Below are 47,455 nucleotides of genomic sequence, written 5' to 3' on the forward strand. Positions count from 1 at the left end.
TTCCCTATATAGCACAAAAAAGGGGTTAGTAAGTAGTCGGACAAAATTAAATTCATTTGTTAGCGTAACCCATTGATAAAACTCGTTTCCCCTGGTTTTACTCCTGACTCCTGCTATAAATTCTATTACGGACAACTGTTAAAAACCCACCTCAACCACTGATTCAAAGAACCAAACCCACCTAAACCCCCAACTAGTGCCTCCACAGAAGCCAAAGCCGCATACTGTAAACCCAAAAAACTATCAACAGCGGCATAGGGTCCACCCAAAGTAATCGCCCCGGCTGCAAACATTTTACCTTTACCGCTACGCATTTCCACTAATTCAAAATTATTTGCCACCACCAACCGCCCCAAATGATTCACAGGGAGATGATAATGGTTAACCAAATCCTCTAACAATGGGTTAGCATCAACCTTGGCATCTAATCCAGTCGCGTCAATAATAAAATCAGCCGTTAATTTCATTTCCCCAAAACCATGTTCTTGGATTTGGGTAATAGTGTGATTTTGTGCGTCTCGTTCTACAGCCAACACTTGACCAAAACTAATTTGATACCAACCTTCCCTTAAACCTTGTTCAGTAATTCTCTGCCAGTCTCGACGGTCTGCGGTAGTAGTTCCTCCCCAATCTGTAAGTAACCTCTGGCGTTCTTCCGGTGTTGCTTGTTCCAACATCACCCGCAATTCACCACCCCAACAAGCTTTAGGCCAGTTAAAAGGTTGGAGTTCGTAATGGTTTTTAACTAGACGCTGGGCTTTTTGAAATTTGTTGCCTTGGGGTTTGGGCGATCGCATTAAATGTAAAACTGTAATATTAGGATTTTGCTTTCTCGCTTCATAAATACGCTGGAAAATCCGCGAAGCCACAATTCCCCTTCCCCTAATCAACACGGTTCCACCTTGACGTTCCAACTGTTCATAAACGTGATTATGGTCTTCATACGCATTAACCACAGATTTAAAATCTTGATATTTTGCCCGATAAGCTTGTAAATCTGGCAAAAATTGAATCGCTGGATATCCCGTAGCTAAATGTAAATAACGACTAACCAAAAAGGCATAATTTCCCGGACTGCGAGAATAAGCAATACAATATCTACCATCATCAGTTTTTCTAATTGACCTAACTCGTCCATAGCGATAAATTTGATCCCAAGCAATACGTTTTACTTCCCGGTCGATAGAATCAAAAACATTACCCGCACGAGGAGTATAAGTTTCCGCAAAAGTTGGTTCAGCGAAAACTTGCCATAAATATTTTCCGGCTGATGTTATTTTACCTTTAGTTAAATCACGCCAAGATTCCCGCACAGCATAACTAGGCCACCCCCAAATATTATCCGGGCAAGAATCAGAATTAGACCGCAATCTTTCATGTAAAGGAATTTGGGAATTAAGACACAGCCGTTTATAACGTGCATAAGGTTCAGCGTCTAACCCCACAGCAACAATTTTTTCGGCTTTTACCCCACTAATTCTCAACAAATCAACCCAAATAAAACTACCCAAACCCGCCCCAATTGCTAAATAATCACATTCATCTACTGGTAAACCTGTGGCGTGTAATGCTTGTATTTCTACTTTTTCTGCTTGGAAAGACGGGGGTGGAAAACTAGGATTTACAGGAGAAATGGGGGATAAATTGGGGTCTGGGAGATTGGTATTTGGATTAAACTGAATTATGGAATTGGTAGGTTTAACTATCGCACTCGCGCCAAAGGTGACAATAATAATATAGGGTCCAATTTGCAAAGTATCCCCATTAGCTAACTGACAACGGGTTTGTCTTTGTCCATTGATGTAAATACCATTAACGCTGTTTTGGTCAAAAACCACGAAATGACCGTCTTCCCAGTCAATTAAGGCATGATAGCGAGAGACTTGATTACTATTCAGCAATATCCGTGAAACCCTCTTTCCAGCTATTTCTACTGGTAAACGAGAAAATTCTCGACCAAAAGCGATAGGTACAATTAACCTTGGTTCTCGTCGTTCTCCTGTTGCTGGGTCTTCCCAACTTAATTGAATTTGCAAGTTAGCCATTGGGTAATGCGATCGCGATTAGACAATGTTATAATTTTAATACTCACAATAACAACACAAATGGCAAAAATATCTTCACTACATGAAAGCGATTTTTTGTTGTGGACAGAAGAGACGGTAAACAAACTTAAAGCCTTGGATTTCCAGCATTTAGATTTGCCAAACTTAATTGAGGAGGTAGAGGCTTTGGGAATTTCTCAGAAAAAAGAACTTCTCAGTCGTCTTACTACTCTACTTGAACATCTCCTCAAGCGTCTCTATGTCACCATGCCGCAAGAATACAATGGTTGGGAGCGGACTATTCGTGAACAACGCAAAGAAATAGATTTATTGTTAGTCCAAATGCCTAGTCTACGACGTTTCTGGGATGAAGATATGCAAATTGCCTGGAAATCAGCTATCAAAGTGGTTCGCAAAGAATATCGACAAACAGCATTTCCTGAACAATGGCAATATTCAATACAACCAGAAGCAATCTTAGATTATGACTTTTGGGAAGAAAATTAATCAACTATAGCGGTATGCACTTGAATGAGATATGGGTAATGCAATAAAGATTAGACAATTAAAGATTAAACCCGGTCAACAACTGTTACTAGAAGATGTTAGTTGGCAACAATTTGAAAATATTTTAGCAGACTTAGGAGAACATCGGGCTGCCAAAATTTCCTATAGTTATGGACTTTTAGAAATTATGGTTCCCCTGCCTGAACATGAAAAAGCCAAAGAAATTATTGGCGATATCGTAAAAATTTTATTAAATCAAAAAAATATCAATTATGATTCTTTAGGTTCAATTACTTTGAAAAATGAAAAAATGACTCAAGGGGTTGAACCCGATAGCTGTTTTTATATTCAAAATCAAGCATTAGTTATTGGTAAAAATCGTTTAGATTTGAATATAGATCCACCGCCAGATTTAGCCATAGAAATTGATTTAACTTCTCGCACACAATTAGAAAATTACCAAATTTTAGGAGTACCAGAACTTTGGCGATACGGGAAAAAAGGACTACAAATTAATATCCTTCAATCTGGAAAATATGTAGAATCAGATTTTAGTCCTATATTTCCAGATATTCCGATTATTGAATTAGTCAATCAATACGTTCAGCAGAGTCGCGTTATTGGTAGCAGCCAAGCAATTCAAGCTTTTAGTAATTGGTTAAGAGAGAATAAAACTATTGTATAATTCTAATGATAATGTCTCGACAAAAAATATACAGCCTTCATTTATTACTAAATAGACATCTCTGAAGAAGAATGTAGAAATGCAGAGACGTTCCATGGAACGTCTCTACAAGGGTTGTAGAGTTCTAGATAAAGCATATTTAGTTTCTAAAGATGTCTATCTAATATATAAAAAATCGTAGGTTGGGTTAAGCGACAGCGCAACCCAACTACATCAGATTCCAGCTACGTGAAGTACCTATTTTTAAGGTAATGGAGGAGGAGCCGGTTGTTGAGATTGTGATGGAAGGGATGGTTTTTTTGGTGGTGAAAATAAAGGAGAATTTTGTTGCTTCAAACCCCTTAAAGGCTTGAATATTTGATTTAATTGAGGTGTATTTTTCTGACTAAGACGCTTTTTTACCTCTACTAAAATTTGATCTTGTAAAATTGGTGATAATTTTTCAGGTAAATTTTGATTATTTAGATCCTTTAAACTAATTTCCTCAATTTTAAATTGTTCTTTTACAGGGTTGGATTGAAGTGGAAGTTGTGCATTAACATTAACCTGAATATTTTTGAACAACATTTGTTGAATCATTAACTCAGTTTGTGGGGTACTCAATTTTTTTGTGTTTTCTCCATTATTCCCTTTTTGTTGTATCTTTTGAGCATTAATTTCAATTAAATTTTGGGGTTGGACTGAATTATTGTTAAACTTTACATCAATATTAATTTCCATATCTTGAATAATCATTTTTTTCAAAATTAAAGGTTTAGCATTAAGTCTTTCTGCTTGAAACTCAATACTGCCAATTTTGAAAATATAGGTACTTGGAAAACCTGCTAAATTAGTAAAGCGAATATCCATCATCTTTACATTTTGTGCAAAGAGATTAACCTGGGCTTCCGCAGAATCTACTGGTAATCCTGTCCCCTCACTTAGACTTTGTTCTAGTTTCTTTTGTACGTGTTGATTAATCAACTTACTCGCACCTATTGATAAAACCCCTAAAATAACTGCACCAACAACTAAACCACCAACTATCCAAGATTTTTTAACCATATAAAATATTCTTTTTACAAAAAAGGGAACAGGGAACAGGGAACAGATAAGAAGCTAAAGTTTCTGAGTTTAAAGCTGAGTCAAAAAAAAATGTATTTAAAAGATGACAAGCAGGGAAAAAATAGTGTCATTATTTCAATCTCATATTTTTAAACATGAGTTTTTTCTGTTAAGAGTTGCCCGTTTCCCGTTCCCTCTGAAATTCATAAACTATTTGGTGCTACTAAAACACTGATAGCTGCTGCTAAAGATGTACCACACCAAGGACAGCCGATTTGGAGGTTTTCTGCTGGAGAAACCTTTTGACATTTGTGACACTGCAAACTGTAAGCAGGTTTTGGTGTTGGGGGTAATAAAATTGTTGGTGGAATATTATTGATAGAAACAGCCGTAACTTGTAGTTTTTGTTGCCCCAAATAAATAATACTACCTTTTGTTAAACACATCTCACCTTGGACTAATTTTTGACCATCGACGAGAGGGGGGTTGAGCGATCGCAAGTTTCTAATATAAAATTTTTGTTGTGGAAAATCAAAAAATATCTCTACGTGTAAACCAGATACAGTCCCGTGAGTTAAAACAATATCACACTGCAAGGGATCACGACCCAAACGCACAGTACCCGGATTTTTGCTGGCTTGTTGCTCAAAAATTTGTTGAATTTTCTTTTGACCATCATCTTCCCATTCTAAAGTTAGTCCATTCATTTAATTTGCCCTATTACCTAGAAGATGCTAATTTATCAGCAATACGGGTAGTTTCTGGTAAACGATATTTAGGGGTACAGCGTAACACATAATCAATGGCCGTCGGTAAACTAATTCGATGGCCGCTAGAAACATACAGGGGTTTGACACCGGGACGTGTCCGTAAAATAGCCCCAATGGTTTCACCTTGATGTATTAATGGTTGCCAACTACCTTTGGGATCTGGTAATTGCTCATGGTTGCCAATCAGCCGAGATTTAGCTACACCTATTGTTGGTATATTTACGATTACCCCTAAATGACAAGCTATGCCAAATCGACGGGGGTGGGCGATTCCTTGACCATCACACAAAATTATATCAGGTATAGTTTTAATCTTTTCTAAGGCATCAAGAACGGCAGGTATTTCTCGAAATGACAGGAATCCAGGTATGTAAGGAAAGCTAGTGGGACGGTGTGCGAGGCTAGTTTCCACAACCTGCAAATCAGGAAAGCTGAGAACAGCCACAGCAGCACGGCTAATTGTCCCATTTTCCAAAAATCCCATATCCACACCCGCAACATATTGGATAGGTTCTTGTAGTTGATCTGTGGTAATTACCTGAGTTTGCAGGTTTTGTTGAATAGTTATAGCTTCACCAACTGTTGCAGGCCAGTTATGATGTTGATAGACGCTCATTTTTGTTTTTCCCTGGTTCTGCAAAAGGCTAATCATCATCTGAGATTTTGCCAGACCTCAAGAACCCTTGTAGAGACGTTCCATGGAACGTCTCTACATTATTTATTTCCTCTAATAATGCTAACACCCCACCAGAGCCAGAAAATATCATCATCCCTGTTAAATTAAAGACAGCGAGTAGACCTGTCCATCAATCAACAGCCTAGTTATACCTTTAGCTTGGAGATGGGTACTAGCCTTATGGAGCATTTTGCTATCGGGGACTTTAATAACGCGATCGCGCTTCGTCGAAAACCGCTTTGCCACTCGATGATTATCAAAAATCGGCAGAGTTCTTTGTTGGGTTTCGATGGTAGGAATTGTCCCCAAATCGCCAAAATCCTTGAGAGGTCTAGTAATTAACTCTGCTGCCCGATCAATTACTAAATAGCAAGTTTTAGGCAAATGAGCCACCGACAAGGGCAATACTTGAACTGGGGCTTCTCCAGGGTTACGTTTTGTGACTAAAGATATGGGTTCTCCAAAGTCCTCATCCTCATAATCATCTTCATATAAATCATCATCCAAATCCTCCATATCGTCTAAATCATCGGACTCATCCAGCAAATCTTCCCCTAACATTTGAGCCAGTGCCTTGGCATCTGTATCATCATCATCATCTTCTTCTTCTAGAATCGGAAGAGGAGCGCTGGGAATTTCCGGTGGTTTGTGTCTAATAATTTCCAATTCACGGGTCATTGGCAGCTTAGGTTTTTCCACCGCCGAAGATCGAGTTTTCACCCTTCTAATCACAGGAATTGGCGGCTCGAAATACTCCGATTTAGGTAATTCCTCAATCACTGGCTGTGGTTTCTCAACTACTAACACCTGTTGAGGAAGGATCTCCTGGATGCTTGGCGGTTCTTGTTCTGGCTGTGAATGAACCAACAGAGGTATTTGCTCGTAATTTACCTGCGCTCTACCTTCGGGGGTTCTGGCAGCACGTTTGAGAGAAACCAGATATTCATACTCTTCTTCTGGTAAGGTACTTTTGAGCAGCCGACTAATTGTTGAGTTGCTGACATCATAGCGATCTGCTAACGTTGAGGTTGTTTCAGCAGTTTCTCGATATAACTTCAGAATTTCTTGCTTATCAGGATCAGTTAATTTTCTCACGGTAGACACCAAAATTTGACTAAGTTCGTTTGCGTCCACTGGCACGCCGTTTGAGGCTCAAGGATGCTTCGTATTCTAGGGCAGCACCCATACCAAATAACACGCCGCTAAATACCCAACATACCTCTAGTAAATCCCCACTTTGATAATTCGGTCCTTGGGCGAATTTAAACCACATATCTGCAATGTAGAGCGAAAATGCGGCTGCGGCAATCATTCTCCAGGATAGGGAAACTTTCCCTCCCCAAAAGGCTAATAGCATAATTGTAGCGATAATTAATAGCACCACATCGCTCACTACATAAAATGAACTTAAAATGAAGGGTATTAGCTCCATTGAGGCTTCTTGACTCTGTTGAGAAATCCACCAAGCCAAAAAACTTCCTAACCCTCCAATGCCGGCGACAATTAACCACTGCCATTTTTCTAGATTAATTCGCCTGGAAAATACAGCTAAACTCATCCCTGTCCCCAGAAATAAATAGGTCATTATAAAAAACACATCGGCAATTGACACATCCGGTTCTTCTTTGAGAACTAATTCTATAAAACCGAAAACTATCCCTCCGATAAAATAACTGAGCATCCCTAACCCAATTAAAAGCCAAACCCGTCGATTACTGATGATTTGGGTACTTCGCCAGTTTCTTAAACAGAGGATAGCTGCACCCAGGTAAGCCAAGGCTTCAAAAATATTTGTCCCGATCACATACCAGTCGGCACGGGTGGGGGGTTGATTCGGTGCAGCAGGTATTTTGGCGCTAAACAATAAGAAGTATAACAGTGCTAAGACTGCCCAGCCAATACTCACTAAGACGATATTTTGAGTATTGAAGATGGATTTAGGACGGTATGAATTGTCGTAAGAGTTACTCATAGTATTCAACCAGGTAAATGCTTTTTGGCTGTATTTCTGGCGCGAAGGATTGGTATTCAGCAGGTGTTCCACTAAATAATATTCAAATTAGAACCACAGGCAAGTTCCCATGGAGGCTGTTTGAGTAAACAAACCATATCCATGCTAATGCCAAAGTTTACTGAGTGGAGATTGACTTAACCAACTGATAAACAGCGATCGCTCGTCTTCTGGCATTTCAGTTAACCGATCATCGACTTGATGAGCAAAGTTAGTATCACCAAAATAGGATTTTCCCAGTTTATGCAAGTCTTCTAGGAGGGTCATCCAATGAGCTTCTTGCCAGGGAGGTAATTTGGTAATCTGGGAAGGATCAGCCGTTAGCAATGTCTTGACTATCTCCGGTGAGGATATTTCTGGAAATTGCTTTTGCTGTAACAACCCGGAAATATCTTTTTCAAACAAACTTGCCTGTCGATTACCCAACAATTCTGCAATATCCAGATAAACAGCCTGTAGTAGCATAATCGTGGCTAAGGTAAACACCTCTCCTCGACTATGGATATCTGACTGTTCTAGGCGGATTTTACCCCAAACGCTATAACGATCTGGTTCTTCCAGCAAAACACAGGCTTTGCCCCGATTGTCCGTGAGCGATCGCCATAAAGCTTTAGCTTCCATCTCTTGACTAGCTTTGAAAACGCTGATCAGGCGAAAGGTCTGCTCTTGATAATATAAAATTGGCACCTGCTGATCCCGCGTTGGGTGCTGAATACTGGATATTTCAACATCCTGTCGTTTGAGAATAAACATGACACTAGCAAATAACTCCTTGGATGGACTTTTCGGAATTAACCACGGTTTCTAAATATATAGCAATTATTACTCAGGTCAAGTATTTCCTAGCTGGATCTATTCAACCCTAGTAATTAAGGCTATATTTAGCTGGCATTTGCCAGAGACTTAACCAGCATACACGGTTCTATCCATAACATGATTATAAATACCACATCAGCGGACTCTCTCCCACTAAGGGCTGCCAAATTGACTCTCCCAGGGGATCATCGCAAATGAGCAAATTCACCCTTGACATGATTATGATATTCTGAAATGTCACCTCTGTTGCGTTTTTAATTGACACTTACTTGCAAATTGGTCATACCATTAGACACAGAAACACTTTCAACCCTATTTTTTATCCAACTTTAAATTTAATCTTGCCTATTGCTAAAAAAAAAGTTATAATCGTTCAGGTAAACGTTTTGTTCCAATCACCTTGGGCGCGTAACTCAGGTGGATAGAGTAACTGCCTTCTAAGCAGTCTGTCACAGGTTCGAGTCCTGTCGCGCTCGTTTTAAATTACAATGTACAAAATATTGCTGCTTAAAAGGCTATTACACCCTTAGTCCTGAATTGCAATCCAATTAGGAATAGGAAAATGGTATTTAGCCTCTATAACTGGGAGGTATCTATGAGATTTAGGGACTGGGCAACTAGAGTATTGTTAATTTTTATGATGTTAGCGGCTTTGATTTTGGCAGTGTTGATTGGTGGTTTAAGACAAAGGCAAACTGATACCAGTAATGTTATCAATCAATTTAATCATACTACTTTAACGACACCAGCTAAATTATCAAGCCAATATCCACAGGTACGATATCAATCAGCAACTAACACAGAAAATAAAGTTAAAACTATAGCTCAATCGCCTGTTAAGACGAACCCATTGCCGACTAAATACGTCACGACTCAGGCTTTTGCTAATTATAGACCTAATTATCAACGGGCTGTGGTACATCCTAGCAATTATGGCGATCGCTATTCTCAAAATTTTAACGGTGTGTCCTTAAATAATCAACCAATTATTGTTCTTCACGAAACCAGTAATTCTGCCTCTAGTGCAATTAATTTTTTTCAAACACCCCATGAAAATGAAAATGTCCAAGCCAGTTATCATACTTTAATCGACTTAGAGGGAACAGTAATTTATCTAGTACCACCGGAAAAACGTGCTTATGGTGCAGCTAATTCGGTGTTTGAGGGTACTAATGGTTTAGAAACCGTCCAGACTAACCCTAATTTACCTCCATCGGTCAATAATTTTGCCTATCACGTGTCTTTGGAAACCCCACCAGATGGTAGAGACAATAACATGATCCAAAGCCATAGCGGTTATACAGAGGCTCAATACAATTCTTTAGCTTGGTTAATTGCTCAAAGTCAAGTTCCAGATGACCGCATTACTACCCATCGTGCTGTAGATCGTTCTGGACAAAGGGCAGATCCTAAAAGTTTCGATTTTGATAAGTTTTTTAAGTTACTGCATAGTTATCGGCAATTAAGACCAGTTAATACAGCAAGTAATCAATAACATCAGAATGAGGATTTAGAGAATTTGAAGATTAAATCAAATCTTGGCCATCCTGATTCTGACATCTTGACTTCTACTTACTAAAGCTGTAGATTTTTTGTGTCTCCAGGCGATCGCTCAAACTAGAAGGCAGTACATCAAAACTAATAATCTGTCGATCTAGCTGCACCTGTAAATTAGTTAGAGGATCACTACCCGAAGAAATTAGAAATTCTAGCTTTTGAATGTAAGGTAAAGCTAATATTTCATCCAGAATTTTGCCAATAGCTTGCAGGTAAGGATGGCCAGTTTGTTGATACCAATCAAGGTCAGCAACTAGCGCCTGGTCAAAGCCTAAGTGTACAGTTAAAGATGGGCGATCAAATAAAGCAATTCCTAAAGGTCGTGCTTCTTCTTGTAACAATAAATCATTAGTTTTGGCTAAATAACGTAACTTCTCTAAGCGTTCATAACGTTTTGTCACCAATTGGGGGTCATCTTGCCAATGTAAGGCCACCGTCACCAAATAGGTTTGCAACAGCATATGACCGAGTTTTTTTGCCTTAGTTGCTAGATAGTAGGAATTGTAATCATTGGCTTCAATTAACAAAGGCACACGATCTACAACTTCCAAACCATAGCCTTTAACGCCAGCAATTTTCCGGGGATTATTGGTAATCAGACGGATTTTTTTCATCCCCAAATCCATTAGCATTTGCGCCCCCATGCCATAATCTCGCAGATCGGCAGGAAAACCTAATCGCTCATTTGCTTCTACGGTATCCAGTCCCATATCCTGCAAAGAGTAGGCTTTAAGCTTGTTAACCAGACCAATTCCCCGTCCTTCTTGTCGCAGGTAAACAACCACCCCTTGACCTACGGATTCAATCATTTTTAAGGCTGCTTGTAGCTGCATTCGACAGTCGCAGCGTAAAGAACCCAAGGCATCACCAGTTAAACATTCTGAGTGCATCCGCACCATCACCGCGTCGTCTTTAAAAGTGGCGGGATCACCTTTAACGATCGCTACGTGTTCAGATTTATCTAAAGTGTGACGGTAGCCGTAGATTTGGAAGTTACCAAATTGGGTAGGTAGTTCGGCAATGGTTTCACGAATGATTAAGCGATCGTGTTGGAGACGATAACTGATTAAATCGGCAATGCTAATAATTTTTAGTTTATGGACTTTGGCATATTCCATTAACTGGTTTAATCGTGCCATTGAACCATCGGAGTTTTGAATTTCACAAATTACCCCTGCTGGGTAGAGTCCAGCCAGTCGGGATAAATCCACGGCCGCTTCCGTATGTCCTGCACGTTTGAGTACACCCCCTGCCCGCGCCCGGAGTGGGAAAATATGTCCCGGACGGCGGAGGTCTTCCGGCTTTGTGGCTGGATTCAGGGTTACTTGAATGGTGCGAGACCGGTCTTCTGCGGATATTCCGGTGGTGACACCTAATTGGGGGCTGGCATCAATGCTGACAGTGAAGGCAGTTTGATTAGGATCGGTAATATTGCTCACCATTAATGGTAAGTCTAATTGATCCAAGCGATCGCCCTCCATCGCCAGACAAATTAGACCTCTAGCCTCCACGGCCATGAAATTAATCATGTCCGGGGTGGCAAATTGGGCGGCACAAATCAAATCGCCTTCATTTTCTCGATTCTCGTCATCGACAACCACAATGACACGACCAGATTTTAGGTCTGCCAAGGCGGCATCAATGGAATCGAATTCAAAGGCTTGGCTAGTCTTAGGCTGTGACACAGAAGATTTCCAGCTACAAACGTAAATTTTTCTAACAATTTCTTATTTTAGATTGTAGCTTGTTTGTGGGAACTAGATATTGTGTGAGATCACTAACTTTTTTGGTGGAGACAAATATTATTGCCTGTTGTCTCATTTTAAAGCATAAATATCAGCGCCACGACCCAGGGCAAAACGGAGGGATTCTGGTAAGTTGCGACTAGATTGGGTGATGAAGATTAAGATAGCCAATAGGGTTAAACCGGTGGAAAGACCGTACATACTCCGATAACCGACTTGTTCAGCGACAGCACCTAAAACTGGTCCGGCGATCGCTAATCCAATATCCAATCCTATTAATGATACACCAAATATTCGTCCCCGTTCATGGGGCAAGGCTCGGTCTGTCATCATTACGGAAATCATGGGAATTACGGTTCCAGATGCAGCACCTTCTAAAAATCCTCCCAATAGGAAGGTAAAGGCATTGTTGGCTTGCCAAATACATACCAGTGCTAAGGTGTAAGCAATTAAACTTGTTGTGACAAACAAACCTCTCCCGTACTTATCGGAGGCTCGACCTGTAACTAATCGGACACTAAAACTAGCTACGGCTGTGGCTGTAAAAAATAAACCGGGATTTAAGTCTACTCCTGTGGTTTTGATGAACAACGCAATAAAAGTATGTGAAGTACCTAAAACTAAGCCAAACAACAACAACACCAAGGCTGGAACACGTACACGGGGACTAATTAGCAACTGTAAAAAATTATCATTGTCGGTATTGGCATTGGTGGGTTGTTCTTTAATGGGGGAATTGATCATGAACACACATAATAAACCCGTGCCTCCTAAAGCCGCAGAGGTTAAAAATAATGAGTTGTAACCAGCACCTTCTTGAATAAATCCACCCAAGGCTGGACCCAGGGCTACACCAAGGGGATTAACTAAACTCATGTAGCCGATGATTTCACCACGACGGTGTTCTGGTGCTAAGTCTCCCACTAAGGCGATAAAAGCTGTAGCAAAGGCGGCAATACTGATACCATGAAAGGCACGAATGACCATTAATGGCACAATTGAGTCTACCACTAAATAACCCAAGGGAGCGATCGCTGCCACTGACATTCCCATCAGCAAGACAATTTTTCTCCCTTTTTGATCAGCTAAATTTCCACAAAAAGGACGAAGTAGCAACATTCCAATGGCAAAGCTACCCATCACAATCCCGATTTGTTGTTTGGTAGCGCCAATCGCTTCAATATATAGCGGCAAAGTTGGCAATAGTGAACCTAAACTTGACCAGAACAATAAACCTGCTGTAAACAACAAAAGCAAGTTGCGCCGCAGATCAGCGTTAAAATTATTAAAAGCTTTCACGGCAAACACAATTTAATATTTAAGTGGGTTTAACTATTGTTACGTTACTTAACATTTTTTGCCACAACTTCCCGCACCCGATATATCGGTCGTCCTTGGGATTCATGGTAAGTACGCATTAATAATTCTGTCAAAAGCCCAAAACAAAACAACTGTACACCAGTTACTAACAATAAAACTGCCAAAATCAATAAAGGCCGATCACCAATCGACTCATTTAAAAATAACTTAATAAAAGTCAAATAAATTCCTATTCCTGACCCAGAAACCATCGAAATTAAACCCAAAATCCCAAAAACGTGCATGGGTCGGGTGAGAAACTTCTTCATAAACAGAATAGTCAACAAATCCATCAATACCCGAAAAGTCCGCCAAATTCCATATTTACTCCGGCCAAAACGTCGGGCATGATGACGCACGGGTACTTCCGTAATTCTCGCCCCTTCAATATAGGCCAAAGCAGGTAAAAAGCGGTGTAATTCCCCGTAAAGGTGCATATCTGCGACTAATTCGGCGCGATAGGCTTTGAGAGAACAACCATAATCGTGAATATACACGCTAGTAGTGCGGCGAATTAACCAATTTGCAATTTTTGAAGGAAGTAAGCGATTTATCGCCCCATCTTGGCGATTTTGCCGCCAACCACTGACCAAATCATAGCCTTCCTCTAGCTTTGCTAATAACATGGGGATATCAGCCGGATCATTTTGCAAATCTGCGTCTAGAGTGACGATCGCTCTCCCTGTGGCATAATTAAAACCAGCAGACATGGCGGCGGTTTGTCCATAATTACGTCGCAAAATTACCGCTTTTAAATCTGGGCGAATTTTAGCCTGTTCCTTCAAAAAATCCCCAGAACCATCCTTTGAACCATCATCTACACAAATAATCTCATAACTCAACTCACTAGCACCCAGAGTAGAAGAAATCGCTGCTAGTAACAAAGGCAAACTTTCCACTTCATCATGCACTGGCACAACCACCGATACATCAGGAACAATTTCTAATACCACTCCATTCTCTTCAAGTAACTTTTGGGAAATCACGCTACTCCTTTTGATAATTCAAAAATTATATCAGGTCATACCATTTCTTGATGAAGCCGCGCTTATGTAACCTGATCTTTTTATTCTCTGTGTCCTCCGCGCCTCTGCGGTTTGTTCCTTTTTAAATTTGGCGCATCTTTATACAGAATCGAAGTCTCAGCCTTAAAAATCATACAGGATAAGCCTTTCCCTCCTGCCATAGCTTAACCGAAACCTATTGTTTTGGTATTTAGCTTGGATTATGACTTGCATTAATACCAAAAAATATTGTATTGTGTAAACCTAAAATACTCAATAGTCAAATTGTAAAAATTGCTATGGTAATGGTTCAAGTGTTTCGAGTTAATAGTCCTCAAGTTGCTTGTGAAACTATTGATGGAGAAGTTGTAATTGTTGATCTTGATCATGGTCACTATTACAGTTTGCTAAAAACTGGCGCGGATTTGTGGGGTTGTGTTGAGCGTCATCTCGATCGCTATCAGATGATCGAAGAAATTGGACAAAAGTATGATGGGACTATTGAAGAGATTACTGCGGCAATTGATGAGTTTCTTGACCAATTGCAACAAGAAGAGTTGATTGTGGTTGATCCTACTATTACACCAGGAACTATTAATAGTCAAGTTAGTAATCAAAAGCCCAAATTTGAGAAACCGATATTAGAAAAGTTTACAGATATGGAAGATTTGCTACTACTAGATCCTATTCATGAAGTGGATGTAGATGCTGGATGGCCAAATGTGAAAACAAAATGAGTTTAGATTTGAGTGATGGCGTAGCTGCCCGCCAAGGGCTTCGCTTTGGTTACTTTGATAGTTATCGACTAGAATTATCACACAAATATTTACTCAAAGCCGCAGTTTTAACAGGGGAAATAGTGTTAACAGCTTGGCAAAATTGGCGGGATTTAGTTGATATCGAAACTTTAGATTCTAATTCCTATTCATTGTTGCCTCAGTTGTATCAAAATTTATTAGCTCATGGGATTAATGATGGCGAAATGGCCAGGCTCAAGGGGATCTATCGTCGTTGTTGGTATGCTAATCAATTGCAACTAAAATCCCTACAAGCAATATTATCTAGTTTAAAGGAAAGGGGCATTGAAGGGATTGTCTTAGGAAATGCCGCTTGGGGTGGGTTAGGTAAAACTAAAATTGAAAACTATCGCCTAATTTCTAGTTTTCATCTCTTGATTAATGCTGATTGTTTAGAGTTAGCAATTGAGCATTTAGCCTCGCTAAATTGGTATAGGGTCGATGGTCATACCCAACATTTTACGGAATTACGCAATAATTTTGATTCATCGCTGAATTTACCGCTTTATTTGCAAGAACATCTCTTTTGGGCGATTCCCCAAGATTATACAGATAGGCAAGTGTGGTATTATGCAACTGCGGATTGGAGTAGTGAGGCTGGCTGGCGGTTGAGTCCAACGGATCAGTTTCTTGATGGATGCGCTCGAATGTTTTTTAGAGGGCGATCGCTCAAGTCATCAAGTCCACAAATACATAGAATTGCAGATGCTTTTCTGTTAATTGCAAATCTAGAAAATGATTTGGATTGGATACGGTTGATTACACAGGCACAGCGATATCAAATGATTTTGCCTCTGGGAAATATGTTACAACTTTTGCAGCAGTTATTTTCAGTAGAATTACCAACTTGGGTATGGCCGGCGCTTTGGCAAATGCCGATCGCTAATAGGGAATGGGTAAAATATCGAGTTTTAGATGGCGATCGCCGTTCTATGATTCGTTCGGTGATTGTCCAATTTTTAGAATTATTAAAATGAACCTTCACCCTAATTGGAGTATTGCTGAAAGTGATCGCCTTACTTATTTTCAACTGGTATATACAGGCTTTGAAAGGGCTGCTCAGATTGCCAGTGAGGTGCAGTATTTTTATGCAATTGGCAAGTATAAGATATGTCTGAGGTTTGCAGGGGATGGGCTGATTCCCCAGATTACGCCTGCATTGTCTCATCTCTCCATAGCCCCAGTTCCTCAGCCTGATCTAACGATTTGCTTATGGGATAATGCCTCAAGCAAAACACAATTGCCATTATTAATTGATAGCCTGTTATCCCTAATCAGAAGACATTGGGCAGATTATCTCGGTCCACGCAAAGAGATCAAAGCCTATGATGGCGATCGCATTCGCAGCAATTTTCATATTGGTCCGAATATTCTCAGTGTCCTAGATCGAGAGCAAAATTTAGCTTGTTATTGGATTGACAATGCTGAAGATATTCCCTATTGGGAAAAAGGTTCACCTCTGCAAACTATTTTGAATTGGTGGATGAGCGATCATCAACATCAATATGTTCACGCAGGAGCGATCGGTAATCTTGATGGTGGTGTTTTGTTAGCGGGAAAAGGTGGATCTGGCAAATCTTCCACTGCGTTGACTTGTATTAATAGTTCGCTGCTCTATGTCAGTGATGATTATTGTTTAGTCACCAGTGATCCTCTACCCTATGTTTATAGTCTCTACAACACCGCCAAATTGAAAGGACAAGCGGATCTAGAACGATTTCCCCATTTAGCGGATCTTGTTGATAATAGCGATCGCTTAGAGAATGAAAAAGCAATGCTATTTTTACATCAACATCATCCCCAAAAAGTCGTAAAAGGATTTCCCATTAAAGCGGTGCTAGTTCCTCAAATCACCGGGAAACTAGACACCCATCTGCGCCCCATCAGTGCAGGAGTAGCCTTACGCGCCCTAGCCCCTAGTACCATCTTTCAATTAGCTGGTAGTGGACAAACAGCATTACAAATCATGTCAAGTTTAGTTAAACAAGTTCCTTGCTATATTTTGGAACTTGGTACAGATATGGTACAAATTCCTGATATAATCCTCCGGTTACTTTTACAGACTTAACTATTTTTTCAGTCGGATAAACTGTTACTTTACTGATTTCACCAATTACAACATTTACAATCAAAAAAATAATTCATTACCATGAACTTACTCCAAACTTTAAAGCAGAAAAAGCGGATTTTGGGAACACTGCGAAACAAATTAAAAATTACCTATTATCAGGCAGTGATCCAACTGAAACCAACATTACCAGAACCTCACTTTCAGCTAGGAAAATTTCTTGCAGAGAGGAAAGATTACCCAGCAGCGATCGCTTGTTATGAAAAGGCAATTACCCATAAACATCCTGAACCATGGAAAGTCTATTATTGCTTAGGAAATACGCTGAAAAAATCACGACGCTTTGAATTAGCCATATCTGCCTATCAAAATTCAGTGGCAATCAATCCAGAGTTTTTCTCTGCTTACCAAGAAATGGCAGAGTCATTTTTGCAAATGTCACAATGGGATATGGTGATAAAGTCCTGTAAAAATGCAATTAAAGTAGATCCTAATATTTTTTGGGTTCACTATTATTTGGGTAAAGCTTTGCTGAGAAAAAAAAATTGGGAAGAGGCAATTCAAGCCTTTCAACAGGCAATCGCAATCGATCCTTGTTACTATTACACCTATCAATTTCTTTCTGAAGCTTATCAGTCTACGGGGCAGCACGAGGAGGATGCTAAAGCATGGAAATATGGGATTAAACATAACCCTAAAGTATCAGAATTTTATAGAGGATTGGGTGATGTTTTAACACAACAAAATCAGATTCCTGAAGCGATCGCTGCTTACCGTCAAGCCAGTCAAATGTTGATCCAAGTATCCCATCCTCATATTAAAACATCTTCCCAAAACATCACAACCCTGACTCCTCCCAATTTTATCATTATCGGCATTACTAAAGGAGGAACAACTTCTCTTTATAGTTATTTAACAAAACATCCACAAATTTTACCTGCTATCCGTAAAGAAATTAATTTTTGGATCAATCGCCAGGGAAGTTTTGATAGAGGTCTAGATTGGTACTGTTCTCACTTTCCACAAATTTCCCCAGATCAAACTTGGATTACTGGAGAAGCAACACCATTTTATTTGTTTTATTCCAAAGCATCTGAACGACTAGCTCAAGTTTTTCCCCAGACAAAACTGATTTTACTGCTGCGTAACCCCATTGATCGAGCAGTTTCCCACTACTATATGAATGTGGCACAGGCACGAGAAGATCGTTCTTTAGAGACAGCCCTAATTTCAGAACTAGATTTCCTCAAGACACACCCGGAAACAGATTGGGTAAATTCTCAGATTGGCAGACGTTACCTTATTTGGGGTTTATATTTAAAATTTATTCAGGAATGGTTAGAATGGTTTCCCAGAGAGCAATTTTTGATCTTAAAAAGTGAAGATTTGTTTAAAGACCCGAATACTAACGTCAATCAGATTTTTGAGTTTCTGGGGGTAAAGCCCTATAAACTTCCTAGCTATCCCATTGAAAATAAAGGCTATTACGCTCCTGTTTCGGAATCTCTAAGTCAAGATTTAAGCGTATTTTTTAAGCCTCATAATCAAGCATTAGAGCAATTCTTAGGTCAAAAATTTAATTGGGATTAGTACCACAGTGAAATTAGAAGTTAAAATGAATCCAAATACATCAATCAATTTTTTTTAGCAGGTATTAAACACCTAATCAAACGCGGTTTTTAGAAAAACTATCTAAATAAGTTATGGAAGATAATCCTTTAGTTACTGTCATTATCCCAGTGTATAATTACGCTAATTATATAGCCGCAACACTTGACAGTGTATTTGCTCAAACCTATTGCCCAATCGAAGTTATTGTTGTGGATGATGGCTCAACAGACAACAGTGCTGACATTGTGCGTAGTTATCCAGAAGTACAATATTTTTATCAATCAAATCAAGGTGCAGCCGTAGCTCGTAATATGGCGATCGCTCAGTCCACGGGTGAATATATTGCCTTTTTGGATGCAGATGATTATTGGAAGCCGAATAAGCTGAAAGTCCAAATGAAATACATGATGGACAACCCAGAGATCAGGATTACGGCTACAAATGTTTTTAGTTTCCTAGAACCAGATACTCAAGTTCCAACTTGGTTTAAATCAGAGCGAGAACTTGGCGAAACTAATGGCATGGTTCTAAGTTCAATCGTAGTACACAAGGCAGTTTTTAGGGAAATTGGAGATTTTTCCCCTCCCTTTTTCCCCAGTGAAGATACAGAATGGTTCTGTCGAGTTAAAGATGCTCAAATTTCTTTAGTTATTCTCCCCATACCTTTAACCTTGAGAAGACTGCATGGCTCTAACTTAACTTGGCAAATGATTACAACGGCTTCATCTCGTACCCTAAGAATTTTTCGGGAATCGCTGATCCGTAAATCCCGCTCAAATTAAATTATAAATACCCAATTAATTTGCTAAAAACAAAATTATGCAAGAGTTGAGAATTAGTGTGATTGTTGTAGTGCAGAACGGACAATGTTATCTATCAAAAGCAATAGAGAGTATAATTAAACAAACTCATCAAGCTGATGAAATTCTGGTGGTAGATGGTCATTCAACAGACAATACAGGTAACATTGCGAAATCCTATCCCAACGTTAGATATATTAATCAACAAGGAAAAGGTTTAGCCAATGCAAGAAATACTGGTATTGACAATGCAACTGGCGAATTAATCGCTTTTCTTGATCATGATGACTATTGGACTTTGGATAAATTGGAGGTTCAAATAAGGGCTTTCACAAACTCCCCAAACATTCAATATAGTTATGCCAATCTCAAGTTATTTTTAGAATCAGGATGTAAGCTGCCAAATAGATTTAAGTGTCAACAATTTCCAGAATATCAAGTTGGTCGCACTCCAGGAACATTATTGGTTCGTAAGTCTTTATTTGCACAAATAGGTAATTTTAATCCTAATTTTATTATTGGCTGTGATGTTGATTGGTTTGCTAGGGCAAAGGATGATCAAATCAGTGCAGCATACATACCACAAGTTTTGCTTCATAAACGTGTGCATACCAATAATCTTTCTGCCAATGTTAGGACTAATCAAGAAGAGATTATGCAAATACTTAAACAATCTCTTCAGCGTCAGCGTCAATAGTCTACTGATGGCGACGGTTCAACATTTTTTTAAGTATTTGTAATGTTTGGATATGCCCAAATTTAAGTAATCCGTTTTTTTATAGAAGATAGGACTTACGCACTGTACAAAATGCAGATGATATGTATGAAGGAAATTGCCTAGTTTCACGCTTTTGTCATCCCATATTAGTGCGGTGCGTCAGATAGAGGAAGTCTGTTAGATGCTCAATTATCGGGTCTGACGCACCCTACAAGAGATAGAATTGATAATGCTTATTTAATAGATTCTGTCAATGCGTAACTCATAGAAGATTAGTCTTTTGTCTTTTAATTGATTTTCTTAAAATACCTAAAATTTCTTGATTGTTAACAATGGCATTGGCAGAAAGGTTGTTATTATGAACCCTTTTGTAGAGAAGGACTTCAGGTATTACAAACATAGATATATTTTGGTCTTTTGCCCGTGCGAACCAGTCTACATCGCTGGCAATTGTTAAATTTGGATCAAACTGACCGATCAAATCAAAGACTGTTTTATATACTACTAAAGTCCCCGGTATTCTGGCAACCTGTTCTTTCTGGAGTAGTTTTGATTTGAAACCGGTGGGGATAGGTTGTGTTGGGTCGGCTAAGATAAAGCAGCAATGAGCGATCGCAGCCTGGACTTCTGGATGTTGAATTAAGTAATCTACCTGTAATGCTAACTTATTAGAAGCCCAGTAGTCGTCATGATCTAAAAAGGCAATTATCTCTCCTTTAGCAGCATTTAGTCCGGTATTCCAGGCATCAGCTAAACCCCTACCAGTATGGCGCAAGTATACAACTTGAGGATAGCCCTTAGCGATCGCTGCTGTGCGATCGGTAGACTTGTCATCAATGACTAATATCTCAACTTTTGGGTAGGTTTGACTAACAATACTGTCGATTGCTTGAGCTAAATATTTTTCGCCGTTTTGAACTGCAATAATAGCACTAACGAGGGGTTGACTCATTATTTTCCTAAAAGCAAAGATATTTCTTTAATTTAGCTCAGAAAACTCCTGAAGTAGATTTCCGCATTATCTTCAGGTTCGTATCCTAACAGTTTTTGAACATTGGTGATATCCCAATAGCGGCGGGTGTTGCCAGAAACTGCATAAAAAATCTGAAAACCAAGATTGTCATGCTCTAGCGATCGCCTAACTATTTGTGCTAAATCTCTAGAACTGCACCAATTTGATAATATCGGATCATTGGGAGCATAAATTTTCGGTTTAGTGTGAAACCAGCCAATCCGCAAACAGATCACCGACATCCCATAGCGATCGCTAAAATATTGCCCTAATGCTTCACCAAATGCTTTCCCCACTGCATACAAAGAATCAGGGCGCACAGTTTGTTCTGGTGTAATGTTAGATTCTCCTTCTACTTCCCGCCATCCTGAAACATGATAGGTACTGGCATAGATAATTTTTTTTACTCCCGATTGACGGGCGGCTTCAAATATGTTGTAAGTGCCATTGATCCCGCTATTATAAACATCTTGCCAAGGTTGGTCAACATTAGGATTTGCTGCTAGATGAATTACCGCGTCCACACCAGTCATAACTTTAAGAACAGCCTTAAAATTAGTGATATCCACACGACGAAAATCTTTGGTTTGGGGAACATGAAGGCGATCAATACAACGAAACTCATAATCACCATCCAGTTCATGTTGTAGAGATGTGCCAATCTTCCCAGCCGCACCGGTTAATAAAATCAATTTCTTTATCGTCGATTCACGGGTTCTCAAAAAGTTAAACATGACAGTTTTGTAAATACCTAAGATTCTGGGTTTAAAAGTCTCTGTTTTGTACGTTGTCGATCTAACTTGGCTTTAATCAGGTGCAGTCGTTCATTTGCGTATTGACGTTCTGTAATTCCATTATTGCTTTCATGTAGTCGGCGGTAATAGATCACATCTGGAATTGTAATTTGTTGAAGTTGATGTTCCATCGCCCAGATATACCAACTAATATCAGGACTTGTTTTGAGATTGGTGTTAAAATTTCCTACTCTCAAGAAAGCCGATCGCTTGATCAACATAGCAGTAGAAAGATGCGCCGCAATTGGTTTTTCTGGACAGCGAATCCTGCTTCTGAAGTTTTCATCTAGTTCTGGGCTATAAAAATTTTGAGCATGGCCAAAGACTGCTTCTATATCTGGGTTAGCAATAAAGACGGCCATTTGTTTTGCTAGTTTGTCTTTTACCCAAATATCATCAGAATCCAGAAAGGCGAGAAATTTACCATTAGCCAGAGCAATTCCAGCATTTCTAGCAGCACCGATGCCACCATTAGTTTGATAGTGATATTTTAAGGGATAGCTTTGGGCAATTTCGCCACTGCGATCGCTCGATCCATCATCAATCACAATTAACTCGATGCTAGGATAGGTTTGATTTAAAACACTTTCGATAGCTTCAGCTAAATAGCGATCGCGATTATAGCAGGGAATAATAACACTAATTAGTGGAGAATTTTGAGTCATTTGTCAACATAAATTCAATTGAGGATCAGAAAGAGGAAAGGTGCAATTAATAGACGGTTAAATAGCAAAACCTTTATTACTTGAATAAGGATATTATAAAATTAAGCCTTTCTCAACTCAATTTGTTTAATTGCTTTTTCGGGTTTTTGAAGTTGAAAAAGTTTATTAAAAAATATATGTTCCCACTCCAATGCGAAATTCCTTGGAATCCCTTCTTGATCATAAATACCTTGAATGATATTAATTAGAATGAGACGATGTTGTTTGATTTTTTCGATAACTTTATAACGAATATAATCAGGAGAAATATTTCGCCGAATTAATTTATCCACACCTTCTTTCACTGCTTCTGGATCATCGGCAACAATTAATACATACTCATCATCAAAAAATACATCTCGTCCACCTTTACTTTTAGTTGAAACAATTGGTAAACCGCTTAATAAATATTGAATACTAGCATACATAGCACCTTCAATGTTAGATAAACAGAGTCCTACTCTACAAGCATTCAAACATTCATTAACGGTAGATGGTGGTAAAAGTTTATAGTTTTGAAATAAAGCTTGATTAAAAAAGTGACCATGAGGGAATAGTGACTTAATTTCTTGATAACAATTCACATCTTTAACAACATCATAATAATAAACAAAAGCAATACTATCAATATATTTTGCTAAATAATGCCTTTTAAACCTAGTTAATTTTGCATCATAAACAGCATCAAATTTTTTATTAATAGAAGAGATAGGTCGAAAAATTCTTTCATCTATTAGAGAATTTTGATTACAAAAAAAAGCATTTAATTCATATTCTTGAAAAATCTTTTGCTGCTGCAATGTATTACATAAATGAATGAATTTATGTTTAGGGTATTGATGAAGATGTTGGATTTCAAGTTGTCTAATTTTTTCAACTTCATCGGTATCCTCCATATCCCAGCACCAAGTTTTCAAAAAATAAGAATTTTCATTTTGGAGATAATTGAATATTGATGTAAAAGGTGCGTGTCCCGAATCATTGGGAGAGCATGATAAGTAAAAAATAGGCGGTTTAGTTGAAATTAATGAATATGTTGTAGTGTGTTGAGTATATTTTTTAAGGTGCTGTTGATAGAGTTCAGGACGCTTGATATAAAATTGTGAAAGTTTAGAAAATTCCATCTATTACCTCCATAAATTAGTTTTTTATAACCAAAGACAATTGTATATTAGAGTATTAAATACTCCTGTATACTTCACTTTTACACAAGCTTTCCAGAAAGTAATCAGCCGAAAGTTTATGTCTAGTTTCACAAGATTTTAGGTACTGATGCGTCTCTAGAATTAACACAGTATCCAATGCTTTTTCTGCGGCCTCTTCTAGCGTCTGGAAATACATCGGATAGTCGTCACCCAAATATTCTTTCACCGCCGGATGAGGATTTACCAATAAAGGTGTAGCACGAGCGATACACTCAATTATGGCATTATTTGCACTAGAATCATACAGATCCACAAAGGCAATATTCCTGGATAGTAGCTCATCATAGGCATCGTCGGGAATATGTTTGATAACAGTTGTATTCTCAACATAAGCTGGATCAACTTGAATTTTATAAATCTTCCCTTCAATTTTCATTAGTTGAGCTAATATCTGTTCTGATGATTCAAACAAAAAACCTAATCTGACTTTTTCGTAACCAAGAGAGTTACCTTTAGCTAGAGGTAATTGATAAATTGAGTGTAACTTCCGCAACCACCAACCAATCTGCACTACTTTTTTCTGAGGATTAGCGAGAAATTGATGAAAATCAAATTGTTTTTCGGGAGTTTCAGTGGGATGAATTAATACCGAAACTGGTTTGCCTGTTTCTTTCTTTAGCCAATCGCCATAATAGTTAGAGAGTGCAAACAATCCCACGCAGTGAGGCAAACTATCTTGCCAAATTTGGTTCTCAAATAGTTTTCTGGGTGATCTATAATAATGAAACCAGATGGGCATCCTGTGGGGGTTGTGCAGAAACCCCACCCAAGGAGTTTTATAAGGGATAATGCCCTTTTCTTCTGAGTTTGCTAAACTCTGAAAAACTCCATCAGCCCGCATTTTTTCTAATATCCGGGGCGTTCTCTTACCAAATCTATGATCTTGAAAGAGGAATTGATTTTCTAAGAAGCCATCAAACAAAATACCTTGGGGATTGTGTAAAGAACTGATCGCTTGAATTGCAAAATTCCACCCACTACGATGAGGAGCAAAAACTTTTTGTTGTCCGAGATTAATTTTTCCTGTGGTTATATTTTGTTGTTTTTCGGTAGGGAAATACAGGTTTTCTGCTTTCCTATTTGGAGGCATTTGTGTAGAATTAGTTTTTTTGCGCCAGCCTAAACATTGATAATAAAATGAAAGATCAGTGGCATTAAAGTCAATGGCTAAAGCTTGATCATAGTATTCAATTGCTTCTGCTATCCGTCTTTGCTTGAGCATCAGGTTTCCCAATTGTTGATAAGCAGGTAAAAAGTCTGGTTGCAATATTAAGCTTTCCTGATAGCGATCGCCAGCATTTTTTAAGTCACCACGTAATTGCCAAGCATTTCCTAATTTAAATTGGGTTAAAGCCGGGTTATTGTTTTTGTTTAGTTCCAGATTCATAGATGTTTGGCAGCAGGTACTCTAGTAATACGCGGATGGGACGGACAAAGTAATACAGAAAAAATAATTGCTGAGGAAGTTTTAAAAATTGGCGATCGCGTTCATTAGGTAAAAATAATCTTCTCACAAAAAAATACAAATATAATAAAATTATTGAAAATGATTGATCAAACCACCAACGATTTAATGATCCATCTAGTGTTTTTAACGGTAAAATATATGCCAAGTACAGATTGCGGATAGGCAATAGGATTCCATTTTGATAGAAGATTTGCTGTAAATTACTCTCTAAAGAATTAATCAACGAAATATCTGTGTCAAGATATCTAATCTGAATAAATTTTGATTCAATATGATCTGGTACAGAAATATTTAAGACATTTTGGGTGATGTAAATTCCCAGTAAAAAAAGTTTCTCACATCGCAACTCTGAAGATATTTGCAGGGTTAAATGCCAATCTAAATCAGGATATGCTTGGATCACTTGGGCAACATCACAAATTTGTTTAAGCGATCGCAATATTCCATGATCTTTAGCCAGATTCACACTTTGAATAATTAAGCCTATTTCAGGAATAAATGTTGTGATAGATTGACCCATGAGCGTCATCGGTTGACGATATTCCCACAGGCGATCGTAATGATTAGAGTTCCAAGCTCGTCTAGGTGGAATACCCCAATGTAAGTCTATACTACGTTGTGGGTTGCTATGCAGTAATGATGGTTCAAATCTGGCATTAAACATTGCTGCTTCCGGGGTTTTATCAGACAAAGAAATTTGCAAAGTTCTCTCAACTTCATCAATTTCAGCCTCTTCTGAGTGATTAGAGTGATAGCCTTGACTAATTAAAACTGCTTTAGCTGTCCAAAAGTCCTGTCTCCGCACCAAAATATCAAGATCATTAAACTGGCGCAAAGTCACATTACCATAAGCTGATGCTGCTAGTGCTGGTCCTTTAAAAGCGATCGCTTCAATTCCTGCCTTTTCTAATTGGGTTAAAATTCTTAATAGTTCTCTAGTTTGAGATAAGTTATTTAATCCATTCATTCGATTGAGTGTTTGTAGTTGTACCATGACTGAGTGCGGTACACAATCAACTTCCTTAATACTTTGATAAAACAAGGGCATTATACCCTGGGCGATGCTAATTTCTATCAATTCAGACCAGTTAAGATCATCTTTTAATAATTCATTGATTTCGTTGAGGGTTGTGGTGTGAAAATGGAATTTTAGACAAGCAAGTAAAGCGATTACTTCAGAATTTTTAGATACTATCTTATCCATGATTGGTTATTGGTGAGTAATTTTTTGTTTTAATCCAACACAGTTGAGTTAAGCCGAAACTCTTTTTTAAACTAACCACAGAGGCACAGAGAACACAGAGAAATGAGAAGAACAAATTTTTCCCGGATTTATCACCACAATTCTCAAAGCCTTATAAAATCTAGATTCCGGTTTTTCACACTGCATCAAAAAATAACCTGTCAAAAATGTCTGAAACCTAATTTGGGTAAGGATTATGGGGAATGCCTTCGCGGAACTTGTGAGAAATGCGGGTTTAATCCTGTAATTCTGACTCCTAGATTATTGATAATTTTTAGCTTGAATCGTAAATAAATCAGCATATTTACCATTGAGAGACATAAGTTGATCGTGAGTTCCACTTTCTACAATTTCGCCCTCATGCAATACATAAATTCGATCTGCTGTTTTCACATTAGCTAGTCTGTGGGTAATCAAAAGGACAGCGCGATCGCCCATTATTTCGCGAAACTTCTGGAATACAGCCGCTTCTCCATAGGCATCCAGGCTACTAGTCGGTTCATCTAATATTACTAACTGAGCATCTCGCAAAAAAGCCCGAGCCAAGGCTATTTTCTGCCACTGACCACCACTCAATTGTTCTCCACCCTTAAACCATTTACCTAACTGAGTTTCATACTCTTGAGGTAAATCTTTGATAATAGCATCAGCGCCGGAATATTGAGATGATTCTATAATTTTTGGAGAATCAGGTGATAAATCAATGTTACCAAGCCAGATATTTTCTTTTGCTGTTAGTTGATAACAGTTATAGTCTTGAAAAATTACACTAATCTGACGCTGTAAATCATTAATCTTAAAGTCTTTAACATTAATTCCATCAATAGTAATACTACCGCTAGTTACATCATAAAGACGACACAACAATTTAACTAGGGTAGTTTTTCCAGAACCATTTTCTCCAACCAGTGCAATTACTTCTTTAGGGGCAATTTTAAGATTAACTTGCTTGATTGCCTTCCTTGAAGAATTTTGATGTCTAAAACTAACATTATCAAAAACAATACCCTGTTGTATTTTAGATGGCATTGGTTTGGGATACATAGTTTCATCTATCCCATTTTTGAGAGCTAAAAAGTTAAATATATCCGAAAGAAATAAATTATTTTCATGCAGTCCACTTAAACTAGAAATCAACTCTCTCAAGGCATTTTGTCCCCTCTGGAAGGCTTGACTATACAACACTAAATCACCCAATTGAAACTTGCCGTAAATTGTTTGATGTATAATAAATAAATATGTTGCGATCATCAACAGCCCAGTAAAACCTTGAGAAATTAATCGCATGAGAGATTGCCGAATTGTAATAACAAGTTTTTCTTTAAACAGTTGTTGTCTGATGTGATAAAATCTTTGAATAAAAAAATCACCTAAATTAAATAGTCGAATCTCTTTTGCCGGTTGATCTCCTAATAGTAAATGTCCAAAGTAGTTGGCTTTACGTTCTATCTCAGTTTGACGACGTTGCCACTTGTAGATGGATTTTGATTGCCAAAAGCGTATGAACATTGTCGGTATTGAAGCAAGTAATAATATTGCAAATAGCCGCCAATTTAAGGAGATTAATATTCCAGAGATGACTATTAAAGAAACAACATTTTGAAAAGCAGTAGTTAAATTGCTTAACATTCGGGTGGGACGGTGTGGGGCTTCCCATGTAGCACGTTCTAAGATATCTTGTTTTTCAGGGCTTTCGTAGGATTCTAAATCAATGGCGATCGCTTTCTGAAAAATTTTGATCTGCATATAATCTGTAACTTTTTGTGCTAAGGTTGTTGAGCATAATTCAGTAATTACAGTATTAAGGTTATTCCACAATATAATTACACCAGCATTGATCAACAGCAAGATAATATCAGCAAAAATCTCCTGTTTATTTTTAATGCTGATACTCAAAGCAATGCGATCTACAATTAGTTTGATTATGTACAGTAATCCAATAGGCAATATACTCTGAATGAAATTAAAAGTTATATTGGCAATCATCCACTTTGGAGAACTTTGCCAAACTAGATTAATTGCACGTTTGATATTTTTCATTAAGCTAAATTTGGTTTTATTGTTCTGATCTACTTACCAACATCTGTGGTTGATAACTCTTAACAACTCTACCAGCCCCCCGTAACTGTTGATAATATGACTGACTAATTATATCTCCCTGTTCCGAAAGTTGATCAATGGCAATTCCATCCCGTCCTTTCTCTTTTCCAGAACTGTGGATATAATAGCGATCGCCCAAAGATAAACCGACATGGGTAGCTTTTGCGGGAGTACCAAAAAATACTAAATCCCCTGGTTGCAATTCACTGATAGGAATTGGTTGAGTAAAACTTTCTTGTTGATAAGCATCTCTCGGTAGCCACACACCCACGGAAGCAAAAGCCGCTTGCATTAATCCAGAACAATCGTAATTTGGCGGTACAGTTCCACCCCAAAGGTAATAATTAGGTTCTTGCATTGCTGCATGGGTAAAACTGATGACCTGGGGGAGCAAATTTTTAATCTCAAATTCCAACAAAGTTGAAGCCTGATAAGGTACAGTAACAAGTTGTAACAAACCCCAATCAGCAACAGATACCCACCCAGGATAATCATCCTCAAGTAAATATACCCCCATAGCTAAATCTTGATCATTTGATGTTACCCGTAAATGTCGCCCAGTAGCGGCTTGAGTTGCCAAGCGTATACACTCAGAAGAATCATATATATTTAGGTCAGCAAGACACTGATATTCTGCTAATTTGAATTTTGGGATGTGGGATTGAGGATTATTCATCATTCTTTCAGGTAAGTAACTAAAAATGGTATTTTTTAATCAAGACGAACAGCTAGAAAAGCTAGGTAATAGCATTTTAGAAGCAACTTGGGCAGCATTTCCTACTTTAGCCCCTAATCAAATTGCCTTAACTTGGATAGTTTACGATCCTCCCGTACCCGTAAATACAGGAGGGGCGCTGACTCCTAATGCTTTTTGGAATCATCCTGTGCGGGGGTTTAATTATCGCGGTTTAGAGAGCATCTATCCTGCTAGTGTGGTTAAATTATTTTATCTGGTGGCTATGCACGAATGGCTAGAAAAAGGCATGAGCCAAACTTCCAAAGAATTGGAACGAGCCATGGGTGATATGATAGTTGATTCTAGCAATGATGCCACCAGCTTAGTTGTAGATGTCCTCAGTGGGACTACTTCCGGTGCAGAATTAGCCCCCGGACCCTTTGAGACTTGGAAATATCAGCGTCAGATTGTGAATCGCTATTACCAGTCTTTGCGGTGGGAAGAAATGAAGAGTATTAATGTTTGCCAAAAGACTTGGGGTGATGGACCCTATGGACGGGAACGGGCTTTTTATGGAGAGATGTTTGAAAATCGGAATATGCTTTGTACCAATGGGACTGCCCGATTATTACATAGTATAGTTGGTGGAGTGGCGGTTTCTAGTGGGCGATCGCAATCTATGATGGCTTTACTCAAACGCAACCTTAACTCTCACGAATTACCCGAAAATGGAGACGAAGACCAGGTAAGAGGCTTTCTAGGGGGTGGATTACCTGAAAATAGTCAAATTTGGTCAAAAGCTGGTTGGACAAGTTCAGTGCGTCATGATGCGGCTTATATCGAATTACCAAACCAACGTTCTTATTTGTTAGTTGTATTTACAGAAGGTAAAGCACAGGCTAAAAATCGGGAAATTTTACCCTTTGTTTCTCAAAAAGTGGTTGAAGCGATTAGCAATTGATCAAATATAGCAGGAGTCAGGAGTCAATAAAATTTTTGGGGCATAGCATCGCTACACCCCAATTATCATCCTGCCAAATTAAACTTTAGCAGCCGCTCTCATTACCAATTCGCCCTTAGCATACTTAGCAGCAAAATCTTCTAAAGAAACTTGCTTAATCTTGCTTGCGTTACCAGCAGTACCGAACTGTACATAACGGTCAGCACAAACCTTCTGCATATATTTAATCGAAGGCTTGAGGAAGTGACGAGGATCAAATTCCTTGGGATTAGCAGCCAAAGCTTCACGGACAGCCGCAGTGATAGCCAAGCGGTTATCGGTGTCGATATTTACCTTACGAACACCACTCTTGATGCCTTTTTGAATTTCTTCTACAGGTACACCGTAGGTTTCAGGAATAGCACCACCAAATTGGTTAATCAATGCAATCAAATCTTCGGGTACAGAAGAAGAACCGTGCATTACCAAATGGGTGTTAGGTAAACGGCGGTGAATTTCTTCAATGCGGCTAATAGCCAAAATTTCGCCAGTAGGCTTACGGGTAAACTTGTAAGCACCATGACTTGTACCGATCGCTACAGCCAAAGCGTCTACTTGAGTTGCTTCTACAAAGCTAACAGCTTCATCGGGGTCAGTTAATAATTGAGAATGGTCAAGAGTACCTTCAAAACCGTGACCATCTTCAGCTTCACCTGCACCGGTTTCTAGAGAACCCAAACAACCTAGTTCACCTTCAACGCTGACACCCAAAGAGTGAGCTACGTTCACAACTTCGCTGGTAACTTTAACGTTGTACTCAAAGCTGGCTGGAGTCTTAGCATCAGATTCCAAGGAGCCATCCATCATGACGCTAGTAAAGTTGTTCTTAATTGCTGAGTAGCAAGTAGAAGGCGCATTACCATGATCTTGGTGCATGACAATGGGAATCTGAGGGTAGGTTTCTACCGCCGCCAAAATCAGGTGGCGCAAGAAGTTTTCACCGGCATAGTTACGTGCGCCGCGAGAAGCTTGTAAAATAACGGGGCTATCTGTGTCAGCCGCCGCTTTCATGATTGCTTGAATCTGTTCTAAGTTATTAACGTTAAAAGCTGGGATGCCGTAGCCGTTCTCAGCCGCGTGATCTAAAAGCAGCCGCATTGGTACAAGCGCCATATTATAGTCCTCCTAGTTTGTTTGTCGGTTAATCAGTTAAATAGAAGCGTAATTTTTATCTTAATCTAATTGTTACGCTAATCTTAAGAGTTTTTTCAACTTATAGGAAATTATAACTACTCGTGGGGTCTGATGCTGAAAAAATTTGCGATGTCATTTATTAATATGCTCTATGCTCATCGTTGAGGTCTGTCTAATCAATCACAGCATCAATAACACATTTGGTAGTTTTTCATCTTCTATTTTAGCATAAGTCAAGAAAAGTCAGGGTGTATGGCAATAGAACCCTACTTAATCCCCACAACAATTTTTAACACCAACCTACTTATTCTCCTAATCTTCGACAATCTGAATTTGATCAAGCTGATTAATTACCACATCTGCCCCTTTGACATTACCTGAATTACCAATCCAAGTAATACCTATACAACCAGCAGCATGAGCATTACGAGCCATTTGCATATCACCAGCAGAATCACCTACCATTAGTGTTGCTCTTGGTTCTACACCCAGGGCTTGACAAGCTTGTAAAAATAGGATTGGATCTGGTTTACTTGGTCCTTCGTCAACTCCCATGGATAATTGAATATAATCACTTAATTGGTGAATAGCGACAAATTTCTGCACATTTTCAGATGATGCGGCTGAAAGAATACCCAATTTTAACCCTGCTGCTGATAGGTATTTTAAAACATCTAAGCTACCGACAAATAAGGGTGAAGGGGTTTGATCAATGTATTGTTGTGCTTCTTCTAGGGCTTGACGAGCGATCGCTATTGATTCAAACCATCCTCTCCCAGTTTCAGCAATATAAGCGGCCGCTGCAATTTCTGTTTCTCGACGACTGGCCACGGATATTAAACCTGCTGGATCTAAAGTATCTCCATTAATACCAAAAGCCATTAATAAAGGTTCTCCAACTCCCGGAATCTGCGCGTCTATGATCCGCGCTCCTTTTTGTCCCAGCGCCCTTAAAAAAACTTCTGAATCTTCTAATGTACCATTTTTATCAAATAGTATTGCTTGAATATTAGGAAACGTAATATTTTTACATTGAATCGTTACCAAAAGATGCAACCTCCATTTAAAAAAGTTAATAAAAAAAGAGGGAAAAGCCCTCTTAATAGTTTAATTTGTAGATATTTAAAACTACAAATATATTACCCTTCAATAGCTACTGGAACGTCACTATTATCTTCTGTTGCTGGTGGAATTTCTTCTTCGGCTACAGTTTCCGCTTCCACAGGTGCAACTTCTACTGGTGCAGCATCTACAACTTCCGTTTCAACAGGTGCAACACCTTCGACTGCTTCGACTGCTTCAACTGCTTCAACTGCTTCAACTGCTTCAACTGCTTCAACTGCTTCAACTGCTTCAACTGCTTCTACGGCTTCCACAGGTGCAACAACAATACCTTGCTGTTTAGCTAACATTTGTTCCCGATACTTAGCTGCCATTTCTTCAGCCTTATCATAAACCAAATCACGGTTTTTAATCATGTCACCGGGTTCTGGTTCTAGTTGCTTGGTAGACAAGGAAATCCGACCTCTTTCTGCATCTAAATCAATAATCATGACTTTTACTTCGTCATTGACATTGAAGACGCTGTGAGGTGTGTCAATATGCTCATGGGAAATTTCCGAGATGTGCAGTAGTCCACTGACACCGCCGATGTCGATAAATGCACCGTAAGGTTTAATACCGCGAACAGTACCAATCACAACTTCGCCAACTTCCAAGCGGTTCATCTTCCGCTCAACCAGCGCCCGACGATGGGAGAGAACTAAGCGGTTACGCTCTTCGTCTACTTCTAAGAATTTCAATGGTAGTTCTTCACCTACCAAATCTTCCTTGGGTTTGCGTGTACTGATATGAGAACCGGGGATAAAGCCTCGTAATCCCTCGATTCTGACCAATGCACCCCCACGATTGGTAGCAAATACGCCAGAGCGGACAGTAGCATCTTCTGCTTGCAACTGCCGTACTCTCTCCCAGGCTCTCATGTATTCAATCCGACGAATGGACAGGGTTAGCTGACCATCTTCGTTTTCATCGGTGAGGATAAAAAATTCCCGTGTTTCGTTTGACTGTAAGACTTCTTCCGGGGCATCTACCCGGTTAATAGACATTTCTTGTATCGGTATATATGCTGCTGTCTTAGCACCTATGTCAATCAGAGCGCCGCGCGGCTCTATACTGAATACTGTACCTGGTACAACGTCACCAGGGCTGAAGTGATAGTCGTACTTGTCAAGTAGAGCAGCGAAATCTTCGTGAGTGAATCCAATTTCTGTAGCGGTTATGGTTAAGTTCTGATTGACCATGCTAATTTGTTCCTGGTTTTAGTCTCCGTAAAGGTTGTGTCATAAGTGCATTATTTTATGTAAGGTGCTTGACGATAGTCTAGTCCCACATTTTTTTTATCCTAGCTTATAAAAGCTGGTGTTAACACATATCAACTTCCAGATAGACCATTATATCATATATTGAGTTATTAGTCATTAGTTCAACTATTAATTTGCTTAATTTGAAAAACATATCCGTTACTACTGCTGTGGTAGCAACGGATGTGGGGTGTATATTCCCTGGGAATTTTGCTAATTATTTCTTCTCTCTTCTTTCAAAGCGGGGGGGTTCACGAAAGGCGATCGCAAAAAAGAGAACACCAATTGCCAAGGTCAAAATCAAAATGTATGCAACGCTTTCCATATTAAAAGTTCCTAGTAATCAAGGGAAAGGGAGGAACAGGGGAAAGGAGTGATCCTTAAAGCCCCAATATTCCCCAGAAATTAGAGAGCTTCTTTCCGGCGGGTTGTTTTGTCACCCACTTTTTGGAATAGACCCCATTCGACTTGTTCTTCTAAATCGGCTTCTACACCAGCAAATACGTCGCGGTAGATTGTGCGAGCGCCGTGCCAAATATGACCAAAGAAGAATAACAGAGCAAATACAGCGTGACCAAAGGTAAACCAACCTCTAGGAGATGTACGGAATACACCATCAGAGTTTAATGTTTCCCGGTCAAAGTCAAATATTTCGCCACCTTGGGCTTTACGAGCATACTTTTTAACGTCAGCAGGCTCAGTAAAAGTCTTGCCATTGAGATCGCCACCGTAGAAACTAACGGTAACGCCGGTTTGTTCAAAACTATACTTGGATTCTGCCCGACGGAAGGGAATGTCAGCGCGGACGATTCCATCATTGTCGGTCAAAACTACGGGGAAGGTTTCAAAGAAGTTGGGCAGACGACGGACTGTTAATTCTCGTCCTTCTGCATCTGTGAATACTGCGTGTCCTTGCCAAGATTGAGCAATACCATCACCTTTTACCATCGCTCCTGTACGGAATAGACCACCTTTGGCGGGACTATTGCCTACGTAATCGTAGAAAGCGAGTTTTTCGGGAATTTTTGCCCATGCTTCAGTCAGGGTAGCACCTTGGGAAACATCTGTTTGCACACGGCGCTGAATTTCTTGACGGAAGTAGCCTTGATCCCACTGATAGCGGGTGGGTCCAAACAATTCTATGGGGGTGGTAGCACTACCGTACCACATAGTACCAGCTACGACGAAAGCGGCGAAGAATACGGCCGCGATACTGCTGGAAAGGACTGTTTCAATGTTACCCATCCGTAGGGCTTTGTAGAGCCTTTCGGGGGGTCTAACGGTGAGGTGGAATAAACCAGCGATAATGCCAACTACACCGGCAGCAATGTGGTGAGCCACTACGCCACCGGGGTTATATGGGTTAAACCCAGCCGGACCCCATTCTGGTGCTACTGCTTGAATGCTACCAGTTATGCCGTAGGGGTCAGAAACCCACATTCCTGGTCCAAATAGTCCAGTTAGGTGGAATGCACCAAAACCAAAGCAAAGTAAACCGGATAAGAACAGGTGAATGCCAAACATTTTTGGCAAGTCGAGGGCGGGTTCGCCTGTGCGGGGATCTCTAAAGAGTTCTAAGTCCCAGTAAACCCAGTGCCAAACGGCTGCTAGGAATAATAACCCAGAGAGAACAATGTGAGCAGCAGCAACGCCTTCAAATGACCAGAAACCGGGGTCTTTTGCTAGTCCACCGGTGACGCTCCATCCACCCCAAGATTCGGTAACGCCTAAGCGTGACATGAAGGGGAGTACGAACATCCCTTGTCTCCACATGGGGTTAAGGATTGGATCGCTAGGATCATAAGTTGCTAGTTCGTAAAGTGCCATTGAGCCAGCCCAGCCTGCTACTAGGGCTGTGTGCATCAAATGGACTGAAATTAGACGACCTGGATCATTCAAAACGACGGTATGTACTCTATACCAAGGTAGTCCCATTGACTAAACTCCTCCTGGATTGGTGATTTTCAAAGCAATTTTTTTACTGGGGCGCTCAGGAGTGAAATCCACTGGGCTGAGAATCCTCTGAGTTTTTTTATTGCTAATTTTGAGTTTTCCTATGCCGACTCACTACCATAGCTTCACTACTTTTGTCAAGAAGTTGCTGTTTTAGTGTTTGGGCGATGGCTAATCAAAAATGAGAATGTTTTAAAAAGTGTAACTTTTGATGGAACGCTTTGCAAGGGTGTCAATAGATGTGATTACCTAGCCTGTGGCTCAAATATCGCTACCAATCCCTTAAAATCTGCTGTTTATAACTTGATCTATCTTTTCTTATTTTGATCAATTTCCACAGCGATCGCTAATCAAAGATCATGCAAGAGCTTATTTCTCCGTTCGCTGGGTTATGAGGATTTAGGATATGATAAACTGCTAAAGTGACTGCCATCACATACATGAAAATTCCCAATAGCAATATTGCAGTAATTGAGTCATCCAAGTTGACTGAGTATTTGTTGAACACTGATCACAAGCGTGGTGGGTCAAAGGCAAAGCTATTAATCCAATTTGGTTATTCTCCTGATAAATGGCAGCAGCTAGAAGCAGATATTCGCAAGTTTCACTTAACTGTAGATGTTAATATGGTTAAGGAAACTGTTTATGGTACAAGATATGAGGTTAGTGCCAACCTAGTGACTCCTATTAACAGAGAACTTCTGGTTAAGACAATTTGGCAAATAGATACTGGCACAGATTTTCCTCGCTTGATTACCTTAATTCCTGATTAGTAATAGTGGACGCTGCGATGAATTTTCCCCTTTACTCAGATATAATTTTATTGCGTGATCTTCCAGAAGAAGGTGTATATTCTGGAGATATTGGGACTATAGTGGAACGACATGACGTGCTGGGACTAGAGACTGGTTACAGTGTTGAATTTTTTGATATGGTTGGCAATACTGTGACAGTAGTAACATTACCGATGAGTTATCTTCGTCCGCCAACCCATACGGATAGACCCGCAGTAAGATTTATGTCTGTTGCTGTATAATATAACAACGGTGGTTATCTAGATGATATTAATTAAATTTTAGGACGATCGCGCCAGGGGTAACTTGTCAGGTTGCTTCTTTTTTTGATCAATCTCCACCGCGATCGCCCAAAGCACACATATAGTAGAATAACTAGCTGGTGATCTAAAAAATATTAATCATGATAACTTGGCTTTCCCTGTCTATGAGACGGTGGGGTAGAATTACGAAATTTCTATCTTTGTTTTCTATATGTTTATTCTTGGCTGTTAGTTGCACACCTGGACAACAAACAACTACACCTTCATCCAGTGTGGTTAATACCCCTGTGGGTGATGGTCGGATTACTATCGGTACTACATCAAAACCAAGAACTTTAGATCCGGCGGATGCGTATGAATTGGCATCTTTGGGTTTAGTGTTTAATATGAGCGATCGCCTTTACACTTATGAACCGGGCAAAACAGAAATAAAACCCCAATTAGCCACAGAATTACCCAAAGTTAGCGAAGATGGTCTAACTTACACCATTCCGCTCCGCCAAGGGGTGGTTTTTCATGATGATACTCCTTTTAACGCTAAAGCAATGGCGTTTAGCATTCAGCGTTTTATTGAAAATAAAGGTAAACCATCTTTTTTACTGTCTGATACCGTAGATTCTGTTAAAGCCACTGGAGAAAATGAGTTAACGATCAAGCTGAAAAAGCCCTTTGCAGCCTTTCCTTCATTGTTAGCTTTTTCTGGGGTGTGTGCAGTTTCCCCCACAGCTTATGAACTGGGTGCTGGAAAATTTAAACCGAATATTTTTGTAGGAACAGGCCCTTATAAATTAGGTCAGTATGGAACTGATTCCATACGATTGGATGTATTTGACAAATATTGGGGAGAAAAACCAGCTAATAAAGGGATTAACGTCCAAATTCAGACCAGTCCTGTGAATTTATTTAATGCGTTTAGGACTGGTGCGGTAGATGTAGCTTACCTGTCGTTACAACCAGATCAGATTCGTAGTTTAGAAGAAAGTGCGAAAAAAGGAGATTGGCAAGCGATCACTGCTCAGGGTAGTGTAGTTAGTTATATGGTGTTGAACCGGAATCAAAAACCATTGGATAAAGTAGAAGTGAGGGGTGCGATCGCTGCATTGGTTGACCGTCCACTGTTAAATCAGCGAGTTTTATATAATCAAGCTGATCCCCTTTACAGCATGATTCCCACTACCTTTAATGTTTCCCAGCCACTATTTAAGGAAAAATATCCTGACGCTAATTTTGATCAAGCCAAAAAATTATTAACTACTGCTGGTTTTTCCAAAGAAAATCCTGCCAAAATTCAAGTTTGGTATCCAGCTAGTTCACCTACCCGCAGTTTGACAGCACAGACGCTCAAATCTCTAGCTGACAGAAAGATGGACGGCTTATTACAATTGGAAGTAAATACTGTAGAAGGTGCTACTTTCTTTAAAAACATTTCCAAGGGTTTATATCCAATTGCTTTACTTGATTGGTATCCAGATTTCCTAGATCCAGATAATTATGTACAACCATTTTTAGCCTGTCAAAAAGGCTCAGATGCTAAAGGATGCGAAGATGGTGGAAGTCAAACCCAAGGTTCTTTTTATTATAGTGAAACAATGAATAAGCTGATTGATCAGCAACGCAAAGAACAAAATCCTGAAGCTAGAAAAAAAATATTTGCCGATATTCAAACCCAAGTTGTCAAAGATATTCCTTATGTTCCTTTATGGCAAAATAAGGATTATGTATTTGCTCAAAAAGGTGTCAGCAATGTTAATCTCGACCCTACCCAAAATTTGATTTATAAAACTATTACCAAGTAATTGTAATAGTCATCTAGGGTGCGTTAACCTTGCAAATAACGCACCTTCAACAATTCTGTAATTAATCATGCGTCGAGACTCAATCTTCTACAAACTTTTTAAACAATTCCCTGGGTTACTCTTTGAATTGGTAGATGAACCACCTCCAGAAGCGCGAAATTATCAATTTGAATCCATCGAAGTCAAAGAAACAGCTTTCCGTATTGATGGAGTATTTTTACCACCGGATAACGCAGTTAATAAAACAGTATTTTTTGCAGAAGTCCAATTTCAAGAAGACCAAGACCTATATCACCGCTTCTTTACAGAATTATTTTTATTTCTTTACCGTCATTCCATCCGTTACGATGACTGGTATGGAGTAATAATTTTTCCATCTCGTAGCCTAGAACCAGTAAATCCAACAATTCACAGCGTTTTATTGGAGAGTAAAAAAGTTCGGAGGATATATTTAAATGAATTGGGAGATTTGCGACAACAACCGCTAGGATTGGGGTTAATGTTGCTAACTACGACTCCGAAAAGACAAGCCGTGGAAGCAGCAAAGTTTTTAATAGCGCAAGCAAAGACTACACAGATAGACACAATTTCAGAACAAGCGATAATAGATATAGTAACGACAATTATCGTCTACAAACTAACTAACCTAAATAGAGAAGAGATTAAAGCGATGCTGGGATTAATAACAGAAGAACCAAGAGCTATTCGAGAAGCAAAAGAAGAAGGCCATGAGCAAGGTCGTGAAACAGGAGAGCGATCGCTCATTTTGCGACTATTAAACAAAAAATTAGGTAAAATACCTAATGTACTGCTGTCACAAATTCAGAAATTATCCCTGGAACAGGTAGAAACACTGGGTGAAGCGTTGTTAGATTTCTCTACTCTTACAGATTTAGAAAATTGGTTACAACTTGAGAGAGATTAAAGCACAATTCTGTAATTAATCATGCGTCGAGACTCAATTTTCTACAAACTTTTTAAACAATTCCCTGGGTTACTCTTTGAATTGGTAGATGAACCACCTCCAGAAGCGCGAAATTATCAATTTGAATCCATCGAAGTCAAAGAAACAGCTTTCCGTATTGATGGAGTATTTTTACCACCGGATAACGCAGTTAATAAAACAGTATTTTTTGCAGAAGTCCAATTTCAAGAAGACCAAGACCTATATCACCGCTTCTTTACAGAGTTATTTTTATTTCTTTACCGTCATTCCATCCGTTACGATGACTGGTTTGGAGTAATAATTTTTCCTTCTCGTAGCCTAGAACCAGTAAACCCAACAATTCACAGCGTTTTATTGGAGAGTAAAAAAGTTCGGAGGATATATTTGAATGAATTGGGAGATTTGCGACAACAACCGCTAGGATTGGGGTTAATGTTGCTAACTACGACTCCGAAAAGACAAGCTGTGGAAGCAGCAAAGTTTTTAATAGCGCAAGCAAAAGCTACACAGATAGACACAATTTCAGAACAAGCGATAATAGATATAGTGACGACAATTATCGTCTACAAACTAACTAACCTAAATAGAGAAGAGATTAAAGCGATGCTGGGATTAATAACAGAAGAACCAAGAGCTATTCGGGAAGCAAAAGAAGAAGGTCATGAGCAAGGTCGTGAAAAAGAAGCGCGATCGCTCATTTTGCGACAATTAAACAAAAAATTAGGTAAAATACCTAATGTACTGCTGTTACAAATTCAGAAATTATCCCTGGAACAGGTAGAAACACTGGGTGAAGCGTTGTTAGATTTCTCTACTCTTGGTGATTTGGAAAATTGGTTGCAAGTTGAGGGAGATTAAAGCAACATTTTGGTAAAGCGATCGCTGTAAATTTAATTGTGAATAGTGAATTATCTTCCCTACAAGTTAAGGATATTGGTGAACAAGGTCTTTTATCTAGATTACAACGCTTTTGTCCACCAGAAATTATTGGTGATGATGCTGCTGTATTAGCCACTCCACCAGACAAATCTCTAGTTGTCACCACAGATATGCTAGTTGATGGTGTACATTTTAGCGATCTTACCACCTCCCCAGAGGATGCGGGTTGGAGGGCTGTGGCTGCTAATTTATCAGATTTAGCCGCAATGGGGGCTTTTCCCTTGGGAATCACCGTCGGACTAGGTTTACCGGGGAATACCAGGGTTAATTGGGTAGAAAGACTATATCAGGGAATGACAGAATGCTTGCAAAAGTATCATACTACTATTGTGGGCGGTGATGTCGTGCGATCGCCCATTACTACTTTAGCAATTACAGCCTTTGGTCAAGTAGATCCCAATTTTATTATCCGTCGTTCTGCCGCAAAAGTTGGAGATGCGATCGCTATCACAGGTATTCACGGAGCGTCCCGTGCTGGTCTAGAACTGCTCCTCCATCCCGAAATAGGTCAAAACCTCAAAAACCAAGAACAGGCATCTCTAATCAAAGCACACCAGCGACCCAATCCACGTTTAGATGTCATACCCATTCTTCATCAAATCATCAAACCCAAAACTAGCATCGCCGGCATGGACAGCAGCGACGGTTTAGCAGATGCAGTATTGCAAATTTGTCGTGCTAGTGGTGTCGGAGCCATTTTAGAACACGCACAAATCCCCCTTCCACCAGCTTTTAAACACTGGCTAACACCACAACAACAACGAGAATATTTTCTCTATGGTGGTGAAGACTTTGAATTAGTCCTATGTTTACCCCAAGCTCAAGCAGAAACTTTAGTTAAACAACTAGGCACAGGTGCAGCCATAATTGGCAAAATCACAGAAAATTTAACAGTCTTATTACATGATCAAGAGCAAAGATTTCCTGACCAAACCCTCACTCTAAACCAAGGATTTAAACATTTTAGCCAGTAGGGGAAGCATTGGTGTCAACTTAAACTCAAATCATTGTCCCACAGAAGTTTTACCCCTTATCTTAATCCCCTCCCCTCAAGAGCTACCGTGTACACACAAGTCTTATCAAGATTAAATCGGCGGTTAGAAACCGCAACTACACAGGCAAAACCCACCTCCGTGGGTTAAAAATAAGTAGTTTTTCTTCAGTCCACGCAGGTGGACTTTGTTTGTGTAGCCGTGATTTCTAATCGCCAGGGCTTGTTTTGGGTAATCAGATCACTTGTGTGTACACCGTAGCCTCAAGAGAGGAGGGGAGATTTTGCTAAAGCAAAAGCGGGGGTGGGGTTCTTCTTGATTGTTGGGGAACTGAATAAGTTTGATCTAACGGCATTATTAGGGTTTTAGGTTAAGTTAACACCAGTAGGGGCAGGGAAACCCCACCCTTTCCTTACTTCAAGAATGAGAACTGGGAATTATACCCACTTCTGAGCTACTAATTCCGCCAAATCAAGAACCCGTTGACTGTAACCCCACTCATTATCATACCAAGCCATAACCTTCACCATGTCATTGCCCATAACCAAAGTCAAATTAGCATCAACAATCGAAGATTCATCAGTACCTTGATAATCAGATGAAACAAGTTGAAGTTCGCTATAGCCCAAAATCCCTTTCAGTGGACCTTCAGCCGCAGCTCGGAGGGCTTGGTTAACTTCTTCAGTGATAGTTGGCTTCTCAACCTGAACCACGAAATCCACCATGGAAACGTTAGGAGTAGGTACACGCAAAGCTACACCATTCAACTTACCTTTCAATTCTGGAATTACCAGAGCCACTGCTTTTGCCGCACCCGTAGAAGTAGGTACAATGTTGATAGCTGCCGCTCTAGCCCGACGCAAATCACGGTGAGAAGCGTCTAATAATCGCTGATCTCCAGTGTAACTGTGGGTAGTGGTCATTGACCCCTTGATGATGCCAAATTTTTCGTTTAATACTTTGGCAATGGGAGCCAAGCAGTTGGTAGTACAACTGGCATTACTGATAATGTTGTGTTTGTGGTGGTCGTACTCATGATGATTCACACCCATCACAAAAGTACCATCCTCATTTTTGCCAGGAGCAGTGATTAGAACCTTCTTTGCTCCGGCATTGACGTGTCTCATTGCCCCTTCTTTGCTGGTAAAAACACCAGTTGCTTCAATAATCAGGTCAATTTCCCACTCTTTCCAAGGCAAGTTATCAGGGTTGCGATCCGATACACATTTAATCGTTTTACCATTAACGATGATGGAATTATCATCAGCACTAATGTCAACACCCTTTAACTTACCTAGCATGGAATCATATCTCAGCAGGTGAGCATTGGTTCTAGGGTCTGAGGTGTCATTAATAGCAACAAGATCAATATTACTATTTTCTCTACCCACCCAGCAGCGTGCAAAGTTACGTCCAATGCGCCCAAAACCGTTGATTGCAACTCTAATCACAGTATCTTACCCTCTGTATTTATGCCTATAAGTTGATATCGTTGAACCCAATCATATCGCAAAGGGGGGGGTACTCATAACCATAAAGCGTTATATCTAAAAAAAAACTCACAATTTATTCAGAATTATTAGAGTAGAGCCTGTGGGTATTGATGTAAGCTCTAACCGGCTCTGTCACTAAATCATGAATTGAATAACCTGCACAAGAAAGCCTACGGATCATGCTTGACGAAATTATTACTAAGGGGATAGACAATAGTTTCCAGTTAATATGTAAATTTTCTTTAAAATTCTGCTCTATACCCTTGCAAATTACCTTACTTTGAGCTATATTCTCACCACCTAGATGTCGGGGTGCAATCAACCAATCACACATTTGCGCTAGTTCATCTCCACCATACCAATTAGGTAACGTTTGGAAAGCATCTAAACCTATAATCCAATACCAGTGTGTATTCGGGTAACAGGAGGATAAGTTCTTAAAAGTATTAATGGCATAAGAAGTTCCAGAATCTTGTAACTCAATTGATGAGACAGTAAATTTGGGATTTTCTTGTGTTGCTAGTTGCAGCATTGCTACCCGATGCTCAAACAAAGCTGCTTGTTTATGAGGAGGATTTTGGGATGGAACCCAAATCACTTGTTCTAGGCAAAACTGCTCCACAGCCTTTTGAGCTATGAATAGGTGTCCTTGATGAACGGGATCAAATGTGCCACCAAAAATTGCTATGTCCTGCATAAATTCATGATTGGCTTTAGACAATAGAAGAATTATTTGACTTCCAGTGTATTATTGTAGTCAACTTATGTCCTTCTAGATTTGGTTTTGCAACCAAAATTTTATTGCGGTTAATTTTAGTAATTAACAGTAAATCATGTGTTGAAAATTACCAAAATTTATTTCCCGATCTGGACAAATTTTTCTGAAGAATTATACAAATACTTGGGAATCAGGAGTCAAATCTTTTGGAAATAACTAAAAGAGAAAAACATCAGGCATTTATTCAGTTATAAAAATAATGCAGGAGTAGTATCGGTAAAAAACAAATTCCTGTTATGATACGTGTGTCATTTGTGATTATGGCGTGTGTGGTGTGGTCTAAGAGGAGTAAGGAATGAATCATTATATAGATTTTAGCGGTAAGCCATTTCATTTCATTGGGATCGGTGGCATCGGAATGTCTGCTCTGGCCTACGTTTTGACAAAGCGTAAATTGCCAATATCCGGTTCTGATTTGCGTGCCAATCACATTACCCATAAACTGGAATCTTTAGGCGCTCATATTTTTAGTAGACAAGAAGCAAGCAATCTTGAATTTTTTGTGCCTCAAGTATCAGCGAAGGGAGTATTATTAAATTCACAAGAACAATTGTCATCGGCCACGGCAATATTGCCCCAGGTAATATGTTCAACGGCTATTAATGCCAATAATTTGGAATATAAAGCAGCATTGGAATTAGGTTGCCCAATTTGGCATCGCTCAGATGTTCTAGCTGCCTTAATTGCTGATTATTATAGTGTTGCGGTGGCTGGAACTCATGGGAAGACTACAACCAGTAGCATGATTGGTTATATGATGCTGGAAGCTGGTCTTGACCCAACAATTTTAGTTGGTGGTGAAGTCAAGGCTTGGGAAGGTAATGCTCGTCTAGGGGAAAGTCGATATCTGGTAGCTGAAGCTGATGAATCAGATGGTTCTTTGGTGAAACACGCGCCGGAAATTGGAGTGATTACCAATATTGAACTTGATCACCCTGACCATTATGACACATTAGAGGAAGTGGTGGAGACCTTCCAAAAATTTGCCCAGGGTTGTAAAGTTTTAATTGGTAGCATTGATTGTGACACAGTGCGCGATAGGTTAAAACCAACAATCAGCTATAGCCTCCAACCAGAAACCAAAGCCGACTACACAGTTACCAATGTTGACTATCGCGCTGATGGAACAACAGCACTGGTTTGGGAAAAAGGTAAGCCATTAGGTGTATTGAATTTGCAACTTTTAAGTCGCCATAACCTCAGCAATGCCCTAGCAGCAGTGGCCGTTGGTCGAGTGGTGGGTTTAGAATTTGGGGAAATAGCCAAAGGGATTGCTAATTTTGAAGGTGCAAGACGACGGTTTGAACTTAGGGGTGAAGCTGCTGGTATTACCTTTATTGATGACTATGCCCATCACCCTAGCGAAATTCGCGCCACCCTAGCTGCTGCCCGTCTCCAAGCTAGACCAGGACAAAGAGTAGTCGCTATCTTCCAACCCCATCGTTATACTCGTACACTTACCTTTTTAGAAGAATTTGCCCAATGTTTTACCCATGCTGATTTAGTGATACTAACTGATATTTACAGTGCTGGTGAACCAGATTTAGGGCAGATTACTGGACAACAGTTAGCAGATGCGATTAGCAAGCACCATCCACAGGTAGTTTATCAACCAGATTTATCCTCAATGTGCGAGTTTTTATTACCAACGCTAAGTCCTGGAGACTTGGCGCTGTTTTTAGGTGCAGGTAACTTGAATCAGGTGATTCCAGAAATTATCTCCATGTTCACCGAACCGGCTCAAGCCACATCTTAAAAGTTAAGAAAATTTGCTAGGTTTTGTTATTGAGTAAATTACACTACTAGCACTTATTTCCTAATTGCATTTTTCTTCCGTAATTAGACGGTAGACAATAGACATTGAAACATCACACATTGAAGTAAAAATGATAACCTCCCAGGCAGATGGCAAAGTCTGTAGAGTTTCTGATTTGACTTTACAGAGACCAGAAAGAGATCAATTAGGCGATAGTCAAGTAATTTATTTACCAGGGACTAATTGTGTCCTCAAGTCTCAAGCGTTTTTTTCAGCATTAACTTCCTATAGAGTTGGCGGTGCAGCCGAATGGTATGTTGCTCCCCGCAACTTAGATGGGCTGCAAGCAAGTATTCGCTATGCTAAAGAACATGATTTAAAAGTAACAATATTAGGCGCTGGTTCTAATTTGTTAGTCAGTGATCAAGGTATCCCAGGGCTAGTGATCGCTACTCGTCATCTCCGCTCTAAATATTTTGACCAGGAAACAGGCCAGTTAACTGTAGCTGCTGGAGAATCTATTCCTGCTTTGGCATGGGAAGCGGCAGATTTGGGTTGGGAAGGATTAGAGTGGGCTGTGGGGATTCCAGGTAGTGTTGGTGGTGCTGTGGTGATGAATGCTGGCGCACACAAAAGTTCTACGGCTGATATGTTGGTAAGCGCCCAATTACTTTCACCTGATGGAACATTGGAAACTCTCACTCCAGCAGAATTAGGTTACAGATATCGGAGTTCATCACTCCAAGGTGGACCAAGGATAGTAACTCAAGCTACTTTCCAACTCCAGCCGGGTGCAGATCCGGCAAAGGTTATGGCCATAACTAAGGAACACAAACAGCATCGGCTTTCTACCCAACCTTATAATTTTCCCAGTTGTGGGAGTGTGTTCCGCAATCCCCAATCTTACACGGCGGGGTGGCTGATTGAACAAACTGGTTTGAAAGGTTTTCAAATTGGTGGAGCGCAAGTAGCACAACTCCATGCTAATTTTATCGTTAATCGTGGTGGGGCTAAAGCCAGCGATATCTTTAATTTAATTCGTCATATTCAATATGAGGTACAAGAACGTTGGTCTATTTGGTTAGAGCCGGAAGTGAAAATGATTGGTGAGTTTCAGGCTGTTTATTAAGGGATGTAGGGAAACAGGGGGCGGCGAAAATGACAAATTTTACCTTTTACCCCTGACCATTTCTGCTTGCCAAATTACCAATTACTCTTTACCAATTACCCACCCCATCTATAATTGAATTTGATTTGTTATTCAAAGCACGTGCAGGCAGTTAATTATGACAGGAAAAGGACAGGGATTTGGCTTCGGCTTAGGAAAAATGAAAGAACTAGCCGAGGCTTTTAAAAAGGCACAGCAGGTTCAAGAAGGTGCAAAGCGTCTCCAAGACGAATTGGAGCAGATGGAAATTCAAGGGGAATCTGGAGGTGGTCTGGTTAAGGTGGTTGTGAGTGGAAACCAAGAACCCAGACGAGTGGAAATTTCTCCAGATGCTTTAAATGAAGGTGCTGAAGTGCTTGGTGACTTGGTGACGGCGGCAATGAAGGAAGCTTATAACAAGTCTACAGCGACTATGCGGGAACGCATGGAAGAGTTGACCAGTGGACTGGAACTTCCTGGATTGCAGTAAGTATTCTCAACACGGTTTAAAAATGAACTTTTTTGCCAATGCTTGATCGTTTAATTTGAGGATTTACGCACAAGTCACTGAAAAACAAACCACAGAGGCACAGAGTTCACAGAGAAATGAGGTTTTGAGTGGTCACTGAGCTTGTCGAAGGGTTGAAGTGAGATATTTTGCATAAGTCCTGAATTTAAGAGAGTTA

The 47,455-nt window shown here is 39.6% G+C and carries 44 protein-coding genes and 1 tRNA gene; 20 read left to right on the plus strand and 25 right to left on the minus strand.

The genetic code is table 11. The annotated features are described in order from the left end of the window. Positions 1-125: 125 nt before the first annotated feature. Positions 126-2,045: an FHA domain-containing protein gene (locus tag VB711_RS18845; RefSeq protein WP_323287761.1), complete on the minus strand. Its 1,920-nt coding sequence runs from the start codon at positions 2,043-2,045 to the stop codon at positions 126-128. A gap of 60 nt (positions 2,046-2,105) precedes the next feature. Between VB711_RS18845 and VB711_RS18850 the strand changes: the two genes are divergently transcribed. Both VB711_RS18850 and VB711_RS18855 read left to right on the plus strand, forming a co-directional pair. Beyond that, entirely contained in the window at positions 2,106-2,552 is a 447-nt protein-coding gene (locus VB711_RS18850; protein WP_323287762.1) for a DUF29 domain-containing protein, read from the plus strand. Between the two features lie 31 nt (positions 2,553-2,583). Further along, positions 2,584-3,237: a Uma2 family endonuclease gene (locus VB711_RS18855; protein ID WP_323287763.1), complete on the plus strand. Its 654-nt coding sequence runs from the start codon at positions 2,584-2,586 to the stop codon at positions 3,235-3,237. Positions 3,238-3,480: 243 nt separating this feature from the next. Here VB711_RS18855 and VB711_RS18860 read toward each other — a convergent pair whose 3' ends face one another. The 6 genes from VB711_RS18860 to VB711_RS18885 all read right to left on the minus strand — a co-directional run bounded on the left by VB711_RS18860 (position 3,481) and on the right by VB711_RS18885 (position 8,491). Further along, positions 3,481-4,281 carry a hypothetical protein gene (locus VB711_RS18860; protein ID WP_323287764.1) on the minus strand — a complete coding sequence of 267 codons (801 nt, stop codon included), beginning with the start codon at positions 4,279-4,281 and terminating at the stop codon, positions 3,481-3,483. A gap of 203 nt (positions 4,282-4,484) precedes the next feature. Then, complete coding sequence (locus VB711_RS18865; RefSeq protein ID WP_323287765.1) at positions 4,485-4,988, minus strand: FHA domain-containing protein; 504 nt, start codon at positions 4,986-4,988, stop codon at positions 4,485-4,487. A gap of 13 nt (positions 4,989-5,001) precedes the next feature. Further along, positions 5,002-5,667 carry a deoxyribonuclease V gene (gene nfi, locus VB711_RS18870; RefSeq protein WP_323287766.1) on the minus strand — a complete coding sequence of 222 codons (666 nt, stop codon included), beginning with the start codon at positions 5,665-5,667 and terminating at the stop codon, positions 5,002-5,004. A gap of 159 nt (positions 5,668-5,826) precedes the next feature. Further along, entirely contained in the window at positions 5,827-6,822 is a 996-nt protein-coding gene (locus VB711_RS18875) for a transposase (protein WP_323287768.1), read from the minus strand. Positions 6,823-6,841: 19 nt separating this feature from the next. After that, on the minus strand, positions 6,842-7,699 hold the full coding sequence (locus tag VB711_RS18880; protein ID WP_323287769.1) for a hypothetical protein: 858 nt from the start codon (positions 7,697-7,699) through the stop codon (positions 6,842-6,844). A gap of 144 nt (positions 7,700-7,843) precedes the next feature. Then, positions 7,844-8,491, minus strand: coding sequence for an Npun_F0813 family protein (locus VB711_RS18885; protein ID WP_323287770.1), 648 nt, complete (start codon positions 8,489-8,491; stop codon positions 7,844-7,846). 465 nt (positions 8,492-8,956) lie between these two features. Here VB711_RS18885 and VB711_RS18890 point away from each other — a divergent pair. Together VB711_RS18890 and VB711_RS18895 are read left to right on the plus strand one after the other, a co-directional pair. After that, a tRNA-Arg gene (locus VB711_RS18890) sits at positions 8,957-9,030 on the plus strand. A 119-nt stretch (positions 9,031-9,149) separates the two neighbouring features. Next, positions 9,150-10,049: a peptidoglycan recognition family protein gene (locus tag VB711_RS18895; protein ID WP_323287771.1), complete on the plus strand. Its 900-nt coding sequence runs from the start codon at positions 9,150-9,152 to the stop codon at positions 10,047-10,049. 73 nt (positions 10,050-10,122) lie between these two features. Here the strand turns inward: VB711_RS18895 and ribBA are convergent, their stop codons facing one another. From ribBA to VB711_RS18910, 3 genes are all read right to left on the minus strand, one after another. Then, positions 10,123-11,796, minus strand: coding sequence for a bifunctional 3,4-dihydroxy-2-butanone-4-phosphate synthase/GTP cyclohydrolase II (gene ribBA, locus VB711_RS18900; protein WP_323287772.1), 1,674 nt, complete (start codon positions 11,794-11,796; stop codon positions 10,123-10,125). Between the two features lie 132 nt (positions 11,797-11,928). After that, complete coding sequence (locus VB711_RS18905; RefSeq protein WP_323287773.1) at positions 11,929-13,155, minus strand: MFS transporter; 1,227 nt, start codon at positions 13,153-13,155, stop codon at positions 11,929-11,931. Between the two features lie 44 nt (positions 13,156-13,199). Then, positions 13,200-14,201: a glycosyltransferase family 2 protein gene (locus VB711_RS18910; protein WP_323287775.1), complete on the minus strand. Its 1,002-nt coding sequence runs from the start codon at positions 14,199-14,201 to the stop codon at positions 13,200-13,202. Between the two features lie 317 nt (positions 14,202-14,518). On the opposite strand from VB711_RS18910, the gene VB711_RS18915 reads away from it, so the two are divergent. The 6 genes from VB711_RS18915 to VB711_RS18940 all read left to right on the plus strand — a co-directional run bounded on the left by VB711_RS18915 (position 14,519) and on the right by VB711_RS18940 (position 20,192). Continuing rightward, positions 14,519-14,956: a PqqD family protein gene (locus VB711_RS18915; protein WP_323287776.1), complete on the plus strand. Its 438-nt coding sequence runs from the start codon at positions 14,519-14,521 to the stop codon at positions 14,954-14,956. Beyond that, on the plus strand, positions 14,953-15,993 hold the full coding sequence (locus tag VB711_RS18920) for a nucleotidyltransferase family protein (protein ID WP_323287778.1): 1,041 nt from the start codon (positions 14,953-14,955) through the stop codon (positions 15,991-15,993). The genes VB711_RS18915 and VB711_RS18920 overlap by 4 nt, the downstream gene beginning before the upstream one ends. Continuing rightward, positions 15,990-17,084: a serine kinase gene (locus tag VB711_RS18925; protein ID WP_323287779.1), complete on the plus strand. Its 1,095-nt coding sequence runs from the start codon at positions 15,990-15,992 to the stop codon at positions 17,082-17,084. The genes VB711_RS18920 and VB711_RS18925 overlap by 4 nt, the downstream gene beginning before the upstream one ends. A gap of 81 nt (positions 17,085-17,165) precedes the next feature. After that, the gene (locus VB711_RS18930; protein WP_323287780.1) at positions 17,166-18,674 is read left to right on the plus strand and encodes a tetratricopeptide repeat-containing sulfotransferase family protein; all 1,509 of its coding nucleotides are present in this window, start codon (positions 17,166-17,168) and stop codon (positions 18,672-18,674) included. Between the two features lie 113 nt (positions 18,675-18,787). Next, positions 18,788-19,477 (plus strand): glycosyltransferase family A protein, encoded by a 690-nt coding sequence (locus tag VB711_RS18935; RefSeq protein WP_323287781.1) that lies wholly within the window; start codon positions 18,788-18,790, stop codon positions 19,475-19,477. A gap of 37 nt (positions 19,478-19,514) precedes the next feature. Further along, a complete protein-coding gene (locus VB711_RS18940) occupies positions 19,515-20,192 on the plus strand; it encodes a glycosyltransferase family 2 protein (RefSeq protein ID WP_323287783.1) in 678 nt (225 codons plus the stop codon). A gap of 283 nt (positions 20,193-20,475) precedes the next feature. Here VB711_RS18940 and VB711_RS18945 read toward each other — a convergent pair whose 3' ends face one another. The 8 genes from VB711_RS18945 to VB711_RS18980 all read right to left on the minus strand — a co-directional run bounded on the left by VB711_RS18945 (position 20,476) and on the right by VB711_RS18980 (position 29,418). Further along, positions 20,476-21,165 carry a glycosyltransferase gene (locus tag VB711_RS18945; protein WP_323287784.1) on the minus strand — a complete coding sequence of 230 codons (690 nt, stop codon included), beginning with the start codon at positions 21,163-21,165 and terminating at the stop codon, positions 20,476-20,478. A gap of 32 nt (positions 21,166-21,197) precedes the next feature. Continuing rightward, the gene (locus VB711_RS18950) at positions 21,198-21,959 is read right to left on the minus strand and encodes an NAD(P)-dependent oxidoreductase (RefSeq protein ID WP_323287785.1); all 762 of its coding nucleotides are present in this window, start codon (positions 21,957-21,959) and stop codon (positions 21,198-21,200) included. Between the two features lie 17 nt (positions 21,960-21,976). Then, complete coding sequence (locus tag VB711_RS18955) at positions 21,977-22,684, minus strand: glycosyltransferase family 2 protein (protein WP_323287786.1); 708 nt, start codon at positions 22,682-22,684, stop codon at positions 21,977-21,979. 101 nt (positions 22,685-22,785) lie between these two features. After that, positions 22,786-23,847: a glycosyltransferase family 1 protein gene (locus VB711_RS18960; RefSeq protein WP_323287787.1), complete on the minus strand. Its 1,062-nt coding sequence runs from the start codon at positions 23,845-23,847 to the stop codon at positions 22,786-22,788. A gap of 55 nt (positions 23,848-23,902) precedes the next feature. Beyond that, on the minus strand, positions 23,903-25,315 hold the full coding sequence (locus VB711_RS18965; RefSeq protein ID WP_323287788.1) for a tetratricopeptide repeat protein: 1,413 nt from the start codon (positions 25,313-25,315) through the stop codon (positions 23,903-23,905). Continuing rightward, on the minus strand, positions 25,287-26,600 hold the full coding sequence (locus tag VB711_RS18970) for a nucleotidyltransferase family protein (RefSeq protein WP_323287789.1): 1,314 nt from the start codon (positions 26,598-26,600) through the stop codon (positions 25,287-25,289). Before VB711_RS18970 ends, VB711_RS18965 begins: the two co-directional genes overlap by 29 nt. Positions 26,601-26,900: 300 nt before the next feature. Then, entirely contained in the window at positions 26,901-28,679 is a 1,779-nt protein-coding gene (locus VB711_RS18975; protein ID WP_323287790.1) for an ABC transporter ATP-binding protein, read from the minus strand. A gap of 16 nt (positions 28,680-28,695) precedes the next feature. After that, on the minus strand, positions 28,696-29,418 hold the full coding sequence (locus VB711_RS18980; protein ID WP_323287791.1) for a C40 family peptidase: 723 nt from the start codon (positions 29,416-29,418) through the stop codon (positions 28,696-28,698). A gap of 22 nt (positions 29,419-29,440) precedes the next feature. Between VB711_RS18980 and VB711_RS18985 the strand changes: the two genes are divergently transcribed. Then, positions 29,441-30,376, plus strand: a complete 936-nt coding sequence (locus VB711_RS18985; RefSeq protein WP_323287792.1) for a serine hydrolase — start codon at positions 29,441-29,443, stop codon at positions 30,374-30,376. 78 nt (positions 30,377-30,454) lie between these two features. Here VB711_RS18985 and fba read toward each other — a convergent pair whose 3' ends face one another. The 5 genes from fba to psbB all read right to left on the minus strand — a co-directional run bounded on the left by fba (position 30,455) and on the right by psbB (position 35,847). Further along, positions 30,455-31,528 carry a class II fructose-bisphosphate aldolase gene (gene fba / locus VB711_RS18990; RefSeq protein ID WP_323287794.1) on the minus strand — a complete coding sequence of 358 codons (1,074 nt, stop codon included), beginning with the start codon at positions 31,526-31,528 and terminating at the stop codon, positions 30,455-30,457. 333 nt (positions 31,529-31,861) lie between these two features. Further along, on the minus strand, positions 31,862-32,596 hold the full coding sequence (locus VB711_RS18995) for an HAD family hydrolase (RefSeq protein ID WP_323287795.1): 735 nt from the start codon (positions 32,594-32,596) through the stop codon (positions 31,862-31,864). Between the two features lie 92 nt (positions 32,597-32,688). Further along, positions 32,689-33,852, minus strand: coding sequence for a 30S ribosomal protein S1 (locus VB711_RS19000; protein ID WP_323287796.1), 1,164 nt, complete (start codon positions 33,850-33,852; stop codon positions 32,689-32,691). 277 nt (positions 33,853-34,129) lie between these two features. Then, positions 34,130-34,237 (minus strand): photosystem II reaction center protein T, encoded by a 108-nt coding sequence (locus tag VB711_RS19005; protein ID WP_323287797.1) that lies wholly within the window; start codon positions 34,235-34,237, stop codon positions 34,130-34,132. Positions 34,238-34,317: 80 nt separating this feature from the next. After that, positions 34,318-35,847 (minus strand): photosystem II chlorophyll-binding protein CP47, encoded by a 1,530-nt coding sequence (gene psbB / locus VB711_RS19010; RefSeq protein WP_323287798.1) that lies wholly within the window; start codon positions 35,845-35,847, stop codon positions 34,318-34,320. Positions 35,848-36,287: 440 nt separating this feature from the next. On the opposite strand from psbB, the gene VB711_RS19015 reads away from it, so the two are divergent. The 6 genes from VB711_RS19015 to thiL all read left to right on the plus strand — a co-directional run bounded on the left by VB711_RS19015 (position 36,288) and on the right by thiL (position 41,577). Continuing rightward, the gene (locus tag VB711_RS19015; RefSeq protein ID WP_323287799.1) at positions 36,288-36,638 is read left to right on the plus strand and encodes a DUF6883 domain-containing protein; all 351 of its coding nucleotides are present in this window, start codon (positions 36,288-36,290) and stop codon (positions 36,636-36,638) included. 17 nt (positions 36,639-36,655) lie between these two features. Further along, entirely contained in the window at positions 36,656-36,901 is a 246-nt protein-coding gene (locus tag VB711_RS19020) for a DUF4926 domain-containing protein (protein WP_323287801.1), read from the plus strand. Between the two features lie 185 nt (positions 36,902-37,086). Next, on the plus strand, positions 37,087-38,718 hold the full coding sequence (locus tag VB711_RS19025) for an ABC transporter substrate-binding protein (RefSeq protein WP_323287811.1): 1,632 nt from the start codon (positions 37,087-37,089) through the stop codon (positions 38,716-38,718). A gap of 67 nt (positions 38,719-38,785) precedes the next feature. Next, positions 38,786-39,643: an Rpn family recombination-promoting nuclease/putative transposase gene (locus VB711_RS19030; protein WP_323287802.1), complete on the plus strand. Its 858-nt coding sequence runs from the start codon at positions 38,786-38,788 to the stop codon at positions 39,641-39,643. 21 nt (positions 39,644-39,664) lie between these two features. Continuing rightward, entirely contained in the window at positions 39,665-40,522 is an 858-nt protein-coding gene (locus VB711_RS19035; RefSeq protein WP_323287803.1) for an Rpn family recombination-promoting nuclease/putative transposase, read from the plus strand. Between the two features lie 38 nt (positions 40,523-40,560). Further along, entirely contained in the window at positions 40,561-41,577 is a 1,017-nt protein-coding gene (gene thiL / locus VB711_RS19040) for a thiamine-phosphate kinase (protein ID WP_323287804.1), read from the plus strand. A gap of 455 nt (positions 41,578-42,032) precedes the next feature. On the opposite strand, the gene VB711_RS19045 is transcribed toward thiL, so the two are convergent. Further along, a complete protein-coding gene (locus VB711_RS19045) occupies positions 42,033-43,046 on the minus strand; it encodes a type I glyceraldehyde-3-phosphate dehydrogenase (protein ID WP_323287806.1) in 1,014 nt (337 codons plus the stop codon). 115 nt (positions 43,047-43,161) lie between these two features. Continuing rightward, a complete protein-coding gene (gene nadD / locus VB711_RS19050) occupies positions 43,162-43,785 on the minus strand; it encodes a nicotinate (nicotinamide) nucleotide adenylyltransferase (protein WP_323287807.1) in 624 nt (207 codons plus the stop codon). Between the two features lie 376 nt (positions 43,786-44,161). On the opposite strand from nadD, the gene murC reads away from it, so the two are divergent. The 3 genes from murC (at position 44,162) to VB711_RS19065 (ending at position 47,259) form a co-directional block, all read left to right on the plus strand. Further along, positions 44,162-45,622 (plus strand): UDP-N-acetylmuramate--L-alanine ligase, encoded by a 1,461-nt coding sequence (gene murC, locus VB711_RS19055; protein ID WP_323287808.1) that lies wholly within the window; start codon positions 44,162-44,164, stop codon positions 45,620-45,622. Between the two features lie 130 nt (positions 45,623-45,752). After that, complete coding sequence (gene murB, locus VB711_RS19060) at positions 45,753-46,751, plus strand: UDP-N-acetylmuramate dehydrogenase (protein WP_323287809.1); 999 nt, start codon at positions 45,753-45,755, stop codon at positions 46,749-46,751. A gap of 157 nt (positions 46,752-46,908) precedes the next feature. Further along, entirely contained in the window at positions 46,909-47,259 is a 351-nt protein-coding gene (locus VB711_RS19065) for a YbaB/EbfC family nucleoid-associated protein (protein ID WP_323287810.1), read from the plus strand. Positions 47,260-47,455 lie beyond the last annotated feature (196 nt).

Source organism: Cronbergia sp. UHCC 0137 (assembly GCF_034932285.1).
Lineage (GTDB): Bacteria > Cyanobacteriota > Cyanobacteriia > Cyanobacteriales > Nostocaceae > Cronbergia.

Bases quoted from the DNA above. Each gene is read 5' to 3' on its own strand.
- VB711_RS18880 (WP_323287769.1), bottom strand. From the start codon at position 7,699: ATGAGTAACTCTTACGACAATTCATACCGTCCTAAATCCATCTTCAAT.
- nadD (WP_323287807.1), bottom strand. From the start codon at position 43,785: ATGCAGGACATAGCAATTTTTGGTGGCACATTTGATCCCGTTCATCAA.
- VB711_RS18915 (WP_323287776.1), top strand. From the start codon at position 14,519: ATGGTAATGGTTCAAGTGTTTCGAGTTAATAGTCCTCAAGTTGCTTGT.
- VB711_RS18895 (WP_323287771.1), top strand. From the start codon at position 9,150: ATGAGATTTAGGGACTGGGCAACTAGAGTATTGTTAATTTTTATGATG.
- VB711_RS18955 (WP_323287786.1), bottom strand. From the start codon at position 22,684: ATGACTCAAAATTCTCCACTAATTAGTGTTATTATTCCCTGCTATAAT.
- VB711_RS18975 (WP_323287790.1), bottom strand. From the start codon at position 28,679: ATGAAAAATATCAAACGTGCAATTAATCTAGTTTGGCAAAGTTCTCCA.
- VB711_RS18985 (WP_323287792.1), top strand. From the start codon at position 29,441: ATGGTATTTTTTAATCAAGACGAACAGCTAGAAAAGCTAGGTAATAGC.
- VB711_RS18940 (WP_323287783.1), top strand. From the start codon at position 19,515: ATGCAAGAGTTGAGAATTAGTGTGATTGTTGTAGTGCAGAACGGACAA.
- VB711_RS18980 (WP_323287791.1), bottom strand. From the start codon at position 29,418: ATGATGAATAATCCTCAATCCCACATCCCAAAATTCAAATTAGCAGAA.
- VB711_RS19065 (WP_323287810.1), top strand. From the start codon at position 46,909: ATGACAGGAAAAGGACAGGGATTTGGCTTCGGCTTAGGAAAAATGAAA.
- VB711_RS19025 (WP_323287811.1), top strand. From the start codon at position 37,087: ATGAGACGGTGGGGTAGAATTACGAAATTTCTATCTTTGTTTTCTATA.
- murB (WP_323287809.1), top strand. From the start codon at position 45,753: ATGATAACCTCCCAGGCAGATGGCAAAGTCTGTAGAGTTTCTGATTTG.
- VB711_RS19030 (WP_323287802.1), top strand. From the start codon at position 38,786: ATGCGTCGAGACTCAATCTTCTACAAACTTTTTAAACAATTCCCTGGG.
- VB711_RS18845 (WP_323287761.1), bottom strand. From the start codon at position 2,045: ATGGCTAACTTGCAAATTCAATTAAGTTGGGAAGACCCAGCAACAGGA.
- VB711_RS18965 (WP_323287788.1), bottom strand. From the start codon at position 25,315: ATGAATCTGGAACTAAACAAAAACAATAACCCGGCTTTAACCCAATTT.
- VB711_RS18950 (WP_323287785.1), bottom strand. From the start codon at position 21,959: ATGTTTAACTTTTTGAGAACCCGTGAATCGACGATAAAGAAATTGATT.
- VB711_RS19020 (WP_323287801.1), top strand. From the start codon at position 36,656: ATGAATTTTCCCCTTTACTCAGATATAATTTTATTGCGTGATCTTCCA.
- VB711_RS18885 (WP_323287770.1), bottom strand. From the start codon at position 8,491: ATGTTTATTCTCAAACGACAGGATGTTGAAATATCCAGTATTCAGCAC.
- VB711_RS19000 (WP_323287796.1), bottom strand. From the start codon at position 33,852: ATGGTCAATCAGAACTTAACCATAACCGCTACAGAAATTGGATTCACT.
- VB711_RS18925 (WP_323287779.1), top strand. From the start codon at position 15,990: ATGAACCTTCACCCTAATTGGAGTATTGCTGAAAGTGATCGCCTTACT.
- nfi (WP_323287766.1), bottom strand. From the start codon at position 5,667: ATGAGCGTCTATCAACATCATAACTGGCCTGCAACAGTTGGTGAAGCT.
- VB711_RS18865 (WP_323287765.1), bottom strand. From the start codon at position 4,988: ATGAATGGACTAACTTTAGAATGGGAAGATGATGGTCAAAAGAAAATT.
- VB711_RS18920 (WP_323287778.1), top strand. From the start codon at position 14,953: ATGAGTTTAGATTTGAGTGATGGCGTAGCTGCCCGCCAAGGGCTTCGC.
- fba (WP_323287794.1), bottom strand. From the start codon at position 31,528: ATGGCGCTTGTACCAATGCGGCTGCTTTTAGATCACGCGGCTGAGAAC.
- psbB (WP_323287798.1), bottom strand. From the start codon at position 35,847: ATGGGACTACCTTGGTATAGAGTACATACCGTCGTTTTGAATGATCCA.
- VB711_RS19035 (WP_323287803.1), top strand. From the start codon at position 39,665: ATGCGTCGAGACTCAATTTTCTACAAACTTTTTAAACAATTCCCTGGG.
- VB711_RS18960 (WP_323287787.1), bottom strand. From the start codon at position 23,847: ATGGAATTTTCTAAACTTTCACAATTTTATATCAAGCGTCCTGAACTC.
- VB711_RS18860 (WP_323287764.1), bottom strand. From the start codon at position 4,281: ATGGTTAAAAAATCTTGGATAGTTGGTGGTTTAGTTGTTGGTGCAGTT.
- VB711_RS18970 (WP_323287789.1), bottom strand. From the start codon at position 26,600: ATGGATAAGATAGTATCTAAAAATTCTGAAGTAATCGCTTTACTTGCT.
- VB711_RS18945 (WP_323287784.1), bottom strand. From the start codon at position 21,165: ATGAGTCAACCCCTCGTTAGTGCTATTATTGCAGTTCAAAACGGCGAA.
- VB711_RS19005 (WP_323287797.1), bottom strand. From the start codon at position 34,237: ATGGAAAGCGTTGCATACATTTTGATTTTGACCTTGGCAATTGGTGTT.
- VB711_RS18850 (WP_323287762.1), top strand. From the start codon at position 2,106: ATGGCAAAAATATCTTCACTACATGAAAGCGATTTTTTGTTGTGGACA.
- VB711_RS18930 (WP_323287780.1), top strand. From the start codon at position 17,166: ATGAACTTACTCCAAACTTTAAAGCAGAAAAAGCGGATTTTGGGAACA.
- VB711_RS18855 (WP_323287763.1), top strand. From the start codon at position 2,584: ATGGGTAATGCAATAAAGATTAGACAATTAAAGATTAAACCCGGTCAA.
- murC (WP_323287808.1), top strand. From the start codon at position 44,162: ATGAATCATTATATAGATTTTAGCGGTAAGCCATTTCATTTCATTGGG.
- VB711_RS18935 (WP_323287781.1), top strand. From the start codon at position 18,788: ATGGAAGATAATCCTTTAGTTACTGTCATTATCCCAGTGTATAATTAC.